54 protein-coding genes and 1 tRNA gene (1 of these 55 only partly in view) are annotated in these 57,237 nt (G+C 62.0%); 38 read left to right on the top strand and 17 right to left on the bottom strand.

Features of this window, described 5'->3' with window-relative positions:
* Positions 1-286: 286 nt before the first annotated feature.
* Positions 287-1,672 (bottom strand): MFS transporter, encoded by a 1,386-nt coding sequence (locus tag CQ012_RS06550; protein ID WP_105657411.1) that lies wholly within the window; start codon positions 1,670-1,672, stop codon positions 287-289.
* 127 nt (positions 1,673-1,799) lie between these two features.
* Between CQ012_RS06550 and CQ012_RS06555 the strand changes: the two genes are divergently transcribed.
* Entirely contained in the window at positions 1,800-2,699 is a 900-nt protein-coding gene (locus tag CQ012_RS06555) for a LysR family transcriptional regulator (protein ID WP_105661685.1), read from the top strand.
* A gap of 33 nt (positions 2,700-2,732) precedes the next feature.
* The gene (locus tag CQ012_RS06560; RefSeq protein WP_105657413.1) at positions 2,733-3,089 is read left to right on the top strand and encodes a VOC family protein; all 357 of its coding nucleotides are present in this window, start codon (positions 2,733-2,735) and stop codon (positions 3,087-3,089) included.
* Here CQ012_RS06560 and CQ012_RS06565 read toward each other — a convergent pair.
* Both CQ012_RS06565 and CQ012_RS06570 read right to left on the bottom strand, forming a co-directional pair.
* Positions 3,037-3,699, bottom strand: coding sequence for a response regulator (locus CQ012_RS06565; protein ID WP_105661686.1), 663 nt, complete (start codon positions 3,697-3,699; stop codon positions 3,037-3,039). The two genes, CQ012_RS06560 and CQ012_RS06565, sit on opposite strands and share 53 nt — an antisense overlap.
* Complete coding sequence (locus CQ012_RS06570) at positions 3,696-4,859, bottom strand: sensor histidine kinase (protein ID WP_181149029.1); 1,164 nt, start codon at positions 4,857-4,859, stop codon at positions 3,696-3,698. Before CQ012_RS06570 ends, CQ012_RS06565 begins: the two co-directional genes overlap by 4 nt.
* A 109-nt stretch (positions 4,860-4,968) precedes the next feature.
* Here CQ012_RS06570 and CQ012_RS06575 point away from each other — a divergent pair, with 109 nt between their 5' ends.
* The 5 genes from CQ012_RS06575 to CQ012_RS06595 all read left to right on the top strand — a co-directional run bounded on the left by CQ012_RS06575 (position 4,969) and on the right by CQ012_RS06595 (position 8,804).
* Positions 4,969-5,745, top strand: coding sequence for a GAP family protein (locus CQ012_RS06575; protein WP_181149030.1), 777 nt, complete (start codon positions 4,969-4,971; stop codon positions 5,743-5,745).
* 69 nt (positions 5,746-5,814) lie between these two features.
* The gene (locus tag CQ012_RS06580) at positions 5,815-6,312 is read left to right on the top strand and encodes a hypothetical protein (RefSeq protein WP_105661688.1); all 498 of its coding nucleotides are present in this window, start codon (positions 5,815-5,817) and stop codon (positions 6,310-6,312) included.
* 102 nt (positions 6,313-6,414) lie between these two features.
* On the top strand, positions 6,415-7,251 hold the full coding sequence (locus CQ012_RS06585) for an exodeoxyribonuclease III (RefSeq protein ID WP_105661689.1): 837 nt from the start codon (positions 6,415-6,417) through the stop codon (positions 7,249-7,251).
* An 8-nt stretch (positions 7,252-7,259) separates the two neighbouring features.
* Entirely contained in the window at positions 7,260-8,276 is a 1,017-nt protein-coding gene (gene trpS, locus CQ012_RS06590) for a tryptophan--tRNA ligase (RefSeq protein ID WP_105661690.1), read from the top strand.
* A 6-nt stretch (positions 8,277-8,282) separates the two neighbouring features.
* Positions 8,283-8,804: a 2'-5' RNA ligase family protein gene (locus CQ012_RS06595; RefSeq protein ID WP_105661691.1), complete on the top strand. Its 522-nt coding sequence runs from the start codon at positions 8,283-8,285 to the stop codon at positions 8,802-8,804.
* A 57-nt stretch (positions 8,805-8,861) separates the two neighbouring features.
* Here CQ012_RS06595 and CQ012_RS06600 read toward each other — a convergent pair whose 3' ends face one another.
* From CQ012_RS06600 to sdhC, 5 genes are all read right to left on the bottom strand, one after another.
* Entirely contained in the window at positions 8,862-10,316 is a 1,455-nt protein-coding gene (locus tag CQ012_RS06600) for a catalase (protein WP_105661692.1), read from the bottom strand.
* A gap of 129 nt (positions 10,317-10,445) precedes the next feature.
* On the bottom strand, positions 10,446-11,228 hold the full coding sequence (locus CQ012_RS06605) for a succinate dehydrogenase iron-sulfur subunit (protein WP_105661693.1): 783 nt from the start codon (positions 11,226-11,228) through the stop codon (positions 10,446-10,448).
* Complete coding sequence (gene sdhA / locus CQ012_RS06610; RefSeq protein ID WP_105661694.1) at positions 11,228-13,015, bottom strand: succinate dehydrogenase flavoprotein subunit; 1,788 nt, start codon at positions 13,013-13,015, stop codon at positions 11,228-11,230. Before sdhA ends, CQ012_RS06605 begins: the two co-directional genes overlap by 1 nt.
* A gap of 61 nt (positions 13,016-13,076) precedes the next feature.
* Positions 13,077-13,520, bottom strand: coding sequence for a succinate dehydrogenase hydrophobic membrane anchor subunit (locus CQ012_RS06615; RefSeq protein ID WP_105661695.1), 444 nt, complete (start codon positions 13,518-13,520; stop codon positions 13,077-13,079).
* A gap of 3 nt (positions 13,521-13,523) precedes the next feature.
* A complete protein-coding gene (gene sdhC / locus CQ012_RS06620) occupies positions 13,524-13,937 on the bottom strand; it encodes a succinate dehydrogenase, cytochrome b556 subunit (RefSeq protein ID WP_388025151.1) in 414 nt (137 codons plus the stop codon).
* 246 nt (positions 13,938-14,183) lie between these two features.
* On the opposite strand from sdhC, the gene CQ012_RS06625 reads away from it, so the two are divergent.
* The 10 genes from CQ012_RS06625 to CQ012_RS06670 all read left to right on the top strand — a co-directional run bounded on the left by CQ012_RS06625 (position 14,184) and on the right by CQ012_RS06670 (position 26,422).
* Positions 14,184-15,299 carry a mannose-1-phosphate guanylyltransferase gene (locus tag CQ012_RS06625; protein WP_105661696.1) on the top strand — a complete coding sequence of 372 codons (1,116 nt, stop codon included), beginning with the start codon at positions 14,184-14,186 and terminating at the stop codon, positions 15,297-15,299.
* Between the two features lie 146 nt (positions 15,300-15,445).
* Positions 15,446-16,642: an amidohydrolase gene (locus CQ012_RS06630; RefSeq protein ID WP_105661903.1), complete on the top strand. Its 1,197-nt coding sequence runs from the start codon at positions 15,446-15,448 to the stop codon at positions 16,640-16,642.
* Between the two features lie 287 nt (positions 16,643-16,929).
* Complete coding sequence (locus CQ012_RS06635; RefSeq protein WP_105657428.1) at positions 16,930-18,018, top strand: BMP family lipoprotein; 1,089 nt, start codon at positions 16,930-16,932, stop codon at positions 18,016-18,018.
* Between the two features lie 141 nt (positions 18,019-18,159).
* A complete protein-coding gene (locus CQ012_RS06640) occupies positions 18,160-19,758 on the top strand; it encodes an ABC transporter ATP-binding protein (RefSeq protein WP_105657429.1) in 1,599 nt (532 codons plus the stop codon).
* Positions 19,755-20,960 (top strand): ABC transporter permease, encoded by a 1,206-nt coding sequence (locus CQ012_RS06645; RefSeq protein ID WP_105661697.1) that lies wholly within the window; start codon positions 19,755-19,757, stop codon positions 20,958-20,960. The genes CQ012_RS06640 and CQ012_RS06645 overlap by 4 nt, the downstream gene beginning before the upstream one ends.
* Entirely contained in the window at positions 20,957-22,228 is a 1,272-nt protein-coding gene (locus CQ012_RS06650; protein WP_105657431.1) for an ABC transporter permease, read from the top strand. The genes CQ012_RS06645 and CQ012_RS06650 overlap by 4 nt, the downstream gene beginning before the upstream one ends.
* Before the next feature lie 9 nt (positions 22,229-22,237).
* Positions 22,238-22,648 carry a cytidine deaminase gene (locus CQ012_RS06655; RefSeq protein ID WP_105661698.1) on the top strand — a complete coding sequence of 137 codons (411 nt, stop codon included), beginning with the start codon at positions 22,238-22,240 and terminating at the stop codon, positions 22,646-22,648.
* Positions 22,649-22,691: 43 nt separating this feature from the next.
* Positions 22,692-24,005: a thymidine phosphorylase gene (locus tag CQ012_RS06660; RefSeq protein ID WP_105661699.1), complete on the top strand. Its 1,314-nt coding sequence runs from the start codon at positions 22,692-22,694 to the stop codon at positions 24,003-24,005.
* Positions 24,006-24,462: 457 nt separating this feature from the next.
* Entirely contained in the window at positions 24,463-25,137 is a 675-nt protein-coding gene (locus CQ012_RS06665; protein ID WP_105657434.1) for a DedA family protein, read from the top strand.
* 103 nt (positions 25,138-25,240) lie between these two features.
* Positions 25,241-26,422: an adenosine deaminase gene (locus tag CQ012_RS06670; protein ID WP_105661700.1), complete on the top strand. Its 1,182-nt coding sequence runs from the start codon at positions 25,241-25,243 to the stop codon at positions 26,420-26,422.
* A gap of 87 nt (positions 26,423-26,509) precedes the next feature.
* Here the strand turns inward: CQ012_RS06670 and CQ012_RS06675 are convergent, their stop codons facing one another.
* Complete coding sequence (locus CQ012_RS06675) at positions 26,510-28,000, bottom strand: aldehyde dehydrogenase family protein (RefSeq protein ID WP_105661701.1); 1,491 nt, start codon at positions 27,998-28,000, stop codon at positions 26,510-26,512.
* A gap of 110 nt (positions 28,001-28,110) precedes the next feature.
* Between CQ012_RS06675 and CQ012_RS06680 the strand changes: the two genes are divergently transcribed.
* The 12 genes from CQ012_RS06680 to ilvA all read left to right on the top strand — a co-directional run bounded on the left by CQ012_RS06680 (position 28,111) and on the right by ilvA (position 41,664).
* The gene (locus CQ012_RS06680; protein ID WP_105661702.1) at positions 28,111-28,809 is read left to right on the top strand and encodes a MazG nucleotide pyrophosphohydrolase domain-containing protein; all 699 of its coding nucleotides are present in this window, start codon (positions 28,111-28,113) and stop codon (positions 28,807-28,809) included.
* Between the two features lie 92 nt (positions 28,810-28,901).
* Positions 28,902-30,182, top strand: a complete 1,281-nt coding sequence (eno, locus tag CQ012_RS06685) for a phosphopyruvate hydratase (RefSeq protein ID WP_105661703.1) — start codon at positions 28,902-28,904, stop codon at positions 30,180-30,182.
* Positions 30,183-30,306: 124 nt separating this feature from the next.
* On the top strand, positions 30,307-31,146 hold the full coding sequence (locus CQ012_RS06690) for an FtsB family cell division protein (RefSeq protein WP_286134585.1): 840 nt from the start codon (positions 30,307-30,309) through the stop codon (positions 31,144-31,146).
* Positions 31,147-31,175: 29 nt separating this feature from the next.
* Positions 31,176-31,877, top strand: coding sequence for a DUF501 domain-containing protein (locus CQ012_RS06695; protein WP_105657439.1), 702 nt, complete (start codon positions 31,176-31,178; stop codon positions 31,875-31,877).
* Positions 31,877-32,803 carry a Ppx/GppA phosphatase family protein gene (locus CQ012_RS06700; protein ID WP_105661705.1) on the top strand — a complete coding sequence of 309 codons (927 nt, stop codon included), beginning with the start codon at positions 31,877-31,879 and terminating at the stop codon, positions 32,801-32,803. The genes CQ012_RS06695 and CQ012_RS06700 overlap by 1 nt, the downstream gene beginning before the upstream one ends.
* A gap of 34 nt (positions 32,804-32,837) precedes the next feature.
* On the top strand, positions 32,838-34,343 hold the full coding sequence (locus CQ012_RS06705) for a S8 family serine peptidase (RefSeq protein WP_105657441.1): 1,506 nt from the start codon (positions 32,838-32,840) through the stop codon (positions 34,341-34,343).
* Between the two features lie 190 nt (positions 34,344-34,533).
* Positions 34,534-35,901, top strand: coding sequence for an NAD(P)/FAD-dependent oxidoreductase (locus CQ012_RS06710; protein ID WP_105657442.1), 1,368 nt, complete (start codon positions 34,534-34,536; stop codon positions 35,899-35,901).
* A gap of 117 nt (positions 35,902-36,018) precedes the next feature.
* Positions 36,019-36,100 (top strand) — tRNA-Leu (locus CQ012_RS06715).
* 299 nt (positions 36,101-36,399) lie between these two features.
* A complete protein-coding gene (locus CQ012_RS06720) occupies positions 36,400-37,206 on the top strand; it encodes a Bax inhibitor-1/YccA family protein (protein ID WP_105661904.1) in 807 nt (268 codons plus the stop codon).
* A gap of 213 nt (positions 37,207-37,419) precedes the next feature.
* Complete coding sequence (locus tag CQ012_RS06725) at positions 37,420-38,859, top strand: APC family permease (protein WP_105661706.1); 1,440 nt, start codon at positions 37,420-37,422, stop codon at positions 38,857-38,859.
* Between the two features lie 339 nt (positions 38,860-39,198).
* Positions 39,199-40,389 (top strand): AI-2E family transporter, encoded by a 1,191-nt coding sequence (locus tag CQ012_RS06730; protein ID WP_286134586.1) that lies wholly within the window; start codon positions 39,199-39,201, stop codon positions 40,387-40,389.
* A gap of 3 nt (positions 40,390-40,392) precedes the next feature.
* Positions 40,393-41,664 (top strand): threonine ammonia-lyase, encoded by a 1,272-nt coding sequence (gene ilvA, locus CQ012_RS06735; RefSeq protein ID WP_105657446.1) that lies wholly within the window; start codon positions 40,393-40,395, stop codon positions 41,662-41,664.
* 77 nt (positions 41,665-41,741) lie between these two features.
* Here the strand turns inward: ilvA and greA are convergent, their stop codons facing one another.
* Positions 41,742-42,236, bottom strand: a complete 495-nt coding sequence (gene greA / locus CQ012_RS06740; protein WP_105657447.1) for a transcription elongation factor GreA — start codon at positions 42,234-42,236, stop codon at positions 41,742-41,744.
* A 289-nt stretch (positions 42,237-42,525) separates the two neighbouring features.
* A complete protein-coding gene (locus CQ012_RS06745; RefSeq protein WP_105657448.1) occupies positions 42,526-42,945 on the bottom strand; it encodes a DUF4307 domain-containing protein in 420 nt (139 codons plus the stop codon).
* A 239-nt stretch (positions 42,946-43,184) separates the two neighbouring features.
* Here CQ012_RS06745 and mca point away from each other — a divergent pair, with 239 nt between their 5' ends.
* The 5 genes from mca to phoH2 all read left to right on the top strand — a co-directional run bounded on the left by mca (position 43,185) and on the right by phoH2 (position 48,977).
* A complete protein-coding gene (gene mca / locus CQ012_RS06750) occupies positions 43,185-44,051 on the top strand; it encodes a mycothiol conjugate amidase Mca (RefSeq protein WP_105657493.1) in 867 nt (288 codons plus the stop codon).
* Between the two features lie 43 nt (positions 44,052-44,094).
* The gene (locus tag CQ012_RS06755; RefSeq protein WP_105657449.1) at positions 44,095-44,376 is read left to right on the top strand and encodes a hypothetical protein; all 282 of its coding nucleotides are present in this window, start codon (positions 44,095-44,097) and stop codon (positions 44,374-44,376) included.
* A gap of 32 nt (positions 44,377-44,408) precedes the next feature.
* A complete protein-coding gene (locus tag CQ012_RS06760) occupies positions 44,409-46,523 on the top strand; it encodes a thioredoxin domain-containing protein (protein ID WP_105661708.1) in 2,115 nt (704 codons plus the stop codon).
* A gap of 119 nt (positions 46,524-46,642) precedes the next feature.
* Positions 46,643-47,404, top strand: a complete 762-nt coding sequence (locus CQ012_RS06765) for an isoprenyl transferase (RefSeq protein ID WP_105661709.1) — start codon at positions 46,643-46,645, stop codon at positions 47,402-47,404.
* A 256-nt stretch (positions 47,405-47,660) separates the two neighbouring features.
* A complete protein-coding gene (gene phoH2 / locus CQ012_RS06770) occupies positions 47,661-48,977 on the top strand; it encodes an RNA 5'-3' helicase PhoH2 (RefSeq protein WP_105657452.1) in 1,317 nt (438 codons plus the stop codon).
* Here the strand turns inward: phoH2 and CQ012_RS06775 are convergent.
* The gene (locus CQ012_RS06775) at positions 48,974-49,792 is read right to left on the bottom strand and encodes a hypothetical protein (protein ID WP_105661710.1); all 819 of its coding nucleotides are present in this window, start codon (positions 49,790-49,792) and stop codon (positions 48,974-48,976) included. The two genes, phoH2 and CQ012_RS06775, sit on opposite strands and share 4 nt — an antisense overlap.
* Positions 49,793-49,875: 83 nt before the next feature.
* Here CQ012_RS06775 and CQ012_RS06780 point away from each other — a divergent pair, with 83 nt between their 5' ends.
* From CQ012_RS06780 to CQ012_RS06790, 3 genes are all read left to right on the top strand, one after another.
* Positions 49,876-50,379, top strand: coding sequence for a prepilin peptidase (locus CQ012_RS06780; protein WP_105661711.1), 504 nt, complete (start codon positions 49,876-49,878; stop codon positions 50,377-50,379).
* Positions 50,380-50,383: 4 nt separating this feature from the next.
* Positions 50,384-50,851, top strand: coding sequence for an NUDIX hydrolase (locus CQ012_RS06785; protein WP_105657455.1), 468 nt, complete (start codon positions 50,384-50,386; stop codon positions 50,849-50,851).
* A gap of 66 nt (positions 50,852-50,917) precedes the next feature.
* Positions 50,918-51,487 carry a GNAT family N-acetyltransferase gene (locus CQ012_RS06790; protein ID WP_105661712.1) on the top strand — a complete coding sequence of 190 codons (570 nt, stop codon included), beginning with the start codon at positions 50,918-50,920 and terminating at the stop codon, positions 51,485-51,487.
* Here the strand turns inward: CQ012_RS06790 and CQ012_RS06795 are convergent.
* The 4 genes from CQ012_RS06795 to CQ012_RS06810 form a co-directional block, all read right to left on the bottom strand.
* Positions 51,484-52,674, bottom strand: coding sequence for a dipeptidase (locus CQ012_RS06795; RefSeq protein WP_105661713.1), 1,191 nt, complete (start codon positions 52,672-52,674; stop codon positions 51,484-51,486). The two genes, CQ012_RS06790 and CQ012_RS06795, sit on opposite strands and share 4 nt — an antisense overlap.
* A 121-nt stretch (positions 52,675-52,795) precedes the next feature.
* Entirely contained in the window at positions 52,796-54,208 is a 1,413-nt protein-coding gene (locus CQ012_RS06800) for a class II fumarate hydratase (RefSeq protein ID WP_105657458.1), read from the bottom strand.
* 129 nt (positions 54,209-54,337) lie between these two features.
* Complete coding sequence (locus CQ012_RS06805) at positions 54,338-54,967, bottom strand: carbonic anhydrase (protein ID WP_105657459.1); 630 nt, start codon at positions 54,965-54,967, stop codon at positions 54,338-54,340.
* A 66-nt stretch (positions 54,968-55,033) separates the two neighbouring features.
* Positions 55,034-55,708: a DUF4245 domain-containing protein gene (locus CQ012_RS06810; protein WP_181149031.1), complete on the bottom strand. Its 675-nt coding sequence runs from the start codon at positions 55,706-55,708 to the stop codon at positions 55,034-55,036.
* Between the two features lie 156 nt (positions 55,709-55,864).
* Between CQ012_RS06810 and glpX the strand changes: the two genes are divergently transcribed.
* A complete protein-coding gene (gene glpX / locus CQ012_RS06815; RefSeq protein ID WP_105657461.1) occupies positions 55,865-56,899 on the top strand; it encodes a class II fructose-bisphosphatase in 1,035 nt (344 codons plus the stop codon).
* A 107-nt stretch (positions 56,900-57,006) separates the two neighbouring features.
* Here the strand turns inward: glpX and manA are convergent, their stop codons facing one another.
* Positions 57,007-57,237 carry the 3' portion of a mannose-6-phosphate isomerase, class I gene (gene manA / locus CQ012_RS06820; RefSeq protein ID WP_105661715.1) on the bottom strand. It continues 978 nt past the right edge of the window, so the window shows 231 of its 1,209 coding nt (coding positions 979-1,209); the start codon falls outside the window, past its right edge — the gene reads right to left on this strand; the stop codon is at positions 57,007-57,009.

Below are 57,237 nucleotides of genomic sequence, written 5' to 3' on the forward strand. Positions count from 1 at the left end.
GAGGGGAACGGCTGGTGCTTGCCCGCGGCATTCATGGGCACGGCCCGGGCTGGTAGCCCCGACCTTCTGGATCCTGACTGATCGGTGCAATCATCTTCGCAGCCCGCCGACGGCATGTGGCCCGCGCTGCGGCCGGCGCCGAATCGGTGCGGCGCGAACGCAATGCCCGCGGCGAGATCGAATAGACCGAGTTCCGCAAACGACTGGATGTGCTGCGCACCAAGCTGAAATAGAAAAGCCCGATGGCCCGTTCGGAAACGGGCCATCGGGCTTATGCTTGCAGCGCCTAGGCGTCCTGGGTAGCCTTCACAGCATCAGCGCGGCGCTTGTCGAAGACCAGCGCGCCCACTTCCTGCTCCGCCTGGTTGCGGAAGGACAGGTCGATTCCGGCCCGGTCGCGGATCAGCGAGACCGCGGTGAACGAGATCGCGACGACGATCAGCAGGTAGATGGCCACCGCGGTGGTGCCGCCGGTCGCCTGCACCAGCGCCTGGGCGATGGTCGGTGCGAACGCGCCGCCGACGATCGCGCCGATCGCGTAGGAGATCGAGACGCCGGAGAAGCGTACCGAGGCCGGGAACAGCTCCGAGTAGAGCGCCGCCTGCGGGCCGTAGGTCAGCCCCAGTCCGATGGAGAACAGGCCGAAGGCCAGGTAGAGCAGGCCCAGCGAGCCGGAGTTGACCAGTGCGAAGACCGGGAAGAGCGAAGCTGCCAGAATAATGAAGCCGATCTGGTAGGTGCGCTTGCGCCCGATCTTGTCGGCCAGCAGGCCAGCGACCAGGGTCATGACCAGCCATACGGCGGCGCCGAAGGCCACGGCGACCAGCACGTCGGTGCGCTCCAGCCCGACCGGGCCATCAGGGTTGGTGGTGTAGGCCTGGAAGAAGCCGCCGGTGGTCATGTAGCCTGCGGCGTTGTTGCCGGCGAAGACCAGCGCGGCAATGAGCACCAGTGGCCAGTGCTTCTTGAACAGCACCAGGATCGGCACAGCGGTCTGCGCCTTGTTCTCGCTGATTTCCTCGAAGACCGGGGACTCGTCCACCGAGCGGCGCACGAAGTAGCCGACGGCGATCAGGATAATCGACACCAGGAACGGAACGCGCCAGCCCCATTCGAGGAACGCATCGCCGGGGGAGATCACCCCGGTCATCAGCGCCATGGTGCCCGAGGCCAGCAGCATGCCCAGCGGCACGCCCACCTGCGGGTAGGAGCCTGCGCGGCCGCGGTGTCCGTCGGAGGCGTGCTCGACGGCCATCAGCACTGCGCCGCCCCATTCGCCGCCAGCGGAGATGCCCTGCAGGATGCGCAGCAGCAGCAGCATGATCGGCGCCCAGATGCCTGCGGTCTCGTAGGTCGGCAGCACGCCGATTAGCGTGGTGGCTGCACCCATCAGCGCCAGGGTCAGGACCAGCATCGCACGGCGGCCGATCTTGTCGCCGAAGTGCCCGGCCAGGAATGCGCCCAGCGGGCGGAAGAGGAAGGACAGACCGACCGAGGCGAAGGAGATCAGCAGCGCGATCTCCTGGCCTGCTGGTTCGAAGAACAGCTGGCTGAAGACCAGGCCTGCTGCGGTGGCGTAGATGAAGAAGTCGTACCACTCCACGGTGGTTCCGATGACCGTCGCGAAAGCTACGCGGCGCTGGTTGGCCTTGGCGGCCTTGGATTGTGTCATAGTGCTTCCCTTGCGAGTGGTACCGAGGCGTCGATCACTGGCACCTGAGTTTTGGGTCACTCCAGTGTGGCACCAAGCACAAGTAAGGTAAACTTCAAATATCTGCAAAACTTCTGAAGGCTGGCTTATGTATTCGATGCGCCATCTGGAAATCATGGCTGAACTTCCCGCCCACAGCACGCTCGGTTCGGCGGCCAGCGAATTGAGAATCTCGGAATCGGCCTTGTCGCAGGCAATTACCGCCATCGAGAAGCATGCCGGGGAGACGTTGTGCCTGCGCCGCAAGGCCCACGGGATCCGGCTCACCGCTTCGGGTCAGCACTTCGCCGCCATGGCCCGGAAGATCCTTTCCGATGTCGGCGAATTGCGTGCAACATTCCCGCAAACCGAAGGAGCGCTGCGCGGGCCGGTGCGCTTCGGCTGCTTCGCTTCGCTCTCTCCGCACCTGATTCCGGCCACGCTGGAAGGGTTCGACCACCCCGAGGTGCAGCTCGATGTGCGCGTAGGTACCCACGAGGACTTGCTGCCGGCCCTGCGCGAGGGCGAGATCGATGTCGCTTTCGTCTACGACCTGCAGCTGCCCGCGGACATGGACAAGCAGAGGATCTACCAGACCGAGATGCAGGTCGTGCTGCATCCCGAGCACCGGCTGGCCAACCTCGCCCGGCCGCTGGAATTGGCCGACCTGGTCGACGAATCGCTGATCATCTACGAGTCCGACCCGAGCACCGAGCACCAGCAGCAGCTCTTCGCCTCCCAGGGCCTGCAGCCCAGGATCGCCGCCTCGGTCCCGCAGATGATCCTGGTCTCCGCGATGGTGGGCCGCGGCCTGGGCTACGGGCTGCTCATGCGCCGCCCGAACAATGCCGAGGTCTCCATCGAGGGCCGCCCGCTGGCCTTCCGCGAGCTCAAGGCTCCCAACTACCCGAACGCGGTCGTGGCGATCACGCCCAAGGGGGTCCAGGTCCCGGCCCGCGTCCAGGCGCTGATCGACCACTGCACCTGCGCGATGGCTGAGTCCTGGTAGACGCGCACCCCCCGGGGCGCGCATAATGGCCACATGATTGGCACGTGGCAGGCCATGGTCATCGACTGCGAGGACCCCGACGCACTGGCCGGATTCTATGAACAGCTCCTCGGAATGGTGCGCATCGACAACGAGCCCGACTGGGTTTCCATTGGCGATGCGCCGGACCATCCTGCGCTCGCCTTCCAGGCGGTCAGCCCGTATGTGGCCCCGCAGTGGCCTGGGCATGTGCACCCGCAGCAGGCGCATATCGACGTGAAAGTCGCCGACCTGGACCTGGCCGAAGAACAGGTGCTGCACCTCGGTGCGCGCTCGACCGGCGAAGGGTCCAAGACCTTCAGGGTCTATTTGGACCCGCAGGACCACCCGTTCTGCCTGGTGAGCTGGTAGCCGCGTAGGCGATCTTCGCCGCCTGCAGCCGGGTCGAGACCCCGAGCTTGGCCAGCACCTGGGAGACATGCGTCTTCACGGTGCTCTGCCCGATGCCCAGCCGCTGCGCCAATTGCGGGTTGCTCAGCCCTTCGGCCAACCCGTCGAGCACCTCGCGTTCCCTGCCGGTCAAGCCATCGGGCAGCTTCGCGGTGCCGGGTTCCGGCGCCAGCGCCCGGGCCAGGATCCGCGAGGTCACCTGCGGATCCAGCACGGATTCGCCGCGGGCCGCGGCCCGCACGCCCATGATGATCGCCTGCGGTTCGGCGCTCTTGAGCAGGAACCCGTGCGCCCCGGCCTGCAGTGCGCCAAAAAGGTACTGGTCGTCATCGAAGGTCGTGAGCACCACGACGCGGCTGCTGCCGTGCAGCGCCTTGGTGGCCTCGATGCCATCGAGCACCGGCATGCGCAGGTCCATCAGGATGACGTCGGGGGACAGGGCACGGGCCATGGAAATGGCCGATCGCCCGTCGGCCGCTTCGCCCACGACTTCCAGGTCTTCCGCGGCCTGCAGCACCAGCCGGATCCCCATGCGCACGGTCGCATGGTCATCGACGATCAGGACTTTCACGGCTTCTCCATTGCTTCAATTGGTCCGGGGAATTCCACGCGCACCTCGAAATCCGGGCCGGTGCGTATCCCGAACCGCCCATCGAGCGCGGCGACGCGGGTGCGGATATTCTCCAGCCCGGTGCCCGCCCCCGGGCCGCGGCTGGCGTTGGGCCGCAGGCCATTGCTCGCCGTGATCGCCAGGCCCCTCTCCTGGATCACGCTCAGTTCCAGGGTAGTGCCCGGCGCATGCTTGGCGTGGTTGACTAGCAGCTCGCAGACCGTGCGGTGCGCGGCGGTATGCACCGCAGGGCTGAAGCGCTGCGGATGCGCGACCCGGTACTCCCAGCGCACCGGGCTGCCGAATCCGGCCACCAGCTCCGGCAGATCCTCGATCCGCGCCTGCAGCGCAGGGCCCCCGGCATGCAGCATCCGCACCATCGCGGCCATGTCCTCCAAGCCGGACACCGACTCATCGCGGATGCTCTGCAACGGAGCCCGCACCTCCTGGGGTGCGGCCGGAAGCAGGGCGCCGGAGAGCAGCGCGATTGACGAGAACCTGGCCGAGAGCACGTCATGCATCTCGCGGGCCAGCGCAGTGCGCTCCTGGACGCGGGAAAAGTCGTGCTCGGCGACCAGCTGGTCCTCGCGGGCATCGGCCGCCGACTGCACAGCCTCTGCCCGCTGGGCTTCGGCCTTGGCCAGCTCCTTGGCGGTGCGCACATTCTCCGCCCAGAGCATCGGGGTGAAGAGGATGAAGCCGGCCATGAGCAGGGCCAGCACCACCTCCTGCGGATTCCCGGTGACCAGCCATGTGGCGATGGCCAGCGAGATGGCCGCCAGGCACAGCAGCGCCAGCGCCACCGTCCGCGTGCGCACCGAACCGAGCAGGAACAACCCGAAGACGCATTCGAAGACCAGGAAGTACCCGCCCAGGCTTCCCACGGCCAGCAAGCCGGCGCCGGCGAACAGCATGGCCAGGGAGCTGGCTACGAGAAAACGCCGACGGACCAGCACGGCGGCCAGGCCGATGAGCAGCAGGACGATCCATTCGTACCCGCGGATCGCGAACCATGGGGGGTTGGCCAGTCCCGAAAGATGCAAGATGGCGGTGAGCACCAGATAGGTGCCGACGACCACGGGTTCCTTGTCGCCGCTGCCCATCCGCCGAATGAAGTCCATGCTTCCAGCATCCCCGAACTGGCTGCCCGCCGGTATCCCCCTTAAGGAGGAGAAGGCGCAGCCCACTGGCCGATACCGCGATCCGGCAGGCCGCGGAACAGTGGAACCCATGGACATCATGACAAGCAATCCCGAACTATCCCTTCTCATCCTGGCGCTGATCGATTCGACCAGCATCGGCACCCTGGTCATTCCGCTGTGGCTGCTGCTGCGGGGACGCCGCGCGGCCATTGCCAAGGTCCTGGCCTACCTGCTGGTGATCGCCGGCTTCTACTGGGTCATCGGCGTGCTGCTGCGCAGCGGGTTGCTGCTCATCGACCCGGCCATCTTCGAGCACCGGTTCTTCCGGCTGGCAGGAATGGCCGCCGGGGCGCTGATGATCATCTGGGCGCTCACCTACCGCACCGATGCGCAGAAGGAAGCCAGCGCACGGAAGAAAGCCATCGCGCATAGCGGCGCGGCACCGGCAGCGCCGGAACCGGCGGACCCCGCCGGCCAGGTGCCGCTGCGCCTGCGCAGCCGCTTGGGCACTGCGCTGGATACCCGCACCGGGTTGATTGCCCTGGCCCTGTTCGCCGGCCTGCTGGAACTTCCCACGATGCTTCCCTACCTCGCAGCCGTTGGCGTCATGCAGGGCGCCGGCTGGGGCACCGGCCTGCAGCTGCTCGCGCTGATCGGCTACTGCCTGGTGATGATCGTCCCGGCATTGGTGCTGGTTGGCGCGCTTGCGCTCGCCGGCCCGCGCATCGAGGCCTGGCTGCAGAAAATGGGGGCCAAGGCCTCGGCATACGCCCAGGAAACCCTTGGCTGGGTGGTGGGCATCGGCGGATACCTGCTGATTCGCGCGAGCCTTTCCGGGCAGGACCTGCACAGCCTGTTCGGCTAGCCACGCTGTGGGCGAAAGGGCACGGTTCCAATTGGCTTGAAGCGGGGTAATGATGCGAGAATTGACGGCATGGAACCTCTAGGCAGCAGCGCGAAGCAGGGCAGGAAAGTCACCCTGAACGCATCAACTTTGGCAATGTCCGTCATGGTCATCGTCCTTCTGGTGGCAGTGGTATTCGCTGCCAACTCCAACCAGATCGTCGGCTGGTTTGTAGTCGTCATCTCCGCCGGTTGGCTGCTGCTGGCCGCATTCATGATGTTCGGCCTCAAGCGGGGCGCCGAGAAGATCAACAACTCGCTGCGCGAAGCCACCGCGGCGGCCACCCCGCGCGCCCAGCCCGGCACCGTGGTGGTTGACGAAGCCACCAGCCAGCGCGACATGAAGCTGGATCACTCGTTCAAGATCGTCCAGGTCCAGGCACGCGTGATCGCCGAACAGCGCCAGAGCCGGGGCGAGGATCACGAGGGCATGATCGACCGGGCACTGGAGACGATCCAGATGACCGCGACGAATGCGCGGGACATGATCAAACCGGCCAAGCCGATGGATGGCGAAATCATCGACTAATTGTCCAGGGCAACGCGCAAGCGTTGCCCTTTTTCGTTGCCCGTGTTCCGGCGCAGGCCAGATCAGCGCGTAATCGATCGCATAATTTTGTAAGCTGGAACAGTGATACCTACCAGTGTGGAAATTCTCAACAAGGAAGCCGGCGCGCTGCGCGTCGCGTCGGTCAACGTCAACGGCATCCGCGCGGCCTACAAGCGCAATATGGCGGACTGGATCGCCGCCCGTGACGTGGACATCCTGTGCCTGCAGGAAGTACGCGCACCGGACAAGATCCTGCGCGACCTGATTGGCGAGGGTTGGCATATCCTGCATGCCGAGGCCAAGGACAAGGGCCGCGCAGGTGTCGCCGTCCTCTCGCGTACCGAGCCGGTAGCCGTGCGCGAGCACATCGGCGAGGACTACTTCGCAGAATCCGGACGCTGGGTCGAGGCGGACTTCGATATCAACGGCGAGAGCTTCACCGTCGTCTCGGCCTACGTCCATTCCGGCGAGCTGGGCACCCAGAAGCAGGAAGACAAGTACCGTTTCCTGCAGCGCATGAACGTGCGCCTGGTGGAATTGAAGACCGAGAAGGACCACGTCCTGGTGGTAGGCGACTTGAACGTCGTGCACACCGAAAAGGACATCAAGAACTGGAAGCCGAATCACAACAAGCGCGCCGGCGTGATGGACGAGGAGATCGCCTACTTCGACGGGTTCTTCGGTGAGATCGGCTACAAGGATGTGGCGCGCGAGCTGGCCGGCGACGTGCAGGGACCGTACACCTGGTGGTCCTTCCGCGGACAGGCTTTCGACAACGACGCCGGTTGGCGCATCGACTACCACATGGCCACTCCGGCGCTAGCCGCCAAGGCCATCAAGTCCCACGTAGACCGTGCCTCGGCCTACGATTTGCGCTTCTCCGACCATGCGCCGCTGGTCGTCGACTACCAGTTCTAAGGAAAACCATGGAAACAACCCGTCCCCGCGTCCTGTCCGGAATGCAGCCATCGGGCGATTCGCTGCACCTGGGCAATTACCTGGGCGCGCTGGTCAACTGGGTCAAGACCCAGGATGACCACGACGCATTCTTCTTCATCCCGGACATGCACGCGATCACCGTCTCGCAGGATCCGGCGGAGCTGCGCGCGCGTACCCGCAAGACCGCTGCGCAGTTCATCGCCGGCGGCATCGACCTGGACAAGTCCACCCTGTTCGTTCAGTCGCAGGTCCCCGAGCATGCGCAGCTGGCCTGGGTGCTGAACTGCATCACCGGTTTCGGCGAAGCCAGCCGAATGACCCAGTTCAAGGACAAGTCCTCCAAGGGCGGCGCGGATGCCGCCAGCGTCGGGCTGTTCACCTACCCGGTTCTGATGGCCGCGGACATCCTGCTCTACCAGCCCGAAGGGGTCCCGGTAGGCGATGACCAGCGCCAGCATGTGGAGCTGGCCCGCGATCTGGCCAAGCGCTTCAACCACCGTTTCGGGCAGACCTTCACCGTGCCAGAGGCGTTCATCCCCAAGGAGGGCGCACGCATCTACGACCTGCAGAACCCGACCTCGAAGATGTCCAAGTCCGCCGAATCCCCTGCCGGCTTGATCAACGTCCTGGATGAGCCGAAGCTGATCGCCAAGCGCATCAAGTCCGCGGTGACCGACGCCGGGTCCGTCGTGGCCTACGACAAGGCCGAGAAGCCGGGCGTTTCGAACCTGCTCGATATCCTGGCTGCCGTGACCGGCAAGCATGTGCCAGAACTGGTCAACGAGTTCGAAGGCAAGATGTACGGGCATCTGAAGGTGGCTGTGGCAGAAGCCGTGGTGGAGCAGCTGGCTCCCATCCGCACCCGTACCCTGGAGCTGCTCGATGATCCGGCGGAGCTGGATCGCCTGCTGCTTGCCGGTGCGGCCAAGGCGCGCGTCGTCGCGTCGAAGACCGTTGCCGATGTCTACCAGAAGGTCGGCTTCCTGCCGCCGCTGGGAGTCTAAGAGCCAATGGTTTTCGAGTACACCCTGGGCGTGGTGATCCCGGTGCCGCAGCCGCACCGCGAGACTCTGCGCGCGTGGCGCCAGGAATACGGGGGAGAGGCCACCGCGCCGATTGCCCCGCATATCACCTTGGTGTCCGGGTCGTACCTGAATTCCTGGGAGAAGGCGGCTGCCCAGGTGCGCCGGGTAGCCGCCACGGCGGAGCCCTTCACCATCCATCTGGGTCCGGCCCGGACCTTCCGGCCGGCCAGCGAAGTAGTCTTCCTGCCGCTGGAAACCGGAGCGGACGAATGCTGGAAGCTGCACCGCGCGCTGCTGGGCGACGCGCTGAGGCACGAATCAGCCTTCGCCTACCATCCGCACCTGACCATCGCCCAGAACGTGCCTGCACGGCAATTGGACGCCGCGCAGGCAGCATTGGGCGAGGCGCACCTGTCCTTCGCAGCGGATCGTATCCATTTGTTCGATACCCGTGGCGGGGATTGGAACTTCAGCGAGCAGATTCCGCTGGGTTCCTCGCTTGCCTAGTTCACCCTGCAGAAAACGCCAGCCTCGCGGCTGGCGTTTTCCGTGTCGGCTGGCGAGTCACTTCTGGCGGACGTTGGCCTCGATCTTCGCTCCGGTATCGGCGTCGATGTTCTTCCAGTATTGGATCGCGTTGGACAGCACCGGCTCGATGACGCCATCCAGCGCCCCGGTGACGGTGTCCACCAGTTCGGCGCGCTGGGCGTCGTCCATCACCTCGCGGACCAGGATGCCGGGCTGGACGAAGTCCCCGTCGTCCTTGCGCAGCGTGTAGGCCTCGCGGACCAGCTCGCCGTCGGACTCGAAGGAGTTCTCCGCCGGACCGGTTTCATCGCTCCATGAATCCCCGAAGGAGTTCGGCGCGTAGACGCTGCGATCACCGGTGTGATCGTAGGTCATGCTCCCCTCGAAGTTATACGAGTTCACCGGGCACTTGGGCTTGTTCACCGGCAGCTGCTGGAAGTTGGTGCCGATGCGATAACGTTGCGCGTCCGCGTACGCGAAATTGCGTCCCAGCAGCATCTTGTCCGGACTCATCCCCATGCCCGGGACCATGTTCCCGGGGGAGAATGCGGCCTGCTCGATTTGCGCGAAGAAGTTCTCCGGGTTCCGGTTCAGCGTCATGGTGCCGACCTTGATGCGCGGATAGTCCTTCTTGGACCAGACCTTGGTCAGGTCGAAGGGGTTGAACCGGTAGGTCTTGGCTTCCTCGTAGCCCATGATCTGCACGTACAGGTCCCACTGGGGGAAATTGCCGGCCCTGATGGCTTCGAACAGGTCGCGACGGTGGAAGTCGGCGTCGGATCCGGCCAGTGCCTCGGCCTGCGCCCCGCGGATGGTCTCGAACTTCTCGGACTGCTTGTTCAGGAAATGGTACTTGACCCAGAATTTCTCCCCGGCCGCATTGACCCACATGTAGGTGTGCGAGCCGTAGCCGTTCATCTCGCGCCAGGTCTTGGGCAGGCCGCGCTGGCCCATGATGTAGGTGACCTGGTGGGCGGATTCCGGATTCTGCGTCCAGAAGTCCCACTGCATGGTGCCATCGCGCAGCCCCGAATCGGGCAGCCGCTTCTGGGAGCGGATGAAGTGCGGGAACTTCATCGGGTCGCGCACGAAGAACACCGGCGTGTTGTTCCCGACCAGATCGAAATTGCCCTCGGAAGTGTAGAACTTCATCGAGAAGCCGCGCACATCGCGCCAGGTGTCGGGAGAGCCGAGCTCGCCGGCAACGGTGGAGAAACGCATCAGCGTTTCGGTTTTCACGCCAGGCTGGAACAGGGCCGCCTTGGTGTACCGGGATACGTCCTCGGTGGTTTCGAATTCGCCGAAGGCTCCGGAGCCCTTGGCATGCGGGCGGCGCTCGGGAACATTCATCCGGTTGAAATGCTGCAGGGTCTCGACCAGATGATGATCGTGCAGCACGATGGGGCCGTTGGCGCCCACCGTCAGCGAGTTGCGGTCGCTGGCTACCGGGATTCCTGCTTGGGTTGTCGAGGTGGGTTCTTCACTGGCCATGTTTGCTCCTCAGTTCTGTGGTGCATTGGGAAAAGGGCGAGTACTGCCCATCATGCCACGCGAGGCGGAGGAGTTGAAGGGATGCAAAAAGGCCCGAACCATCAATGGTTCGGGCCTCTTGGCGCGTCCTTAGACGGTGCGCGCCAGAATTGCCTGCTTGACCTCGGCGATAGCCTTGGTCACCTGGATGCCGCGTGGGCATGCTTCGGTGCAGTTGAAGGTGGTGCGGCAGCGCCACACGCCTTCCTTGTCGTTCAGGATCTCCAGGCGCATGTCGCCTGCATCATCGCGCGAGTCGAAGATGAAGCGGTGGGCGTTGACGATCGCGGCCGGGCCGAAGTACTGGCCATCGGTCCAGAACACCGGGCAGGAGCTGGTGCAAGCAGCACACAGGATGCACTTGGTGGTGTCGTCGAAGATCTCGCGATCCTCGGCGGACTGGTAGCGTTCCTTGGTTGGCTCGTGGCCCTTGGAGATCAGGAATGGCATGATCTCGCGGTAGGACTGGAAGAACGGTTCCATGTCGACGATGAGGTCCTTTTCAAGAGGCAGGCCCTTGATGGCTTCAACGGTGATCGGCTTGGAGGTGTCCAGGTCCTTGAGCAGGGTCTTGCAGGCCAGGCGGTTGCGGCCGTTGATGCGCATGGCATCGGAACCGCACACGCCGTGGGCGCAGGAGCGGCGGAACGACAGCGAGCCGTCCTGCTCCCACTTGACCTTGTGCAGGGCGTCCAGCACGCGGTCGGTGCCGTACATGGTCAGCTTGAAATCTTCCCAGTATGCGTCCGCAGTAGCCTCTGGCAGGTAGCGGCGAACGCGCAGGGTGATGTCGAAGCTCGGGATCTCTCCGCCGCCGCCAACGCCTGGCTTCAGGTCGATCTTTGACGGTGGTTCTGGCAGTTCGGTGCTCATTAGTACTTACGCTCCATTGGCTGGTAACGGGTAAAGACCACTGGCTTGGTCTCCATGCGGATGCCCTTGATGTCCTCGGTGACGGCTTCTGCGTCACGGTAGGACATCGAGTGCTTCATGAAGTTCTCATCGTCGCGGTCTGGGAAGTCCTCGCGGTAGTGGCCGCCGCGGGATTCCTTGCGGTGCAATGCAGCAACGGTGATGACCTCGGCCAAGTCGAGCAGGAAGCCCAGCTCGATGGCTTCGAGCAGATCCAGGTTGAAGCGCTTGCCCTTGTCCTGGATGCTGATGTTCTTGTAGCGCAGGCGCAGATCCTCGATCACGTCGCGCGCTTCCTTCAGCGAACGCTCGTCGCGGAATACCTGGACGTTGGCGTCCATGGTCTCCTGCAGGATCGAGCGCAGGTCCGAGACGCGCTCGGTGCCGTTGCCGGTCAGCACGCCGTCGATCTGCGCGGTGACGAATGCTTCCGGGTTCTCCGGCAACTCGACGAAGTCGGCGGTCTTGGAGTACTCGGCAGCGGCAACGCCGGCGCGCTTGCCGAACACGTTGATGTCCAGCAGCGAGTTGGTGCCCAGGCGGTTCGAGCCGTGGACCGATACGCAAGCAACCTCGCCGGCAGCGAACAGGCCAGGAATGACGGTGTCATTGTCCTGCAGCACTTCGGTGTTGATGTTGGTTGGAACGCCACCCATTGCGTAGTGCGCAGTGGGGTAGACAGGCACCGGATCGGTGAATGGCTCGACACCCAGGTAGGTGCGGGCGAACTCGGTGATGTCCGGCAGCTTGGATTCGATGTGCTCTGGTTCCAAGTGGGTCAGATCCAGCAGCACGTAGTCCTTGTTCGGGCCGCAACCGCGGCCTTCGCGGACTTCGTTGGCCATCGCGCGGGCCACGATGTCACGTGGTGCGAGGTCCTTGATGGTCGGCGCATAGCGTTCCATGAAGCGCTCGCCATCCGAGTTGCGCAGGATCGCGCCTTCGCCACGTGCACCCTCGGTGAGCAGGATGCCCAGTCCGGCAAGGCCCGTTGGGTGGAACTGGAAGAACTCCATGTCCTCCAGCGGCAGGCCCGAGCGGAAGGCGATGCCCATGCCGTCACCGGTCAGGGTGTGCGCGTTGGAGGTGGTCTTGAAGACCTTGCCGGCGCCGCCCGAAGCGAAGATGACCGACTTGGCCTGGAAGACGTGCAGTTCGCCGGTAGCCAGGTCGTAGGAGACGACGCCGGCAACGCGCTTCTGCTTGTAGGCGGTGCCGTCCTCGCGGTAGGCGTCCTCTTCGACCATCAGCAGGTCGAGCACGTAGTACTCGTTGTAGAACTCGACGTTGTGCTTGACGCAGTTTTGGTACAGGGTCTGCAGGATCATGTGGCCCGTGCGGTCAGCTGCGTAGCATGCGCGTCGCACGGCGGCTTTGCCGTGGTCGCGGGTGTGGCCGCCGAAGCGGCGCTGGTCGATCTTGCCCTCTGGGGTTCGGTTGAATGGGAGGCCCATCTTCTCCAGGTCCAGCACGGCGTCGATGGCTTCCTTGGCCATGACCTCGGCTGCGTCCTGGTCAACCAGGTAGTCGCCACCCTTGATGGTGTCGAACGTGTGCCACTCCCAGTTGTCTTCCTCGACGTTGGCAAGTGCTGCGCACATGCCGCCCTGGGCCGCACCGGTGTGCGAGCGGGTTGGGTAAAGCTTGGTTAGCACTGCGGTGCGTGCGCGCTGACCGGATTCGATCGCTGCACGCATGCCTGCACCACCGGCACCGACGATAACAACGTCGTACTTATGTACCTGCATTCTTGATGCTCTCTTTTCTAAAAATCTGTGTGGCTATTGGCTGGAACTAGGGGAGTTCCAATTAGCACTGCGGCAGCTGGCTGCCGGCGACGCATGGATCGAAGGTGAAGATCACCAGGGAACCAAGCACGATGATGAAGATCGTGGCGACGTACAGGATGCCCTTGAGCCATGCACGGGTAGCGTGCTTCTCTGCGTAGTCGTTGATGATGGTGCGCACGCCGTTGGTGCCGTGCAGCATGGCCAGCCACAGCATGGCCAGATCCCAGAACTGCCACAGCGGCGAGGCCCACTTGCCGGCCACGAAGCCGAAGCTGATGCCGGAGATGCCTTCGCCGACCATCAGGTTGGAGATCAGGTGTCCGAAGATCAGGACGATCAGCACGACGCCGGAGAGGCGCATGAACAGCCATGCCAGCATTTCGAAGCTTCCGCGGGACTTTGGTCCGCGCTTGTACTTTGGATCAATGCGCTGGCTGCGAGGAGCAGGAATAGAAACGCTCATGGCTTAGTGGCTCCCAAATGCGATCGACAGGTGACGGATGGCGAAGCCCGCAAAGACGATGACCCAGAGGATCAAGACGCCCCAGAGCAACTGGCGCTGGTACTTGGTACCCTGCTTCCAGAAGTCGACCAGGATCAAGCGCAGACCGTTGAATGCGTGGAAGAGGATTGCTGCAACCAGACCGGTTTCACCAAGTGCCATCCACGGGGTCTGGTAGGTGCTAATGATTGCGTCGTAGGCGCCGGCATCGACACGGACCATGGCCGTATCGAGCACGTGCACCAGCAGATAAAGAAAAATAACGACACCGGTGACTCGGTGTCCCACCCAGGACCACATGCCTTCATGGCCGCGGTATAGGGTGCCTGACGAAGTCTTCGACACTGAACTAAACCTCCAAGGCTCGCAACGGCGCATGTGTATATTGCACACAATGAGATTTGACGCACTTGTGCGAGCGTTCCTTGTGCGAGTCTAAACCACTTGGCTAGCTCCAATCTATTTCGTGTCTCGTTCCTGTGAGCATGTTCACCGAAAAGGGGTAATTATGCGCTAAAAGGCCGAAATCCCGCCCGTAATACCTCATGCGATGTTTTCGTATTTAATCTGTTGCACAGGTTTCAATGGACAGGATTATCCACCGAATGAATTAGTCTGGAAGGCGTGAATGCAGACCTATTAGCCCGATTCCACGGCGTGATCCCCGCCGGCGGCGTCGGCACCCGATTGTGGCCCCTCTCCAGGGCTTCCGCTCCGAAGTTTTTGCACGATCTGACCGGATCCGGATCCACGCTGATCCGCGCCACCTATGACCGCCTGGTCCCGCTGGCCGGCGAACGGATCATGGTGGTCACCGGGCGTGCGCACCGCGGAGCCGTAGTGTCCCAGCTGCCCGAGCTGTGCGACGAGGACCTGGTGCTCGAGCCGGAGCCGCGCGACTCGGCCGCCGCCATCGGCCTGGCCGCCGCGATCCTGTACCGCCGCGACCCGAGCATCATCATGGGCTCCTTCGCCGCGGACCAGGTCATCGAGCCGGTTGAGGTGTTCCAGGCCGCGCTGAGCGAAGCGATCCATACCGCGGCGACCGGCAAGATCGTGACCATCGGCATCCACCCGACGCACCCTTCCACCGGTTTCGGGTACATCCAGACCGGCGAACCGCTCCAGGTTCCCAATGCGCCGTCGGCGCGCGGCGTGGTGCAGTTCGTGGAGAAGCCCGATGAGGACACCGCCCGCAAGTACCTGGCCTCGGGCGGGTTCCTGTGGAATGCCGGCATGTTCGTCGCGCCGGTGAGCCTGATGCTCAAGCACCTGGAAGCCAATGAGCCGGCGCTGTACGCGGGCCTGATGAAGATCGCCGATGCCTGGGAGACCGATCAGCGCGAAACCGTGATGCGCGAAGTCTGGGCCGATCTGCCGAAGATCGCCATTGACTATGCGGTGGCCGAGCCGGCCGCCGCGGCCGGCGACGTCGCGGTGATCCCGGGCGTTTTCAACTGGGACGACGTGGGCGACTTCGCCGCGATCGGCCGCTTGAACAAGGCCAGTGCCGAGGAGGGCATCATCAACCTGGGCGGCGAGTCGGTGCGCGTGTATGCCGACAGCGCTACCGGCGTGGTCTATTCGGACCGCCCGCGCGTGGTGGCCCTGGTCGGGATCGAGGATGTGGTCGTGGTGGATACCGCCGACGCGTTGCTGGTGACCACCAAGGAGCATGCGCAGAAGGTCAAGCAGACCGTGGAGGCCTTGAAGGCCGACGGTGCTACCGAGGTGCTCTAGCACAGCAGGATTGCGAACGGGGCGAGCTGGCCGGCAATAGGTCGGCGCGCCCCGTTTCCCTTGCCTGATGTTGCGCAATGAGCCCGAACATTACGGAAAACTGTCATTTTCTGCACCGTGCCGAGTATCTTCAAAAGGTGTCCACCGTGAATGAAAATGGCAATCCGGCTTCCGTCAGCGACTTCACCGAGCCGCTGATCGACCAGCTGATCGGCTTCCGCAGGGAACTGCATCGCAACCCGGAGCTGTCCTTTGCTGAGCACCAAACCACCGAGCGGATTCTCGAAACCCTGCGCGCTGCCGGGCTGGCTCCGCAGAAAATGGCCGAAACCGGCGCCTTCGTGGACATTGGCGAAGGGCCCATCCGCATCGCTTTCCGTGCCGACATCGACGCGCTGCCGGTGGTGGAGGAAACCAACCTGGACTTCGCCTCGATGACCCAGGGCGTGGCGCACGCCTGCGGCCACGACATCCACACCACCGTGATGATCGGCGTGGCCTTGGCCCTGGGCAGGATCCATGCCGCCGGCAAGCTCGATGGCTGCGTGCGGGTGATCTTCCAGCCCGCCGAGGAGAAGCTTCCTGGCGGGGCGCTGTCGGTGATCGAGCAGGGCTTGCTCGATGGCGTGCCGCGGGTGCTCGCGCTGCATTGCGACCCGCGGATCGACGCCGGGCATATCGGCACCCGCATCGGTGCGATCACCTCGGCCAGCGACACCATCCGCATCGAGGTCAACGGCCGGGGCGGGCACACCTCGCGCCCGCACCTGACCGAAGACATCGTTTTCGCGATGAGCCAGATCGCCACCCAGGTCCCGGCCGTGCTCGGACGCAAGGTCGATGTGCGCTCGGCCGTCTCGGTGGTCTGGGGCCAGATCCATGCCGGCAGCGTGCCGAACGCGATCCCCGCCACCGGATACCTGGCCGGCACCATGCGCTGCCTGGACGGCGATGTCTGGTACGAGGCCGGTGAGCTGCTGGACCAGGCCGTGCGACAGATCGCCGCTCCCTACGGAGTGGAGATCAAGCTGCAGCACACCCGTGGAGTGCCTCCTGTGGTCAACGCTCCGGCGGAGACCGCATTGATCGAGGACGCCGCGCGCCGCGAGTTCGGAGCCGAGGCCATCGAGCTGACTCCGCAGTCCATGGGCGGGGAGGACTTCGCGTGGATGACGCAGAAGGTTTCCGGTGCGATGCTGCGGCTGGGAACCCGCACCCCGGGCGGCAAAACCTATGACCTGCACCGCGGGGACTATATCCCGGACGAATCGTGCATTGGCGTGGGGGTTCGCATCATGGCGGCCGCCGCCATGCAGGCTGTGCGCGAGGCGAACGCCAAATAGGGCGTTGGCCACATCAAACCCGAAAGTTTTTAACATTTCTTTGACGCTTTAACAATTCGGTCAGTGACTTGGGCGTTGGCGTTAAGCGCTTGCCGTTTTGCGGCCCGTAAGTTATCTGTTTGTAATCTTTATCGTCTTTACCTGTGACATATCTCCGATAGGCTATGGAAACGATGGGAATGCTATGACTTTTGGTGTGCTCGAGTAAGGCCTAGGCAATGAAGCCTTGCACGAGGGTCAGGTGTCTTGCCTCCCGCATTATCTCGCAAGATTCTTTGGAGGAACAGATGCGCTTCGTATCGCGCAAGACCGGTATGGCTGCAGCCATGCTCGGCATCTCGGCATTAGCTTTGAGCGCCTGCGGCGCTGCACCGGAAGAGACCAGCTCGGCTGGCCAGTTCCCGGACTACGTTGGCTGCATTGTGTCCGACTCCGGTGGATTCGACGACCAGTCCTTCAACGAATCTTCCTTCCGCGGCTTGAAGAACGCCGAGAAGGACCTGGGCATCCAGACCAAGGATGCAGAATCCAAGTCGAACGCCGACTTCGCGACCAACCTCAACGGCATGGTCAACGCAGGCTGCGACCTGACCGTCACCATCGGCTTCCTGCTGGGCGACGCAACCGCTGAGGCTGCCGCGGCCAACCCGGACAAGAACTTCGCCATCGTCGACTTCCAGTACGAGAAGCCGATCGAAAACGTCAAGCCGATCATCTACGACACGGCCCAGGCTGCCTACCTGGCAGGCTACGCAGCAGCTGCCGCTTCGAAGACCGGCACCGTTGCCACCTTCGGCGGGATCAAGATCCCTACCGTCACCATCTTCATGGACGGCTTCGCTGACGGCGTGGCGAAGTTCAACGAAGACAAGGGCAAGGACGTCAAGCTGCTGGGCTGGGACAAGAAGAAGCAGGACGGCACCTTCTCCGGCGACTTCGAGAAGCAGGATAAGGGCAAGCAGATCACCAAGAACTTCATCGCTTCCGGCGCTGACGTTGTCATGCCTGTCGCCGGCCCAGTGGGCAAGGGCGCTGGCGCTGCAGTGGTCGAGGCCAACGACGGCGGCAAGGAAGCCAAGCTCGTGTGGGTCGACTCCGACGGCTTCCTGACCGCTCCCGACTACAAGGACGTCATGCTGACCTCGGTCGTGAAGACCATGGACACCGCAGTCGAAGATGTCATCCGCACCGACGCCGAGGGCAAGTTCGACTCGACCCCGTACGTGGGCACCTTGGAGAACGAGGGCGTTGCACTGGCACCGTTCCACAACTTCGATGAGGAAATCGGCGAAGACACCAAGAAGGAGATCGATGCCCTGAAGCAGCAGATCATCTCCGGTGAGCTGGAGATCGAATCGGCCTCCAGCCCCAAGTAGGTCTAGGCAAACCAGCCATGGAGCGCGTCACCGCTCGCCGCAATACAGCGGTGGGCAGGTGACGCGCTTTATGCCTGCCTAAGGGCCAAAACAACCTGCAAGCAAGAACCTCGCCAAACGAACAATGAAGATGGTGGAATCGTGAAACTCGAACTACGAGGAATCTCGAAAGCCTTCGGTTCTTTCTACGCCAACAAAGATATCGACCTGACGGTCGATGACGCCCAGATTCACTGTCTGCTCGGCGAAAACGGTGCTGGAAAGTCCACGCTTATGAACGTGCTCTACGGGCTGTACCAGCCGACCGAGGGCCAAATTTTGCTGGACGGGAAGCCCGTCGAGTTCTCCGGACCGGGCGACGCCATGGCCTCGGGCATCGGCATGGTGCACCAGCACTTCATGCTGGTCCCGGTCTTCACCGTGGCAGAGAATATTGCCCTCGGCGCAGAAACCACCAAGGCTGGCGGCGTGCTTGACCTGCAGGTCACCCGCAAGAAGATCCGCGAGATCTCCGACCGCTACGGCTTCGACGTGGACCCGGACGCGGTCGTCGAAGACCTGCCCGTTGGCGTGCAGCAGCGTGTCGAGATCATCAAGGCCCTGGTGCGCGAGGCCAAGATCCTGATCCTCGATGAGCCGACCGCGGTGCTGACCCCGCAGGAAACCGACGAGCTGCTGGACATCATGCGCCAGCTCAAGGCCAACGGCACCTCCATCGTCTTCATCTCGCACAAGCTGCGCGAAGTGCGCGCCGTGTCCGATGTGATCACCGTGATCCGCCGCGGCCAGGTCATCGATTCGGTCTCCCCGGAATCCTCCACCACCGAGCTGGCCAACCTCATGGTCGGCCGCGCCGTGGAACTGAACCTGAACAAGGCCGCAGCCACTCCCGGGCAGGCGGTACTGCAGGTCAAGGACCTGACGGTGGTCGACCCGGCGGGCACCACCACGCTGGACTCGGTCACCTTGGATATCCATGCAGGCGAGATCCTGGCGATCGCCGGCGTGCAGGGCAACGGCCAGACCGAACTGACCGAAGCGATCCTGGGCACCCAGCCGGTGACGGGCGGCTCGGTCAAGCTCGCCGGCCAAGAGCTGGTTGGCAAGTCGGTCAAGCAGATCCTGCGCTCGGGCCTCGGCTTCGTTCCCGAAGACCGGTCGGTGCACGGCCTGGTCACCCAGTTCTCCATCGAGGAGAACCTGGTGCTGGACCTCTACGACCGCCCGCCCTTCGGCAAGGGCATCTCGATGAACCTGGAGGCGATCAAGAAGAACGCCGCGCAGCAGATCCAGGGCTTCGACGTGCGTACCGATAATCCGCTGAACCCTGCCTCCAGCCTCTCGGGCGGCAACCAGCAGAAGGTCGTGATGGCCCGCGAGCTGAGCCGCGATTTGAAGCTGTTCATCGCTTCGCAGCCGACCCGCGGCGTGGATGTGGGATCCATCGAGTTCCTGCACCGCCGCATCGTGGCCGAGCGAGACAAGGGCACCCCGGTGATGATCGTTTCCACCGAGCTGGACGAGGTCATGGAATTGGCCGACCGCATCGCCGTGCTCTACAAGGGCAGGATCAACGGCATCGTGCCGGGCGACACCTCCCGCGAGGTGCTGGGCCTGATGATGGCCGGTGTTTCGCAGGAAGAAGCCCTGGCCCAGGCCGAATTCGCGAAGGCGGAGAACGAGCCGGTTGAAGCCCAGCCAGCTAGCGAGCATGACAACCAGGAAGGAGAAGCGCAGTGAGCGAGAAAGCACCTGTGGTTCCCGGCTCCGGCAAGCCGGGCAATGACCTCTTGCGCCAAATCACCCAGGGACCAGGCCTGGTCTCGGTCCTCGGCGTCATCGTCGCACTGGTCATTGGCGGCCTGCTGATTGCGGTCACCGATGAGAAGGTGGGCGAAACGGCCGGCTACCTCTTCGCCCAGCCTTCGGCCTTCTTCGGCGAATTCTGGCGTGCGGCCACCGAAAGCTATGTGGCGCTGTTCAACGGCTCGATCTACAACTCCTCGCAGGGGTTCAAGCCGTTCCTGGAGACCCTGACCGTCTCCACCCCGCTGATCTGCGCCGGCTTGGGCGTGGCCGTGGCATTCCGCGCCGGCCTGTTCAACATCGGTGCCCAGGGCCAGATCATCATCGGCTCGGTGCTGGCCGCCTACATCGGCTTCGCCTGGCACCTGCCCATCGGCCTGCACCTGCTGCTGGTGATCGTCTTCGGCCTGCTCGGCGGCGCGATCTGGGGCGGCCTGGTCGGCCTGCTCAAGGCCAAGACCGGCGCCCACGAAGTGATCCTCACGATCATGTTCAACTACGTGGCCGTGTACCTGATCGACTTCCTGATGAACACCCAGGGGTTCCGCCGTCCCGGCGAGACCAACCCGATCTCGCCGATCCTGGACAGCTCGGCCATCTTCCCGGCGATCCCCGGTTCGCGTTTGCACCTGGGCTTCGTGATGGCGGTGCTGCTGGTGCTGGCCGTGTCCTGGATGTTCAAGCGCTCCACCGTGGGCTTCGAATTCCGCGCCGTGGGCCACAACCCGGAAGCCGCGCAGACCGCCGGCATCAACGTGGCCCGCACCACCATCATTGCGATGGCGCTGGCTGGCGCCTTGGCCGGTGCCGCAGGCGTGGCACAGGTGGCAGGCACCGAAAAGGTGCTCACCGGCGGCATCGCCGGCTCGCTGGGCTTCGACGCGATCACCGTGGCGTTGCTGGGCCGCTCCACCCCGTGGGGCACCTTCTTCGCCGGCCTGCTCTTCGGCGCGTTCCAGGCCGGTGCGGTGAACATGCAGATCACCACCGGCACCCCGATCGACATCGTTTCGGTGGTGCAGTCGCTGATCGTGCTGTTCATCGCCGCCCCGCCGCTGGTCAAGGCCATCTTCGGCATGAACCGCAAGAAGAAGCGCAGCTCCAAGCTCGAACCTACTAAGGCAGGTGCCAAGTGACCTCTTCCACCTTGCAGCCGGCAATCAACGTCCTGCCGAGCAAGAAGACCCCGATCATCCTCTCGGTGATCGCAGTGATCGTCTTCTTCAGCTTCGGCCTGCTGGGCAACGACCAAGCCGCCCACTTTACGCTGAACAGCGCCGGCGACGCCTTCGAGCTGCCCGAACTGGTCTTCCCGGGCCGCATCACCAACATCGTGTTCGGCGTGCTGCTGCTGGCCATTGCCGCCTACGCGTGGATGCAGCGCAAGCAGGGCAGGATCCTGGCCACCTGGATGGTCGCCATCGCGGCGGTCCTGTTCGTGCTGGGCTTCCTGATCTGGGTGGTTTCCGGCGCCAACATCAACAGCATTTCGCTGGCCAGCCTGCTGGCCGGTGGCGTGGTGCTGGCCGTGCCGCTGGTCTTCGGTTCGCTTTCGGGCGTGCTGTGCGAGCGTGCCGGCGTGGTCAACATCGCCATCGAGGGCCAGCTGCTGGGCGGTGCTTTCACCGCGGCACTGGTCGCCTCGCTGACCCAGAGCGCCTTCGCGGGCCTGGTTGCCGCCGGCCTGGCCGGCGCCATGGTCTCGCTGGTCCTGGCGGTCTTCTCCATCAAGTACGTGGTCAACCAGATCATCGTCGGCGTGGTCCTGAACGTGCTGGTTTCGGGCATCACCGGCTTCCTGTTCACCACCGTGATGCAGGAGGACCCGGAGCGCTTCAACTCGCCAGCGCACCTGCCGGTCATTGAAATCCCGCTGCTCTCCTCGATCCCGGTCATTGGCCCGATCCTGTTCAAGCAGTCGGTGATCGGCTACCTGATGTACCTGGCCGTCTTCCTGGTCTGGTTCGGCCTGTTCAAGACCAAGTGGGGCCTGCGCGTGCGCGCCGTGGGCGAGCATCCGAAGGCAGCCGATACCCTGGGCATCAAGGTCAACGCGATCCGCTTCTGGAATGTCACCCTCGGCGGCATCGTGGCCGGCATCGGCGGTTCCTTCTTCACCCTGGTGGCCATCGACTCCTTCACCAAGGAAATCTCCGGCGGCCGCGGCTTCATCGCGCTGGCCGCAGTCATCTTCGGCCGGTGGAACCCGATCGGCGCTTTCCTGGCCGCCCTGCTCTTCGGCTTCGCCGATAACTTGCAGGTGATCCTGACGATCATCGGCACCCCGGTACCAAGCCAGTTCATGGCCATGATGCCTTACCTGGTGACCATCTTCGCGGTGGCCGGATTGGTGGGGCGTTCGCGCGGACCGGCAGCTGCGGGCGAACCCTACGTGAAGGAATAGCGATTTCCCATGAATAGCAACAACGCGCCGTGGCCGCAGCTCGAAGCTACGGCTGCGGCCGCGCTGTCCCAGGCCTACGCGCCCTACTCCGAGTTCCGGGTGGGTGCCGCGGCACTGACCAGCGACGGCCGCCTGATTTCCGGGTGCAACATCGAGAACGCCGCCTACGGGGTCACCCTGTGCGCTGAATGCGCCATGGTGGGCCAGCTCTTCGCCACCGGCGGGGGCACCATGGAATACTTCCTGTGCTTCGGCCAGCTGCGCGAGGGCGAGCTCGAACTGATCACCCCGTGCGGCCGGTGCCGCCAGCTGCTTTTCGAGCACCGCGGGGCGCAGCTGCTGATCAAGACAGCCCGCGGCATCGTGGGAATCGACGACCTCTTGCCTGACGCGTTCGGGCCGCAGAATCTCAACTTCTAGCGCCGGAGCACACCGGCCAACAGCAGAATGGAAGGTGCCTGATATGGCTACCGAGCAATTCAGTGCCGTCGAAGTCATCCGCGCCAAGCGCGATGGCGGCGAACTGAGCAACGAGATGATCGACTGGACCATCGATGCCTACACCCGCGGGGCCATCGCCGAAGAGCAAATGTCCGCGCTGAATATGGCCATCTACTTCCAGGGCATGAACCGCAACGAGATCTCGCGCTGGACCACCGCGATGATCAACTCCGGGGAACGCATGGACTTCTCTGCCCTCACCGACCCGTCGGGCAAGAAGCTGGCCACCACCGACAAGCACTCCACCGGCGGCGTGGGGGACAAGATCACCTTGCCGCTGGCTCCGCTGGTCGCCAGCTTCGGCGTGGCCGTCCCGCAGCTCTCGGGCCGCGGGCTGGGCCACACCGGCGGCACCCTGGACAAGCTCGAAGCCATTCCCGGCTGGAAGGCGGACCTGTCCAACGAAGCGCTGTTCTCCCAGCTGTCCAACGTCGGCGCGGTCATCTGCGCCGCCGGCACCGGACTGGCTCCGGCGGACAAGAAGCTCTACGCCCTGCGCGATGTCACCGCCACCGTGGAAGCCATCCCGCTGATCGCGTCCTCGATCATGAGCAAGAAGATCGCCGAAGGCACCGGCACCCTGGTGCTGGATGTGAAGGTCGGCTCCGGCGCGTTCATGAAGGACGAGGCCATGGCCCGCGAACTGGCCGAGACGATGGTGAACCTGGGCACCGATGCGTCGGTGAACACCGTGGCGCTGCTGACCAACATGGAAACCCCGCTGGGCCTGACCGCCGGCAACGCCATCGAGGTCGAGGAATCCGTTGAGGTCCTGGCCGGCGGCGGACCAGAGGACGTCGTGGAGCTGACCGTGGCCCTGGCCACCGAGATGCTTGCCGGGGCAGGCATCAAGGATGTGGATGTCGCCGGTGCGCTGAAGAACGGCAAGGCCATGGACATCTGGCGCAAGATGATCGCGGCCCAGGGCGGCGACCCGGATGCCAAGCTGCCGGTAGCCAAGGAATCGCACACCGTGGTGGCGCCCGCCGAGGGCGTGCTGATCAAGCTCGACGCGATGGACATCGGCCTGGCCGCCTGGACCCTGGGCGCAGGACGTGCCCGCAAGGAAGACAGCGTCCAGGCCGGCGCCGGCGTGCGCATGCACGTGAAGCCAGGTGCCTTGGTTCGCCGTGGCGAGCCGATTGCCACCTTGCTGACCGACACCCCGGCCAAGATGGAGCGTGCCATCGAACTGGTCCAGCGCGCCATCATGATCGGTTCGGCCGATGACCGTCCGGACACCCGCCTGATCCTGGACCGCATCGCTGCCAAGTAGCCGAATCCGGATGGGCGCTCAAGGAGCCGGGAAACACGTTGCCGTGTTTCCCGGCTCTTTCGCTTGCCGGCGACCGATCCGCTGGCAATCAGTGCCCCGCTCCAGAAACATCGGGAGCCTGGTCGCCCTGCGAGTGCTCTTCCCCGGCCTCGCTGCCTGCAGCAGCTGGGCTTTTCTTTTCCGGAGGGCTCTGCAGGTCCGTTCGTCTTCGAAGTTGCGGTAGCAATGGCCTGGCATCCTGGTGGTTCCCAGGCCAGCTGCCGCAGTGGAAGTTCCCAGAAAGTTCCCGGGAACAATAACGGCGTAGTCAAACGTTAGTCAGTTAACTCCTACCTGGGTAGCAGATGGGAATTGTCCACAACGCAACGTAAGCAGGATGCGCGCAGGTGAGTTCTCGAGCGAAAATGGAGAGACATTCAGCGCATGGAGCGCCTTGGGAAAGTAGATGTAGGCACGCATGGAATTAGTCAATGAGGCAATCACGCAGGCCGCCAGCGCATGGTGGATCCTGCCGTTATTGTTTCTGTTCTGCATGATCGATGCGATTTTCCCCCTCGTCCCGAGTGAATCCTTTTTGGTTTCGCTGGCCGCGGTCGGCGTCCACACCGGTGTTCCCAACCTTGTCTTGATTGGCTTGCTCGGTGCCGGCGGTGCCTTGCTCGGCGACCAGATCACGTACGCCATCGGACGCAAGATCGGATCCAGGGGCTTCAAGTGGATGCGCGGGCAACGCGCGCAGCGGGTGCTGAACTATGCCGAGAAGAAACTTGAAACCTCGGGCGCTCTGCTGATTTTCACGGCCCGATACATCCCGATTGGCCGAGTGGCCGTGAACCTGACCGCGGGCGCCACCGGATTCAGCCACAAGCGCTTCACCCTCTTCGACACCATCGGCGTGCTGACCTGGGCCGCCTACTCCGTCAGCATCGGTGCGCTGGCCGGCAACTGGATGCACGACAACAAGCTGCTGGGCATTGCAGTTTCCATTGTCATCGCCGTAGTGCTCGGATTCGTCATCGACCGGATCGTCAGCTGGGTGCTGGATCGCCTGCATCGGCGCGCGGCGAAGCGCGAAGGGCACCCGGTGCAACCAGCCAGGCAGACCGTCCCGCCAACCCCTGACGAGGGTTAACCTCCCGTATTGATCAGGGTCACATAGTGGCTCGCAGATCTTTACCCGTAGGAGCTGTCAGTTCCACGAAAATGCGACTAGGCTCAGTGGTGTGACTGAAGAAATGATTCATACTGACTACGATCCCGAATTCGATTTCCGGGATCTGCCTAAAGTTTCGCTCCATGACCACCTCGACGGTGGTTTGCGCCCTCAGACGATCATCGAGCTGGCCGCCGAGATTGGACACGAGCTGCCAGAGACCGAAGCAGAAGCTTTGGGCGAATGGTTCCGTGAATCAGCCGACTCCGGCTCGCTGCCACGCTACCTGGAAACCTTCGAGCACACCGTCGCGGTCATGCAGACCCGAGATGCGCTGATCCGCGTTGCCCGCGAATTCGTAGAGGACCTCGCTGAAGACGGTGTCATCTACGGCGAAGTCCGCTATGCACCAGAGCAGCACCGCCGCGAAGGCTTGAGCCTGGACGACGTCGTCGACGCCATCCAGGAAGGCCTGGACCAGGCCTGCGAGCAGCTCAACGCCGAGGGCCACCCGATGCAGATCGGCCAGATCGTTACCGCCATGCGCCACAGCGACCAAGGCGTGGAAATCGCCAAGCTGGCCCTGCGCCACCGTGGTCGCGGAGTCGTCGGTTTCGATATCGCCGGTGCTGAAGATGGCTTCCCGCCCTCAGTGATGAAGGAAGCTTTCGACCTGCTGGCCGAGAACCTCTTCCCAACCACCGTGCACGCTGGCGAAGCAGCCGGCCTGGATTCCATCAAGGAAGCCATCCTGATCGGCCGCGCCCAGCGCCTGGGCCACGGAGTCCGCGTAGCCGAGGACATCGAGATCGAGTTCGGAGCTATCGACGAGAACGGCGAAGAACTCAGCGACGATACCGGCCTGGTATCGCTGGGCCCGGTAGCGAACTGGGTCCGCGAACGCGGCATCCCGCTGGAAGTCTGCCCGTCCTCGAACCTGCAGACCGGTGCTACCTCCAAATTCGGCGAAGGCATCGGGAACCACCCGATCGACCTGCTGGTCCAGACCGGTTTCAATGTCACCATCTCGCCGGATAACCGCCTGATGTCCGGCACCACCTTGTCCGATGAGTTCGAATTGCTGGTAGAAGCCTTCGACTACGACTTGGAAGATCTGCTGGATCTGACGCTGAACGCCGCCGAAGCTGCCTTCGTCCCGCTGGAAATGCGCGAGCTGCTCGTTGAGTACATCAACGACTACTACGACAACCTGCTGGATGACGAGGACTACGACGAAGACGAATACGAAAACGTCGCCGACTAGTTCCAGGACCCAGCCGCCAGGCAACCACCGAAGCCGTCCCTTGCCCAAGCAAGGGGCGGCTTCGCTGGTTCCAAGGGCAGGTGGTTCCTAGAACGGGTACTGCTTCTTGGTGGACTGCACGCCGACCCAGTGATCGGTGGTGAATTCCTCGATAGCCCACTCGCCGTTGAAACGGCCCAGACCCGAATTCTTCTCGCCACCGAACATCACATGCGGTTCATCATTGACGGTGATGTCATTGACGTGAGTCATCCCGGCCTTGATGCCGCGGGCAAAGGCGACGCCCTTCTCCAGGTTTTGCGTGAAAACGGCCGAGGACAAGCCGAATTCGGTGTCGTTGGCCAGTTCCAGCGCATGCTCTTCGGAGTCGGCCTTGGCGATGCCCACGACCGGACCGAAGATCTCCTCGCGGAACAGTTCCATGCCGCTGGTGACATCTGCGAAGACGTGGGGAGAGACCACACGGCCTGTGATCGAACCTGCCAGGACTTCGCGGGCGCCCTGGCCACGTGCGGTCTTGATCTTGCCGCTCACCGACGCCAACTGCGCATCATTGATGATCGGTCCCACGAGGTTGGCTGGATCGGCGGCATCGCCATAGCCGAGCTTGCCGACCTGCTCGATGAACTTCTCGATGAAGGCCTCGTAGACCGGAGCCTGGACGATGATGCGGTTGATGGCCATGCAGATCTGCCCCTGGTGCAAGAACTTGCCCAGGGTCGCGGCCTTGGCTGCTTCGTCAAGATCAGCGTCTTCGAGCACGACGAATGGCGCGTTGCCGCCAAGCTCCAGCGTCACGCGTTTCATGTGCTCGCCGCTGACCGCGATTTTCCCGACGTTCTTGCCCACCGGAGTCGAACCGGTGAACGAAACCAGCGACGGGGTCCGATGCGCCACGAAGTAATCGCCGATTTCCGAACCGGACCCAACCACTGCGTTCAGCACGCCATCTGGCAGGCCAGCCTCGGCGAAAGCCTTGGCCAGGACCAAGGCTCCCACCAGCGGGGTATCCGAGGCGGGTTTGAGCACCACCGCATTGCCCAGGGCCAGGGCGGGCGCTACGGACCGGGCCGACAGCAGCAGCGGGAAGTTCCACGGGCTGATGACGCCCACTACGCCGACCGGTTCGCGGTAGACCCGGTTCTCCTTGCCCTCGGCATTGGAGGGCAGGATCTTGCCGTGCACCCGGGTGGGGAAGGTGGCTGCTTCGCGGATGGCAGCGATGGTGCCGCCCAGTTCGATGTTCGCCTTCAACTGCGTGGAACCGGACTCGGCGGTCAACAGCGCCAGGATGCCCTCGAAGTTCGACTGCAGGTAGTCGGCGGCCTGGTTCAGGACCTTCGAGCGCTTGCCGGGGGAGAGCGCCGCCCAGCCTGGCTGCGCAGCGGCGGCAGCGCCATAGGCGTCGTCGACGTCTTGGGTCGAGGCCTGGCGGATCTCGGCCAGGAGCGAGTCATCGAAAGGGTTGGCAGTGCGCAGGATGCGCTCGGAGCGCCCCTCAACCCACTGGCCGCCGATGAAGAGTTTGGCTGGAAGCTGATCCAGGAATTCCAGCTGGGCGGTGTCTTGGACGGTCATTGGCAATCCTTCGCGTCGTCGGGATGAACTACGGCCATGCTAGCCCGAATGGGCAGCAATGGGCAGCTCCTGGGCCGCAGGCTGAAAGCCCGCTTCGATAGCATGTTCCTATGCCGGAGAACAGAACGCAGCTAGACCAGCTCAACGCCACCGTACGGACCCTTCGCAGCAGATGCGCCTGGACTGGCGCGCTGACTCACGAGTCGCTGCGCACCTACCTCATTGAGGAAAGCTATGAGGTGCTGGACGCCATCGCTGAACGGAACCCGGATCTGTTGAAGGAGGAGCTGGGGGACTTGTTCTTCCAGATCCTGCTGCATTCGCTGATCGCCGAGGAGCAAGACCATTTCGGCCTGGAAGATGTCGCCGAAACGCTGAATGCGAAGCTATTGCGCCGCAACCGGCATATTTTCGACGAGCAGGGCCAGGTCCGCCAGGACGTCATCACGGATGTGGATGAGATTATCCGCGTGTGGGATGCGGCGAAGCAGGCCGAACGCGCCGGCCAGCCGAAGAAGCGGAAGAACGCGGGACTGCCCGCTGGGCTGCCGTCCCTGGCGCTCGCGCAGAAATTGCTTGATCGCCATGCCAGAGCAGGATCGGCACAGCCCGCGGCCGGGCTTGTCACCGAGCAGGTTCGTGAGCGAATCGTCGACGAGTTCTCCCTGGCTAAGGAATTAATGGCCCTGTCAGCGAGGGCCGAGGAGCTGGGCCTGGATGCCGAATCGGTGCTGCGTGCGGCCCTGGGCCAGCAATACGGCGCGGAAACTGGCGCAACAACATCGCCCAAATCACCTTCGAAGCGCTAGGCTAGAGACAGGCAATGGCGCCGACGGTCTTATCAGCGACCGCTGGTTGACCTGCCCCAAGACCACCCCTTTTCTACAAGGAGTCCATACTCATGGCATTGATTGACGCCATTCACGCGCGCGAAATCCTTGATTCCCGCGGCAATCCGACCGTCGAGGTCGAGGTCCTGCTATCCGACGGCTCGCATGGCCGTGCTGCTGTTCCTTCCGGTGCATCCACCGGCGCTTTCGAAGCAGCTGAGCGTCGCGACGGCGACAAAGACCGGTACCTCGGCAAGGGCGTACTGGGTGCTGTAGAGTCCGTCATCGACGAAATCGCCGACGAGCTGGAGGGCCTTGACGCCACCGACCAGCGCGCCATCGATGCCACCATGATTGAACTGGACGGCACTGCCAACAAGTCCAAGCTGGGTGCAAACGCCATCCTCGGCGTCTCCCTGGCAGTGGCCAACGCCGCTGCAGTGAGCGCCAACCTGCCACTGTTCAAGTACCTGGGCGGCCCTAACGCGCACGTACTGCCAGTGCCACTGATGAACATCCTCAACGGCGGCTCCCACGCCGACTCCGACGTGGACATCCAGGAATTCATGATCGCCCCGCTCGGCGCGCCGACCTTCTCCGAGGGCCTGCGCTGGGGCGTCGAGGTCTACCACAACCTCAAGTCCGTGCTGAAGGAGAAGAACCTCTCCACCGGCCTGGGCGACGAGGGCGGCTTCGCTCCGAACCTGCCAAGCAACCGCGCGGCTCTGGAACTGATCACCGAAGCGATCAAGCGCGCTGGCTACACCCCGGGCGAAGACATCGCCCTGGCGCTGGATGTCGCTTCCTCCGAGTTCTACGAGAACGGCGCTTACCAGTTCGAGGGCAAGGCGCTCTCTGCCCAGGAAATGAGCGACTACTACGCTGGCCTGGTTGCCGACTTCCCATTGGTTTCGATCGAGGATCCACTGGATGAAGACGACTGGGATGGCTGGAAGACCCTGACCGACGCCATTGGCGATAAGGTGCAGCTGGTAGGCGACGACCTGTTCGTCACCAACCCGCAGCGCCTGGCCGACGGCATCGCCAAGGGCACCGCCAACTCGCTGCTGGTGAAGGTCAACCAGATTGGCACCCTGACCGAAACCATCGATGCAGTGACCATGGCGCAGCGTGCCGGGTACACCACCATCACCTCGCACCGTTCGGGTGAAACCGAAGATGTCACCATCGCTGACATCTGTGTGGCAACCAACGCCGGGCAGATCAAGACCGGTGCACCAGCTCGCTCCGAGCGCGTAGCCAAGTATAACCAGCTGCTGCGTATCGAAGAAGACCTGGGCGCCTCGGCGGTCTACGCTGGCCGTAGCGCGTTCCCGCGTTTCAACAGCTAATTTTCAGTAATAGCGAATAAGCTCGTCGGTAGTGGATACCGGCGGGCTTTTCGTTATTTAATGGAATTATCTTGCCAAGTCCACGGCAACACCGCACGAAAAGCACCACGGGAATTGGGGGAGTATGGCTCAGCGACCACCGCGAATGCCTCGCCGTAATACTCCGGATCCGGCCGAAGAAGCCGTAATAACCCCGGTTGACCAGACGAAACATGACGGCGCAGGTTCCGAAGCTGAACCGCCTACCGACGCTCTGCGCATCGTCAGGCCACAAGTGCAGGCCAGGCAAACTCCTGCAACGCCGCGCCCACCGAAGGCCGCTCCCGCTGCGCAGAAGCCCAGAAGCGTTGCAGCACAGCCGAAATCGACGGCACGCCCAGCGTCAGATGCGTCACGTGAGCCGAAAAAATTTGCAGGAAATTACGCGCCGAAGCCGAAGGTGCCGCTGCGCGAACGTGCCAAGGAAAAGCAGAACGAACGCCGACGCGATGACCGGGTGAAGTTCTCTGCTGCCGTACGCCGCAAGCCGGGGCAGAAGCCGTCTGGCCAGAACCACGTCCCCGAGGGCGAACCCGTTGCTGCGCACCGGTTTTCCGGCCGTATCGCCGCCTTGATCGTGGTCCTGGCCTTCTTCGCAGTGATGCTCGTGCCCACGGTGAATTTCTACCGCACGCAGATGGCGGAGCTGAATGAGCTGAATGCCTCGATCGAAGCGCTGGAGACGCAGCGCGATGACCTCAAGGCAGAGATCGCGCGCTGGGATGACCCGCTGTACATCAAGCAGCAAGCACGCGAGCGGATAAACTTGGTAATGCCTGGTGAAAAGCTCTACATGGTGGTGGGTGAACGCCCTAAGGATGAAGAGACGCCCGCCGACGGCAACGGAAGCACCTTCGAGGTGCGCCAGGAACTTCCATGGGTTGATGCTCTGCTCGACTCCGTTCGACGTTCTGCCACTGACTAACCACTTTAAACACGAAGAGACTTAAAACCGTGACTGAACAGCCAATCCGCGAAGCCCTTGACGCCGCCGGACGAGTACCCAGCGAAGCTGACCTCGACACCCTGTCCCGCCAGCTGAACCGCCCGGTGCGCGATGTGGTGGAGATCGGAGCGCGCTGCGTTTGCGGAAACCCTCTGGTAGCCACCACGGCACCGCGCCTTTCCTCGGGTATTCCCTTCCCCACCACCTACTACCTGGCGCACCCGGTGATCACTGCGGCAGTGTCGCGGTTGGAAGCTGCCGGGTTGATGAACGAGATGAATGACCGCCTGGGTGAGGACGCGCAGCTGGCGCAGGCTTATGTAGCTGCCCACGAGTCGTACCTGGCCAACCGCGATGCGATTGGCCAGCGCTCGGGAACCGGGGCCGTTCCGGAAATCGCTGGGGTCTCCGCTGGTGGCATGCCGACCCGCGTCAAGTGCTTGCACGTGCTGGTAGGGCACTCGCTGGCTGCCGGCGAGGGCGTGAACCCGCTGGGTGATGAAGCGCTGGCTGGGATTGCCCAGTGGTGGACCAAGGACAAGTGCTACTGCGTAGGTGCTTGGGATACCGAATCCGAGGCGCCGAGCCGTGACCGCTCGCGCCACGTGAAGACCCAGGAACAGCAGGACCCAGCGGCCAAGCGCGCAGAACGCGCCCGGAAGCGTGCCGTGCGTGAATCCGCACAGGGCGCTGACCAGGATGATGCCTAATGCGCGTGGCCGGTATTGACTGCGGAACCAACTCCATCCGTCTGCTGATCGCGGACATCGGGGCCGATGGCCAGCTGGTCGACGTGCTGCGCACCATGCGCATCGTGCGCTTGGGCCAGGGCGTTGACGCTACCGGCGCTTTCGCTCCCGAAGCCTTGGAGCGCACCTTTGAAGCTGCTCGCGAGTACAAGAAGCTGTGCGATGAGCATGGGGTGGAAGCCATCCGTTTCGCAGCGACCTCGGCGGCCCGCGATGCATCGAATCGCGAGGTCTTCACCGAGCGGATCACCAAGATCCTGGGCGTCGCCCCGGAAGTGATCAGCGGTGAAGAAGAAGCCTCCCTGTCCTTTGCCGGTGCGGCTTCGGTTCGGGACGGGCAAAGCGGCAAGAGCCTGGTGATCGACCTCGGTGGTGGATCCACTGAATTCGTTCTCGGTGATGCCACCGGCCCGTTGGCAGCCAAGAGCCTGGACATGGGTTGTGTGCGCGTTACCGAACGGTTCCACCAAGCGGGATTGCGTTCGGACCAGGCCTTGGAATTCATGGACAGCACCTTGGAATCCTTGGCCGGATCGGTTGACGTTGCGCAGGTCGACGCGGTGATCATGGTTGCAGGCACTTTCACGACGCTCACCGCCCAGGCCCTGGGATTGAAGCAGTACGAGTCGGAAAAGATCCATGGGGCGCAGCTGAGCTTCGCCCAGATGCGCCAAGCCACCGCCAGCATGCTTTCCTACAGCCGGGAAGAGCGCGCGGCACTGGGCTTCATGCATCCGGGACGAGTTGATGTGATCCAAGCTGGCGCAGCCATTGTGCAACGCATCCTTCATTACCTTGAAAAGGCCAGCGGGAACCGCGAAATGGTTCTGATTGCTTCCGAACACGATATTCTCGACGGAATCGCGGCTTCAGCTGCCGCCGCCTGAACCTGTCACCCAGTCACCGACCCAAGGAGATGTCTTGAGCTCAGCTTTGCGTGCCAGGAAAAGAATGGGCTTCCTCAAGCTCGGCTCTCTGCTTGTCGCAGCGCTGTTGGCCTTCACCCTGCTCAGCGTGGGCGTACCTGCCCGCGCTGACAACATGCGTGAGTCCGAATACTGGCTCAAGTCGTTGGGCGTGGCCGAAGCGCACAAGACGACAAAGGGCGAAGGCGTCAAAGTCGCGATCATTGATACCGGCATTGATACCGCGCATCCAGACTTGAAGGGTGCCGTGGTTGGCGGTGCTGATATGTCCGGCTCAGGCGGAGACAAGGGCAACAAGCCCATAGGCGTCATGAGCGAGCACGGCACCTTGGTGGCTACCTTGCTCGGCGGGCGCGGCAACAACAAGGGCGAAATCAAGCGTGTTAAATCCGAGAACGAGCGCTTGAAGGCCGCGTGGGAAAAGGCCAAGAAGACCGCCGAAGACGAAGACGAGGACATTCCCCAGGAACCTGAGTACGAAAAGGTGCCAAAGCTGAAGAGCGGCAAGGACGGCGTGCTCGGCGTCGCTCCGGCAGCAGACCTGCTGTCTGTGTCGCTGTGGATGGGCGAAGGCAACCCGGCGAAGATTCCAGTGGAAACCCAGATCCCCCGTGCCGTGAAATGGGCCGTGGATTCCGGGGCCAAGGTCATCAACATGTCTCTCGGTTCAACCAGCCCGGCATGGCCGGAAAGCTGGGATGACGCCTTCAAGTACGCAGAAGACCATGACGTGGTTATTGTTGCCGCTGCAGGCAACCGTTCGGGCGGCATGAGCCAGGTGGGCGCCCCCGCCACCATTCCGGGAGTGCTGACCGTGGCCGGCGTTGATGCCAGCGGCAAGGCTTCGCAGGATTCCTCGACCGAAGGCATTTCCATCGGCGTTGCAGCCCCTGCCGAGCAGTTGGTCGGCGGCTTGCCAGATGACGGCTACGCGCGCTGGTCCGGTACCTCCGGCGCGGCTCCTTTGGTGGCGGGCGTGGCCGCATTGATTCGTTCGGAATACCCGAACATGAAAGCTCCTGAGGTCATCAACCGCATCCTGAAGACCGCCAAGGACACCGGCACAGCCGGCGTGGACAACCTCTACGGCTACGGAATCATCGATGCGCAGGCGGCAGTGACGGCGAGCGTCCCCTCGGTATCCGAGAACCCGCTGGGCACGATCAGCGAGTGGATTCGCGTGCACCGCCGCGACACCCAGAAGACTGCTGATACCCCAGCTCCGGGCGTCTCGATGGAGAAATCGGACCTCAAGCAGGTCGCGGCGCCAGATCCGGTTCTTCCCGATGACTCGGCACCGGCGCTTCAGCCGTTGCTGATCGTCGGCGGGGGAGTGCTCTTGCTGCTGGTGATCATTGCAGGCATCGCCCAGACCCTGGTGCGTCGTCGACGCGAGAAGGCTGCGGCGCGGCTTGGTTCGGCTTCCTTGAGTTCATTGAAAGTCCCGGATCAAGCTGGCGGCCGGGATCTGTTCGACGAGATTCCCGAAGAAGAGAAGTAAATAGCGGACAAAGCGGGGTGGAAACTGAAGATCCACCCCGCTTTTTCGCGCCTTCCGATGCTTAATTCGACAGGTTGGTGCGAACCTCGGCAGCCGGAAACGCCCATGCCTGGCGACGACGTGACACACCGAACGGAAATAGTTAGTGAATGTTTTCACTAACTCGAAAAATCCGCGTAGAATCAACAGTATGTCGATCATCGAAACCTCCCAGAAGCGTCCGCGCATTCTTATCGTCGGCGGTGGCTACGTAGGCCTGTACGTCGCGATGAAGTTGCAGAAGAAGGTCAAGGCACACGGCGGCATCGTCACCGTTGTCGACCCGAACCCGTACATGACTTACCAGCCATTCCTGCCAGAAGTTGCCGGTGGCCAGATTGAACCACGCCACGTTGTGGTCTCGCACCGTCAGCACCTGAAGCACTCCGAGCTGGTCAACGGCCGCGTGCTGAGCATCGACCATGCCAACAAGAAGGCTGTCATTGCTCCGGTCAACGGCGAGCAGTTCGAGCTGGAATACACCGATGTCGTGATGTCCGCTGGTGCGGTCACCCGTACCTTCCCCATCGCTGGCCTGGCTGAAACCGGCATTGGCCTGAAGACCATCGAAGAGGCTGTCGCCCTGCGCAACAAGGTTGCCGAGCGCATCGAGTCCGCTTCGAACATGACTGATCCAGTTGCACGCAAGCGCGCCCTGACCTTCGTGGTCGTCGGCGGCGGCTTCGCCGGCATCGAGACCATCGCCGAGCTGGAAGACATGGCCCGTCACTTGATCGGCCTCAACGACCGCATCGATGCGAAGGAAGCACGCTTCGTCCTGATCGAGGCCATGGGCCGCATCATGCCAGAAGTCACCGCCGAGCAGGCGGAGTGGGTTGTCGATCACCTGCGCAGCCGCGGCATCGAGGTCTTGCTGAACACTTCGCTGAACAATGCCGAAGAAGGCAACCTGGAACTGATCAACATGGCCGACAAGTCCCCAGCGGGCGAGTTCGGTTCCGACACCTTGATCTGGACTGCTGGCGTCATGGCCAACCCGATGGTTCGCTCCACCGATTTCCCAATCGAGCAGCGCGGCCGCATCGAGACCCGCACGGACCTTCGTATCAAGGATGCCAACGGCGAACCTCTGGAAGGCGCCTGGGCAGCCGGCGATATCTCGGCAGTCAAGGACGTCACCGGCGGCCTGCCGGACGGCACCTGCGTTCCCAACGCACAGCACGCAGTGCGCCAGGCCAAGCTGTTGGCCAAGAACCTGTACGCTGCGCGCTACGGTGTTGGCACCATCAAGGAATACAAGCACTCCAACCTGGGCGCAGTTGCCGGCTTCGGCCGCAACAAGGGCGTTGCCAAGGTTGTTGGCATCAAGCTCAAGGGCTGGCCAGCATGGATGGCACACCGCGGCTACCACGGCATGGCCATGCCGACCTTCGAGCGCAAGTTCCGCGTCGTTGGCGACTGGCTGGTTGCACTGGTCTTCAAGCGCGATGCCCTGCAGCTGAACAACCTCGAAGCACCACGCACTGCTTTCGAAGAGTCGGCCAAGCCGAAGAAGTAGGCTTGAGCCGTAGTTGATCGACGATGATGCGAGGGGCCAAGCAATTGGCCCCTCGCATACGCCAGCAAAGAAGGATTTTCTATTTGCTTTGCCGATCACGTAAAATTTGAGGGTCTTGCCCCTATGGTGGAATTGGCATACACGGCTGACTTAAAATCAGCTGCCGAAAGGCTTGTGGGTTCGAGTCCCACTGGGGGTACAGAATAAGGCCGTTGCTGTTCCGGATTTTCCGGTCAGCAGCGGTCTTTTCTTTTGCCAAAAGTGGGAGCGCATCCATCGTTCAACCCCAGGCATCGTGCATTCCACCAAAATCGGCTGCCAAGGCAACCTTGATGGTAGAACTTTCAAGAATATCGCTGACAGAGTAGTTTTTCTTCGGAAAAATGCCCTATATCATCCTTCCGACTGAGTGATTTCACAGCAATGCTCAATAGGATTAAGCAAAAGATCTTCAGCTAGCCACGTGCCGGCGCAATCGCAATCTATGGGGGAATGACATTGGGCAATCCAATTTTTGGTTCCAGCAGCCGCTCTGATGCTTGGAGAACCAAGCCTGGAAGTGCTGTTGGATTCCGTGACACCGCAAATATGAGCGCAGACCAGCTGCAGCAGATGTACCAGCAGCCTGCTGCAACCAGCGCCGACACCGGCCGCATGACCATCGGAACCACGATCAACAAGACCGTGCTCTGCCTGGCCTTGGTTGTTGTTGGCGCCGCGATTGGCTGGGGCATGCCGGCCCTCATGTTGCCAGGTGCCTTGGTTGGCTTTGTCCTCGGTCTGGTTAACGCTTTCAAGAAGCGCCCATCGCCTGTGCTCATCTTGCTGTATGCCGCAGCCCAGGGCCTGTTCCTTGGCGGTCTCTCCGGATTCCTTGAAAGCCGTCAAGGTATGCAGGGAATCGCTATCCAGGCTGTACTGGCTACCCTGTGTGTTGCCGGCGTAACCTTGGCGCTGTACCGCTCGGGCAAGTACCGCATGACTCCCAAGCTGAACAAGATGTTCATGATCGGCATGGTCGGTCTGATCGTCTTCTCGCTTCTCAACATGGTTCTGATGCTCACTGGCGTCATCGATGGCATGTTCGGCATGCGCCACGGCGTCCTCGGCCTGGTTATCGGTGTAGTTGCTGTACTGCTGGCAACTTACGCACTGGTTGCCGACTTCACCATGATCGAGGAACTGTCCAACCAGGGTGCTCCAGCCATCATGGCATGGCGCGGTGCCTTCGGCCTGACCATGACCCTGATCTGGCTGTACACCGAGATCCTGCGTATTCTCGCGATCCTGCGTGGCGACGACTAGCCGCAATAGCATAGCTCGCAAGGACCAGTGCCCATTTCGGGCACTGGTCCTTGTGCGTTAATCGCCTGTTCAAATATGAATTTTTATGATCGGCTGCAACCGCCTATGCCATGGAAAATGACAGCTGATTGGGCGCTCATGCGAAACCTTGGTTAGATTCTCCTGTAGCTATTCAGATACTCAACTCACAGCAGATTTGGCAGGAGGAACGCAATGGCAGTCGAGCAATCAGCGGGAAAAACGCCGGGGCTGGTGAAATCCTTGGGCAACTTGGATGCCCTGGCCCTAGGGTTCGGTGCAATGATCGGCTTCGGCTGGGTAGTGCTGACCGGTGGGTGGCTGGATAACGCCGGCACCATGGGCGCGGTACTGGCCATGCTCGTTGGCGGTGGCATCATGGCGGTCGTTGGCCTGACCTATGCCGAACTGACCGCGGCCATGCCGAAAGCCGGTGGCGAGCATAACTTCATCCTGCGCGCCTTGGGCGCCCGGCCTTCGTTTATCGGATCGTGGGCAATTACCGGCGGCTATGTCACGATTGTGGCTTTCGAGGCGGTTGCTTTGCCACGAACCGTGGAATACATCTTCCCGGGCATGAGCCAGATCCCCTTGTGGACGGTTGCCGGTTTTGAAGTAAATCTGACGTGGGCGTTGGTAGGCGTGCTTTCAGCGGTGGTGATCACCTGGATCAATATTCGCGGCGTGAAGCAAGCTGGCGTATTGCAGACCTTCGTGGTGCTCTTCCTGGTGGCAATCGGTGCCCTGATGATTGCCGGCGCCTTTGCCGGCGGCGAAGCCAAGAACATGGAACCTTTCTTCACCCCTGGAACCAGCGGGTTCTTTGCCGTGCTGGTGGCGGTGCCATTCCTGTTCATCGGTTTTGACGTGATTCCGCAGTCCGCTGAAGAAGTGAAGATTCCGGCCAAGCAAATTGGCAAGCTCGTAGTCGTCTCCGTAGTCTTGGCCACCATCTGGTACGTCATGGTTGTCCTGACCACAGCGTCAGCGATGCCAGCTGCGCAACTGGCTGGAGCTGACATTGCAACGGCGGATGCTTTCGGGGCCATGTTCGGTTCGGAGCTGATGGCCAAGGTGCTGATTGCCGGTGGCATTGCCGGCATCTTGACTTCATGGAACTCTCTATTGCTGGGAGCTTCGCGATTGGTCTACTCCCTGGCCCGAAGCGGCATGCTTCCTTCCTGGTTTGGCACATTGCATCCCGAATACCGCACGCCAGCCAACGCACTGGTCTTCATCGGTGGAATCTCCATGCTGGCCCCATTCTTCGGCGCTGAAATGCTGGGGTGGCTCGTGGATTCGGGGGCGCCAAGCATCATCGTGGCCTACTTCCTGGTCTCGGTCACCTTCCTTGTGCTGCGCAAGCGCGAACCCATGATGGATCGTCCGCTGCGCGTTGGCGGCAACGGAATTGCTGGGACTATCATCGGCTGGACTTCAGTCCTGCTCACCGCTGCGCTCTTCAGCCTCTACATGCCCGGCATGCCGGCCTCGCTGAGCTGGGAACCGTGGGCCATCTTCGCCATTTGGTGGGCACTGGGGGCAATTTTCTTCTTCAAGGTACCCGCGGGCATCAAGCCCGGTGAAGACGCTGAGGAGAGGGTCCTTGAAGCGGTCATGCGCCGCCGGAGATAGCATGTGCGAAGCGCCTGATGAGCCGTGTTTTCAAGTTGGCGTGAGCAATAAGAGGCAGCCTGTGCAATCTGGTTACCCTCGGCAAGGGCAAATAAACATATTGAATTAGATTTCTAGGACCAGTGCCCATATCGGGCACTGGTCCTTGGTTTTTGTCACAATTGAGACATGGATCAAGAAGCTGTCTGGCAAACGCGATAGCGTGGTTCCATGAAGAAGAGCCGGTTGGAACGTCTACGCCGTTTTCGTGTTTCACTTCCGAGTCAGCCGGCGGAAACTCCTGCCACACCAGGGCCAGATCTGACGGATTTCAAAAGCGCCGAGGATATGCCGTATGCCATGCGCATGGCAGCAGCGTGGGCTTGGCGTTTCCTGATCATCGTCGCAGCCTTGGGCGTGCTGGTGTGGGCGCTGTCAAAAGTCTCCTTGCTGGTCATCCCGGTTTTCATCGCAGCGCTGCTAGCAGGGCTGCTCTCACCGGTTGTGAATACGATGAACTCCAAGCTTGCTGTACCTCGCGGGTTGGCCGTCGGCATTACTCTCATCGGCTTCCTTGCGCTGGTCACCGCAGGGCTATCGGTAGCAGGGCAAAAACTTTCGGCCGGTTTTACCGCCCTGTGGACCCAAGCGCTTTCGGGCATCGAGCAGGTCCAGGACTGGCTGTTCAATGGCCCGCTCAAGCTGACCAACGACGACCTGCAGAAGGTGCTGGACGATACCCTCGTCCAGCTTCGCGGCAATGCCACCAACATCCTAAGTGAAGCAATCAGCTGGACTTCCGCGATCGGGCAGATCCTGACAGGCACATTGCTGGCCGTCTTCGCCTTGATTTTCCTGCTGCTTGACGGGCGCAAGATCGGTTTGTTCCTGGTGAACCTCTTGCCGCGCCGCGCCCGCCCGGCGATGGACGGCGCCTTGACCCGGGGCTGGGCCTCGCTGGTCACCTATGTGCGAGTCCAGATGATCGTTGCGCTGATCGACGCCATCGGCATCGGATTCGGTGCATTCTTCCTGGGCGTGCCACTTGCCATGCCACTGGGCGTCCTGGTCTTCATCGGCTCCTTCATCCCGATCGTCGGTGCACTGTTTACCGGTGCCCTGGCAGTTTTGCTCGCGTTGGTAGCCAATGGCTGGGTCAACGCATTGATCATGCTGGCCGTAGTGCTGCTGGTCCAGCAGGCGGAGTCCAACATCCTGCAGCCACTGATTATGGGCAAGGCAGTGAGCCTGCACCCACTGGCAGTGGTCTTGTCAGTAGCCGGCGGCACCATGCTTGCAGGCATTCCGGGTGCGCTATTCGCCGTACCGCTGCTGGCGGTGGTCAACGCGGTCGTGAAATACCTGTCGGGCCGAACCTGGGAAACCGACCAATTCGTGATTGAGCACTACGGAAACCAAGTAGTGGCGCAGAGCCCTAAGGCGAGCGACCCAGCGAAGGCCGACCCGCCGGCGGCAGCTGCAGGCCCTGTCGCCGCACCAACAGCTTCGCCGGAAACCCGGCATCCTGAGTCCACAGCAGATGAGGAATAATCCATGAGCACCGAACCTACATTGCCGGTTACGCTGGCTGATATCGAAGCCGCAGCTGAAGTACTCAAACCGGTTATTGCCCGCACCCCGGTGGAGCATTCCCGTGTTTTGTCCCAGCATGTTGGCGCCGAAGTTTTCCTCAAATGCGAGAACATGCAGCGCGCCGGATCCTTCAAGGTCCGCGGTGCCTATGTACGCATGTCCAAGCTCAGCGACGACGAGAAGGCCCGAGGCGTGGTCGCCGCGTCGGCAGGCAACCACGCGCAGGGCGTTGCCCAGGCCGCCAGCCACCTCGGAATCAAGGCGCGCATCTACATGCCCCGGGGCGTCGCCTTGCCGAAACTGACCGCGACGCGTGATCATGGTGCAGAAGTCGTGCTTTTCGGTGACACCGTGGATGAAGCGCTGGCCGAGGCGCAGCGTTTTGCCGACGAGTCCGGGGCAGTCTTCGTGCATCCTTTCGACCACCCGGACATCATTGCCGGCCAAGGCACCATCGGCTTGGAACTGCTCGAACAGCTTCCTGAGGTGGACACCGTGCTGATGGGTGTTGGCGGCGGTGGACTGCTGGCCGGCGTCGCCATCGCGCTGAAGGCCAAGGCCCGCGAACTGGGCCGCGAGATCAAGGTGGTGGGTGTCCAGGCGGAGAACGCCGCGGCCTACCCGCCATCCCTGGCCGCTGACGCGTTGGTCCCGCTGGATAACGTGCACACCATTGCCGACGGCATCGCTGTAGGCAAGCCAGGGCAGCTGCCTTTCGCGATCATCAAGGAATTAGTTGATGACGTGGTGACGGTATCGGAAGATACGCTCGCACGAGCTCTGGTGGTGCTCCTGGAGCGCAACAAGCTCGTGGTGGAACCAGCCGGTGCGGTGGGCGTCGCGGCACTGCTGGAGAACAAGCTGGAAGCGCACGGGATCAATCCGGCAACCACCGCGGTAATCCTTTCTGGCGGCAACATCGATCCGCTGCTGATGCTCAAGGTGATCCAGCGTGGCCTGTCAGCGGCCGGCCGCTTCTTGACCATACGCATGATGCTTCCAGACCGCCCCGGCTCGCTCGCGCAGATCTCCAACATCATCGCCGAATCGGATGCGAATGTCACCCGTCTGGACCACACCCGTATCGGTGGTTCGCTGTCCATGGGCGATGTCGCGATCACCATCGACCTGGAAACCAAGGGCCATGAGCATTCCAAGACGGTGCTCAATAACCTGCGCGCCGAAGGCTTCGACCCGCAGATCACCAATACTGCCGGCGGTTCAGTCGCCTAGCGCATAAGCAGCAAAGTCCGAAGGCCGCCAACCCAGATGGGTTGGCGGCCTTCGGACTTTGCATTGCAGCCTAGTTGCTAGGACTGGTAAGGCTTTGCAGAGATGATCTCAACCTTGATGTCGCGGCCGTTTGGAGCCAAGTACGACAGCTTGTCGCCGACCTTTGCACCGTGCACGGCAACGCCAATAGGGGACTGCTCGGAGTAGACCTCGAGGTCGGTGTCGCCGGCAACTTCGCGGGAGCCGAACAGGAAGGTGGTCTCGTCGCCAGCGATATTGGCGACAACCAGCATGCCTGGCTCAACAACACCGTCATCGGCAGGAGCATCGCCTACATCGGCGCGGCGCAGCAGATCCTTCAGGTAGAGGATGCGCGCTTCGGCCTTGCCCTGCTCTTCACGGGCGGCGTGGTAACCGCCGTTCTCCTTCAGGTCACCTTCCGAACGTGCCTGCTCGATACGGGCAACGATCTCGGCACGTCCCGGGCCTGAGAGGAAAGTCAGTTCGTCCTGGAGCCGATCGTAGGCTTCCTGAGTCAGCCAAACGACAGGTTCGTTGCTGTTGGTGCTCACGTTGTACTTCCTTTGGTCAGTTAGGACTTCGCTTGGCCTTGGGACCGATAAGTGGTCCTAAAGCCGAAAGCCACCGAAACGGTGGCGTCGACGAAGTCGGATTCGGTACGGATCTGAGGGCTCACACGTTATGGGCGATGCAAGCAAAGACCCCGCCAGGCTCATGTCCTAGTACTCAGCTAGAACCATGCGCCGATGCGGGGCGAAACGTATCTTTTCAACGATAGTAGTCGCCAAAACGATTTAAGCCCAATAGATTCAGCTATTAGGGGATGAAGAAGCTGAAATATTAACCCTTGTATTCCTGCGGAACCTCGTAGCAGGACTCCACGCCAGCGGTGGTCGCCAGGTTGTCGGTGTGCAGGTCAATCTCCAGGCGTTGGGTGATGTGCCCGGTAGCTTCTCCAGGATCAAGCAAAATGGTGTCGTATCCGACGATGGCCTTGGATTCGTTCATCGCACGAATATCGCACTGCACGCGGTGCTTGGTGTTGTATTCGACTGCGACAATGGCCTTGGCCTTCGTTGCGGAAATGACCTCGAACTCGATGTCCTGCGCGCTGATGGCGCTGTAGTTGTTGAAGCCGACATAGGCGGCCCCCGCAACGCCGACGGAGAGCGCGGCAGCAATTAGCCAGTTACGCGTTTTCCTGGGAAGACTGCGTTTCTTGGGGTTGTTGTAGCGAGCCGTTAAGCTTGGATCAGACATTATTTGCCTTGCACCACTCTCTTGCCTGGCGGCATTTGAACTGGGAATGCCGTACGTTGGTTCCTTAGTCAAGTTTACCGTCTTTCAGCATGGGGGAATAACCGGTGGTCGGCTGTGAGTTGTTATGGATGACGGACAGATTCGAAGCTTCGGGCCGTCCAAAAACGTGGCATAAGGAAAGAAGATAAGTGGAGATTCACGACGTGAAGAAAATTGCTCCTTCGCAGGGTCTGCGGCTCATGGCTATTCACGCGCACCCGGACGACGAATCTTCAAAGGGTGCTGCAACGATGGCTGCCTATGTTGATGCTGGCGCCGAAGTGATGGTCGTTTCCTGCACCGGCGGTGAGCGCGGGGATATTCTCAACGCCGCCGCTGGCGAACTCGCCCATGCGCACCGCGACCTGGCAGGCGTCCGGCGGACCGAGATGGCCGAGGCCGCTGCAGTGCTGGGCGTCAAGCACCGCTGGCTGGGCTATGTCGACTCCGGCTTGCCGGAAGGGGATCCGCTGCCGGAGCTGCCCTTTGGCGCCTTCGCCTTGCAGCCAGTAGAAATCGCTGCTGCCGGCATCATCAAGCTGATCCGTGAATTCCGTCCCCACGTCATCACGACCTATGACGAAAACGGCGGGTACCCCCACCCGGACCACATCCACTGCCATAAGGTTTCAACCTTTGCCTTTGAGCACGCGGCTAATCCGCAGATGTACCCGGAACTGGGTGCGCCGTGGTCGGTGAGCAAGTTGTACTACGACCGTGCTTTCGCACCGGATCGTTTCCGCACCTTGCACTACGCGATGCTGGAAGCAGGTTACGAGTCCCCCTACACCGAGCGCGTTGCGCTGTGGGAAGCGGACGAGGAAAACCAGATGTTCAAGTGGGTTTCCCCACACACCACGACCACCCAGATCAACTGCGCGGATTTCTTCTCGCAGCGCGATCAGGCGTTGCTGGCCCACAGAACCCAGATCGACCCGGAAGGTTTCTTCTTCGCCGTACCGGAACACGTCTACGCGGAGCACTGGCCGTGGGAAGACTACACGCTGATTTCCTCCAAGGTAGCTACCGAGTTGCCCGAGACCGACCTGTTTGCCGGACTAAGATAGTACTAAGCGCTTTCCAGTACTAGAAAAGAGTTGTCTTTACATCGTGAATACGATCTTCGAATCCCTGGCTCTGACTTCCTCGACCCTCGGTGTCGGTACGGAGACCAGCAGCGAATACGGTCCAGGATTCCTTGGGTTCATTTTCACCGCAGCCTTGGTGGTTGCCGTGATCTTCCTGATTCGCGACATGGTCCGTCGAGTGCGCCGCGTGCGCTACACCTCGGAAGCCGAGGCAAAGCAGCAGGAAATGGTGGCCAAGGGAGAAGAGCGCAAGCTTCAGGAATCCGAAGAGCCGCACGACCCGAAGACCGACGAACAGCAGTAGGCGCTTTGTGAGCTGCGCGATAGCATGATTGCGTGGCTCAACGACTCGCTGGCTCATCCAGCCAATACCTCAGACAGCATTCGCACCAACTTGTCGACTGGTTCCCCTATGGGGACGAAGCCTTCGAACAGGCCCGGTTACGCGACGTACCGGTCATGCTTTCCATCGGCTACGCTGCCTGCCATTGGTGCCACGTGATGAGCCACGAGTCTTTCGACGATCCTGAAATCGCGGCGCTGCTGAACGAAAACTTCGTAGCTATCAAAGTGGACCGCGAAGAGCATCCGCTCGTGGACGACACCTACATGCTGGCTACCCAGGCGCTCACCGGTGCCGGTGGTTGGCCGATGACGATTTTCGCCCTTCCTGACGGGCGTACCGTGCATGCCGGCACGTACTATCCGAAGACGCCCCGTGGCAAGACCCCAAGCTTCCGCCAAGTGCTCAATGCCGTCCACGAGGCCTGGGAAACCAAGCGCGATTCGCTGGAAGAGCAGGCCCAGATGCTCGCCGCGCATTTGGCCGAACTCGGAAGCCGCCAGAGCTCGCTGTTGTCGCTGCAGTCGCAGCAGCCAGCAGCGCAGGCCTTTGGCGCAGCACTTGATCGATGGGTTGCCGCCACCAAACCGGAAGGCGGCTTCACCCCGGCACCTAAGTTCCCGCCGACCTGGGCTCTGAAGACACTGTGGCGTGCAGTGGTCACCACCCCTGACCGCGCCGCCGAGGCCTTCGCCGCAGCGGCCACCCATCTCGAAGCGATGTTCCTTGGCGGCCTGCAGGATCATGTTGATGGCGGTTTCGCCCGTTACTGCGTTGATGAGAACTGGTCGGTCCCGCACTTCGAAAAGATGCTCTACGACAATGCCGGTCTGCTTTCACTGGCGGCTCGCACCAGCGTCCTGGCGGCGGAATTCGCCCGCAAGTCCGAAGGGGAGATAGCCCAGCGCGCGCAGAATCTCGCCTGGCTCGCCCAGCGCAGCGCCCAAGGCATTATCGACTTCCTCAACGAGGAACTGCTCACCGCATCTTCGGCCGCTCCAGCTTTCGCGGCTTCCCTGGATGCCGATTCATCCCGTGATGGCCAACAGATCGAGGGCGCGTACTACACCTTCAGCCGCGAGGAAATCGCACTGGTCACCGACCCTTTGATTCAGCGGCTGCCCAAGGGGTTGTTGCGTTTCGCGCCGGTGGCCGAGGACCCGCAGAACTTCTGCTTCTCGCTGTTGAGGGTTCCTGAAACGAACGAAATCGGTGTTCTCCATGAACTGCGGGATGCAATGCGCACGCTGCGCCGCTCGCGAATTATGCCGGTCCGCGATGAGAAGGTGATCGCCGGTTGGAACGGGCTGGCCATCGAAGCCTTGTCTGAAGCCGCGCTGCTCCTGGACCAGCCAGAAGCCTTGGCGCTCGCCGAGAAGGCAGCAACCTCGGTGTGGACGATGCAGTGGGATGAGAATGCCGGACGGCTGGCTCGCGTGAGCTTCGCCAATCGTGCTGAGCACGGCAATGAAGGCACCTTGCAGGACTATGCCGCCCTGGCCCTGGGATTCTTGGCGTTGGGCCAAGCCAGCGGGCACAAGCAGTGGGCTGAGCGTGCCAGTCGCTTACTGGGACGCGCTGCCGACTTCGTAGACCCGGAAACCGGGGTGCCGCGTGACGCGGTCCAAGCCGATGCGCGCATCGCAGCCCAGCGCAGCAACATTGCTGCCGTCACGGTGCTTGATGATGCGTTGCCGGCCTCGGGTGCGCTCTACGCCAAGGCGCTGGCGATGCATGCCCTGCAGTCCATGGCGGCGGGAGACTACACCGAAGCAGATGCGGCGGACTTGGAAAGCGCCCGCGTACTTTCTGCCCACGCCCTGGCGTTGGCCAGCGACGCGCCAACACAGGTAGCGACCGCCTTGGAAGTGCAGTGCATAGTTTCCAGCCCGGTCCAGTATCTTGCGCTGTCGCAGTGGGATTCGGCAGAAGCCAAGCGCGTGCGTTCGGTGGCGTTGAGCCTCGGATTGAATGTGCGCCACGATCCGTCGCTACCTGGTGCGGCCCAGACCGTCCAGATCCAGCCTTGCCGCGAAGAGCTTTGCCAGATGCCTGTAGCCGGGATGGACGGATTGTTCTCGCTGTTCGCTTCCGGAAAGGGTGCCTGAGCCCGGCAGAATGTGTCCATCGTGGACGCGGTGAAGCGGGCAGATACCCATGCTGGGCGATAAATAGCGGTAGATTTAGAACCTAGAGTTTTTGGAATCTATCGAAAGGCAGGGACAAGGTGCAGCTTCCGAACCTTGCGTACCGTTACTACGAACGGCGCTTGGCGAAGTCCCTCCCTGCCGACAAGCTTCCGCACCATATTGGCGTGATGGTCGATGGCAACCGCCGGTGGGCCAAGCTGGCCGGCACCCCGACCATGGCAGGCCACCAGGCCGGTGCGGACAAGATCCTGGAGTTCCTCGATTGGTGCGAGGACCTGAACATACAGATGGTTACCTTGTACATGCTCTCCACCGACAACCTCAATCGAGAAGCCAGCGAGTTGCGCGACCTCTTGGAAGTTATCGGCACGACCCTGGACCGTCTGGGAGAGACCAACCGGGTCAAGGTCCAGCAGGTGGGAGCCAAGGACCTGCTGCCTGAAGACCTGGCGCAGAAGCTTGCCGCGCTGGAAACCGTTACCGCCAACCGCACAGGCGTTCATGTGAATGTGGCCATCGGCTACGGCGGACGTCGTGAAATCCTTGATGCTTTCAAGTCGCTGCTTTGCAAGGCCGCCGAGGATGGACGCACGGTCGAGGAACTTGCCGCCGGACTGTCCACTGAAGACATCGAATCGGCACTGTACACCAAGGGCCAGCCAGACCCGGATTTGGTGATCCGCACCAGCGGGGAACAGCGTCTCTCCGGCTTCTTGACCTGGCAAAGTGCCTACTCGGAGTTCTACTTCTGCGAGGCGTTGTGGCCGGATTTCCGCCGCGTGGATTTCCTGCGTGCGTTGCGCGACTTCGCTGATCGCCAGCGCCGCTTCGGCACCTGAGCCCCGAATGGTGCACCCGGCTCAGCTGTTCAGCTAATCGTTACCTGAACGTAGTCCCCAGGTAGCGCTTCAAGGTCTATGGTGATCATAAGGCCGGGGCAACAAGACCCAGCTGATCGAAGGGTTCCTCACTAGATGACCAAATGCAGCGCCAGCCGGAGCAATTGCCGGAATCGCCTTGGACATCCGGTGTCGGGATTCCCCACTTACGCGTGGGGAGAGTCCCCACGCCGGATTCGAGAATGGGTGCGCTGCCATGACACGAACAGCCGAACAGGGTGTACGAACCTACGTCATTGATACTTCGGTTTTGCTTTCTGACCCGAAAGCCATGTTCCACTTCGATGAGCACCATGTCGTGATCCCGCTGACTGTCGTCACCGAGCTGGAACATAAGCGCAAGGATCCTGATCTGGGCTTCTTCGCACGCCATGCCTTGCGTGTGCTTGACGAGCTGATTGCCAGCCATGGGGGATTAGCCCAAGCGGTGCCCGTGTCCAAAACTGGTGGAACACTGCGCATTGAACTGAACAACATCGCCCCGGAAGTCCTGCCGGTAGGCATGCGCTCAGGCGATAACGATTCACGCATCCTGGCTGTCGCCAAGCACCTGCTGGATGCTGGCCTCGACGTTGCGCTGGTCACCAAGGACCTGCCGATGCGCATCAAGGCCTCTGCCATGGGCATCCATGCCGAGGTGTACCGCAATGAGCTGATCGCCTCGACCGGGTGGACCGGCATACAGCAGCTGGAACTGGGCGAAGAGACCATGGCCAAGCTCTACGAACATGAACAGCTTCTGAACCACCCTGCGGTCGCCGATGAACCGATCAACACCGGATTCGTCATCACATCCCCGCGCGGAAGCGCCCTGGGCCGCAAGGTTGATGCGAACACCTTGAAGCTGGTGCGCGGCGACCAGCAGGCCTTCGGATTGCATGGACGCAGTGCAGAGCAGCGCATCGCCTTGGATCTGCTGATGGATCCATCCGTGGGCATCGTCTCCCTGGGCGGCAACGCCGGAACCGGTAAATCGGCGTTGGCCCTGTGCGCCGGAATGGAAGCAGTGCTTGAACGCAGGGAACACCGCAAGATCACCGTGTTCCGTCCGCTCTATGCCGTGGGCGGCCAGGAACTAGGCTACCTGCCGGGCTCCGAGGGCGAAAAGATGGGACCTTGGGCCCAAGCGGTCTTCGATACCCTCGGCTCGATCGTGTCGAAGAATGCCATTGATGAAGTGGTCGAACGCGGGATGCTTGAAGTCCTGCCGCTGACCCACATCCGCGGGCGTTCGCTGCATGATTCCTTCGTCATTGTTGATGAAGCCCAGTCGCTGGAACGCAATGTTCTGCTCACGGTGCTATCGCGCATCGGGCAGAATTCCAAGGTGGTGCTCACCCATGACGTGGCACAGCGCGATAACTTGCATGTAGGCCGCTACGACGGTGTCGCCGCGGTCGTGGAACAGCTCAAGGGACATGCCCTCTTCGGGCATGTGACCCTGACCCGTTCCGAGCGCTCTGCTATCGCCGCGCTAGTCACCAACCTGCTTGATTCGCCCACCTTGTCCTAGGATTGGCGCTCGCTGCGCAGCTCCCACGGAATCGGCGCCCGCACGTCGGTAAGCGTGGGAGCTGGGGCGGTGAACAAGGAATCGATGTAGTACTCGTTCTGGGCCAGGACCTGAAGCGACAGCTCCGGGGCCACAGGCATCCCGGCGTGGGCGGAGAGCACCCGGCGGTTCAGGCAGACGCCTGTTGCCAGATCCAGTACCACGAGGGTTCGTGTCCCGGCGGGAACGAGAGGACAGTTGGCCAGTGCGGGCTGGTAGTTGTGTCCCGCAGTGAGAACGGCGGCTAGAGCAGGCCGGTTGCCATGGGTGATCTCTGCGAGCTCGTGAATGTAGGTGGGGTGGTCGAAAGCGAGATCATGGGCGGCAGGCTCGGTGCCGGCAAGTTCCACCGGATCGAGCATTGGTTCCCAATGCTCCAGGGGCAGCAACCCATTGAAGCCAGAAATTTGTGGACGGCGCAAGATCAGGTGGTCTGAGGTATAAACCGGGGAGGTCAGCGAGGCCGGCAGCTTCCATGAGGAATTGGTGGCTGCGACGTAGCCTCGGCTCCGGTCTGCGGTGAACTTCTCCTTTTGGTACACCAGTTGCCCCTCGGCCGAGCGCACGGCTATGGCTTCTCGCTGGCGGAGGATGGCGGTCAGCTGGCCTTCCAGGCCTTCGTCCGGTTTGGCGTAATGCTCCGGGACCTGGACCTGGAACTGCAAGGAGGTGCTCAGCCATGGGGCGGACCGGGCCAAGGCACGGAAACGACGACGGGCCGCCGACTCAGGGGCGGATTGCCCGGGGAAAAGAACTGGAACTGCTGGAACGTCCATACTCCAATTGTAGAAGCGGCTGAATTATTCACAAGAGGAAGACCCCTCTGCCGAAGATTCAATGAGGTGCCTATGCTCTATGCATGTCAGAAATTTGGAACGTGGCACAGGAAAGCCCGACCACCGCAGCGCTGGTTCTCCTCCAGCTAGCCTGCTTTCTTGGTTTCGGGTTCCTCCTGTCCAAGGAAGACATGGCGAGGCATCGTTTGCCCAACCGGCTACTGGCCTACTGGTTGGCGGCCAGCATCGTGGTGATCGCGCCGCTGGGGATCTTCCGTTCTGATGGGCATGGGCTGCTGATGAGCCTTTTGGGGTTGCTGCTGCTTGGCGGAGGCTATCTGCTCCTCGCGCTGATTTCCGCTGGGGCAATGGGCATGGGCGATGTGAAGCTGGCCGGCGTGCTGGGGATGAATCTCGGATACTATTCCTTGCCCAGTTTGTTCTTCGCGACCTTGCTTGCCTTCCTGCTGGCCACCGGCTGGGTTATCGGGGGCGTGGCGGTGCGGAAATTGACGCTGAAATCAGCGGTCCCTTTCGGTCCCTTCATGCTCATTGGGTCTTTAGCAGTGCTGCTTATGGCACGATGAAATCATGGCAACTCCAGAATTCGTAACCCATCTTCGAGAACGCATCGGTCATGAACTGCTATGGCTCTCCGGGGTGAAAATAGTTGTCCTCCACGACAGCCGGGTGCTGTTGGTGCGACGTGCTGACAATGGCAAATGGACCCTGCCGGCAGGAATTATTGATCCAGGCGAAGAGCCTTCGCATACAGCACACCGCGAAGTGCTGGAAGAAACCGGCGTCGAATGCGAAATCACGGACCTGTTGGGGGTCGGGGTGACAGCTCCCACGGTGTATCCCAATGGGGATCACGCGCAGTACCTGGATGTAGTTTTCAAGGCTCGGCACCTTTCCGGCACGGCGAAGGTCAACGATGACGAGAATTTGGAAGTGGGGTACTTCGAACTGGCTGACCGGCCAGAACTCCCGCCGCTGCACGAACGGGCGCTGCAATGGGCACTGGACCCTCGGCCCGGTGGCTATTTCGCCAGTTGACGTTTTCTGCCTTCAAATCCGCTGTGGCATGCGTGAATGCCGCCGGCATGAGCTTAGACTTGCTCCATGACCGGGATTGGACTGATTGAACCTTCTGCCGCACTGCATGCTTCCTTCATGCGGAGCACAACCGAATGGGCGGGGGCGGAGCAGGACGGGGCCTCGGTCTTCTACGCTGCCAAATACGGTTGGGATCTGCGCAACGCAGAAGACTTCGCGCAGTGGGTCCAGCTGCTCAAGGATCTGGAAAAGCCGCACTTCACGCCACCGGATGGCTTCGTTGCGCAAAGCACCCTGTGGCTAGCGCACGACGATGAGTACTTGGGCGCGGTCAGCTTGCGTCACGAGCTGGGCAATGATTTCCTTCGCGAAGTCGGCGGGCACATCGGCTACGGTATACGCCCGGGCGCCCGTGGCAATCGCCTGGCCAGAACCGCGCTCGCCGGATCCCTGGAACAAGCCCGCAGCCTTGGCCTGCCGCGGGTCCTGCTTACCTGCAACGACTCCAATACTGCTTCGGCGCGAACCATCGAAGCTTGCGGCGGAGTCCTCGAACGCGTCACTCCGGTTGCCGAAATCGGGCCCCGCTTCGGCTCCACTGAGGACCTGCGACGCTATTGGATTGAACTGAGCTAGTTCGCTGGAAGCACCTCGCGGAATACGCGCAACGTATTTCCGCCCATGATGGCCGCGATTTCCGTATCCGAATAGCCGCGATTCATCAGTTCCTGGGTGATGACAGCAATCTGGCTGGCATCCCATGCGACGGTAGTTGCTCCGTCGAAGTCGCTGCCCAAACCGACGTGTTCGATTCCTGCGACCTTGATGACGTGCTCCATCGCGTCCACCACCGAATCCACATCCAGGGTGCAGACCGCAGCGTCCCAGTAGCCAATTCCGATAACGCCGCCGGTCTCGGCTATGGCCTGGATCTGATCGTCAGTGAGGTTCCGGTTCACATCGCAGGTGGCTTGGACACCGCCGTGGCTGAATACCACGGGTTCAGTAGCCAGGGAGAGGACTTCATTGAAAGCCGCGTCGCTGGAATGCGCCAGGTCGACGATGACCCCCAGCTCTTCCATGCGCTTGAGTGCAGCACGGCCAAGGTCGGTGAGCCCTGATTTCTCGACCCCGTGTTTGGAGCCGGCCACCGAGTTGTCGAAGAAGTGCGTGAACCCGGCCATGCGCATGCCATCGTTGAACAGGACATCCACGTTCCTGACGTCGCCCTCAAGATTATGCAGGCCCTCTACCGAGAAGAGGCCCCCGGTGACCTGCTGGCCGCTCTTGCGGTCCTTGAACAGCTGGTCGAGCTCGGCGGTGGTGGTGATGGTGCGCAGGGTGCCTTGCGAAGCGGCGGCGTCGTCGCGCAGTTTCTTGGCCTGGTAGCGCGAACGCTCCAGGAGCGAGAACCAGGTCTGAGGCGGTTGCAGCTGGACAATGCCCAGCAGCGGGATGTTATCCGATTCGGCGCTATTGGAGTCGTAATTCTGGCCGACGGGCGACTTGGAAACCGAGGAGAAGACCTGCAGGGCGACATTGCCTTCTTCCATGCGCGGCAGGTCGACATGGCCGCGGTCCGAGCGCTTGAGCAGCGAACGGTCCCACATCAAGGTGTCGGCATGCATGTCGGCAATCTGCAAGCGCGAATGCAGTTTCGCGGCGTCGTCGCCGACCGCTGGCAGACCCGCGGCCTCGATCTTATTGCGGGTGTTTTCCACGATGCCGGGAGCAAAAGCGAAGAATGCGGCCAAGAGGACTACCAGCGTGCCGGAAATCCAGAGGCCAAGACGTTTAAAAGAGCGAGATGTGGTGCGGGTCATAGGTGGAGGCTAGCAGATGTTACCGGTAAGTAGGAGTCTGTTTTTCCGGGTTAAAGTGCGCTACCGCGACCCGATGGCGAGCATCGAACCGCGGTAGCAGCAGGGGTGGAGCAGCAGGGAATTAGTGCTTGCCCACCATGGTGGAAACATCCAGAAGCTGGTCGAGCTGTTCCTCGGTGACTTCACCGCGTTCAACGAAGCCCAAAGCGATGGTTGCTTCGCGTACGGTCAGCCCCTCGGCAACAGCCTTCTTGGCGATCTTGGCTGCGTTTTCATAGCCGATCAGCTTATTCAGCGGGGTGACAATCGATGGGGAAGCCTCGGCCAGGAAGCGCGCGCGTTCCACATTGGCCTTGATGCCGTCGATCATCTTTTCGGCCATCACCGTTGAGGTGCTGGACAGCAGGCGAATGGATTCGAGCAGGTTGGAGGCCATGACCGGGATGCCCACGTTCAGCTCGAAGGCGCCGTTGGTTCCGGCCCAAGCGATGGCGGTGTCGTTGCCGATGACCTGGGCTGCTACCTGGATGGTTGCCTCCGAAATGACCGGGTTGACCTTGCCGGGCATGATGGAGGATCCTGGCTGCAGATCAGGGATCGCAATTTCTCCCAAGCCGGTGTTGGGGCCGGAGCCCATCCACCGCAGGTCATTGGCGATCTTGATCAGCGAGATAGCGATGGTGCGCAAAGCTGCGGAGGCCTCGACCAGTCCGTCGCGGTTGGCCTGTGCTTCGAAATGGTTGCGCGCCTCGGTGATGGGCAGGCCGGTGTCTTCGCGCAGGAACTCGATGACCTGCTGCGGGAAGCCGTCTGGGGTGTTGATGCCGGTGCCTACCGCGGTGCCGCCCAGGGGAACTTCGGCAACGCGTGGCAGGGCCGCTTCGATGCGTTCAATGCCGTAGCGTACCTGTGCTGCGTAGCCGCCAAATTCCTGGCCAAGGGTGACTGGGGTGGCATCCATCAGGTGGGTGCGGCCGGATTTGACCACATCCTTGAACTCGGCGGACTTCGCCTCCAGCGAGGAAGCCAAGGTTCCGAGGGCCGGGACCAGGTCATTGAGCAGAGCTCCGGTGGCGGCAACATGCACGGACGTCGGGAAGACGTCGTTGGAAGATTGCGAGGCGTTCACGTGGTCGTTCGGGTGGACCTCGGTGCCGCTGTCCCGGGCCTTCAAGGCACGGGTGGCCAATTCGGCGAGAACTTCGTTGGTGTTCATATTCGAGCTGGTTCCGGAACCGGTCTGGAATACGTCGATGGGGAAGTGCTCGTCGTACTGCCCGGTAGCGACCTGATCGGCTGCGGCCACAATGGCCTCAGCGCGTTCTTCGTCGAGAACGCCGAGCGCCAGGTTGGCTCGTGCGGCGGCCTTCTTGACCTGGGCCAGGGCCTTGATATGCGAGGATTCCAAGGTCTTGCCCGAGATCGGGAAATTATCGACGGCACGCTGGGTTTGCGCGCGGTACAGGGCCTGAGCCGGAACTCGGACTTCGCCCATGGTGTCATGTTCGATACGGAAATCGTCACTGTTAGTCATGAGCCCAGAGTACGCCCGAACCGTCATCGAATGACAGGTCTCTGACGTAAACATCACAACCAACAGTGACGCTTCACCGATTTGGGAATAAAAGCCGTTTTACAAGGCTTTTCCTGAAGCTTGGAGCTTCTAGTCGAGGCCCAGGCTGGAGACCAGCTGGGCACGGCCATCGTGCAGGTGGTAGGCAACGCCGGCGACCGCGGTGCGGCCCTCTTCGATGGCCAGCGCGATGATGCTGGACAGGTCGACGAGACGGTCGGTGGTCTGCTTGACGTGCTCGACAACGGTGCCGTTCACGTCGGTGATGCCCTTGCGTTCGGCGGCATGGACTGAAGGGGTGATGTGCTCGACCAGGTCGCGAACGAAGCCCTTGGGCATGTTGCCAGTTTCCTTGGCTTGGATGGCGCTGGTAATCGCACCGCAGGAGTTATGCCCGAGGATGACGATCAACGGTACGTTCAGGGCGTCAACGGCGAATTCCAATGAACCGAGGCTTGCTGGATCCAGGACATGGCCTGCGGTACGCACCACGAACATGTCGCCCAAACCCACATCGAAAATGATCTCTGCCGCAAGGCGGGAATCAGAGCAGCCGAAGATGACAGCGAAAGGTTCCTGGCCGGAGATCAACTTCTGCCGCCGAGCACTGTCCTGGTTGGGGTGCTGGGTATCTTCGTTGACGAAACGGAAATTGCCGGCGCTGAGCTTTTCCCAAGCCTCTTTAGGCGTCAGGGTCGGTTGTGTTGATTCAGAGAGCATGACTCAGATTCTACGGGATGCTGTTCGAATATCGAATATATGACTGGCTTTTCCCGTGAACGTGACTTAATCCAGCTCGCTAGCGACCTGTTCGGCAACACTGTTCAGCTGTTCGGCCGAGGTGTCACTGGAAAGTACGACGGTGGAGTCCTTGAACTCGGAGATCAGGTACGTGCTCTGGTCCTTGATGCGCACTTCCCACTGCGCTCCGCCGATGGTGCGAGTTTCGGTGGGCGTCGCCGCATCGGTGATCAGGGCAATCCATGTCGGGTTGGCGTCAGCAGCCTGGCGAACCCACACGAAGTTCTTGTCTTCGAAGACTAAGCCGCATTCCCAATAGGGGACTCCCTGTGCAGTGTTAGCCTGCCAGCGAGCGAAGTTCGCGTATTCCTTGTCGCCCAGTTCCGGGGCGAAGATCTCAAAGCCAGAAATCTGTTCCGTCTGTTCCGCGGTGGCCTGCAGGTTGACGTCGCTTTCAAACGCGTCGTCCTTGGGCGGCGGGTTGAGCATGAGCACCGGAATGAGTATGGCAACCGTGAAGCCGATGGACAGGACCATGCCCTTGAAGGTCTGGTTCGCGCGCTTGGCCTGCTTCTCGGTGAGCTGCGGCTTGTACGGCAGATCCTCGAAGGTGGCATTCGGATCGTCGAGGCTTCGAGGGGACGCAGCAGGCGTCTGGGTACCGTTGGCCATGTCGCCGGTAGCCGGGATGCTGTTCTCGGTGTTCTTCTCAGGTTGCACGCCTTCCATTCTCCCCGAAGATTCTGTGGAATTCGAACCAGAGTGCCCAAACGCACGTCGAACTATGAGCAGGCACTCCCGACACGAACTGTAAAGCGAAAACTCTAGAGGATAGAATGTCCTTGTTTGCATAGGCGCAATGACTACGACTCAGTGATGGGATCTTTCGTGACCGAAAAGAACAATTATGCCCACCTTTCTCCGCGACTGTCGGTTTCCGACGCGGAGCCGGACCGCAACCTAGCACTGGAGCTGGTGCGTGCAACCGAAGCGGCAGCCATCGCTTCCTCGCCGTGGGTTGGATTCGGTGACAAGAATGCCGCAGACGGTGCCGCAGTCGACGCCATGCGCGGCCTGCTGTCCACCGTGAACTTCAACGGCGTTGTCGTGATAGGCGAAGGTGAAAAAGACGAAGCTCCAATGCTGTTCAACGGAGAACAGGTTGGTAGCGGCACCGGCGCCGAATGCGACGTCGCAGTCGACCCGATTGACGGAACCCGTCTGACCGCACTGGGCCTGAACAACGCCCTGTCCGTGTTGGCCGTAGCCGACCGCGGTTCGATGTTCGACCCCTCCGCCGTGTTCTACATGGAGAAGCTGGTCACCGGGCCAGAGGCAGCCGAGCTCGTTGACCTCCGCCTGCCAGTGAAGCAGAACCTGCACCTGATCGCCAAGGCCAAGGGCAAGAAGGTCAGCCAGGTGACTGTGACCATCCTGGACCGCCCACGCCACGCTGGCCTGATCGAGGAGATCCGCGCGGCTGGTGCCCGCACCAAGCTGATTATGGACGGTGACGTTGCCGGCGCCATCGCCGCAACCCGCGAAGGCACCGGCGTTGACGCGCTGATGGGTGTCGGCGGCACCCCTGAAGGCATCGTGACCGCCTGCGCTATCAAGGCGCTGGGCGGCGTGATCCAGGGCCGCCTGTGGCCAACTGATGACGACGAGAAGCAGAAGGCCATCGACGCCGGCCACGAATTGGGCCGCGTGCTGACCACGAACGACTTGGTGACCTCGGATAACTGCTACTTCGCAGCGACCGGCATCACCGATGGCGACCTGCTGCGCGGTGTCCGCTACAAGGACAACCGCATCCACACCCAGTCGATCGTCATGCGTGCCAAGTCCGGCACCATCCGCTTCGTCGAGGGTGAGCACCACCAGGATAAGTGGGAAGCCTACACCCGCTAATCCGCATCTGATTGCAAAACTGCGAGCCATGGACTTGATTCAAGTCCATGGCTCGCAGTTTTGCGTTTGGCCCCTATAGTGCCACGAAGGGCCTCAGTGCAGTGCTGCTAGTCGATCTGAGCGCTGGCTGCGAAGAGCTGGCCCGGAACGGTGCCCTGCAAGATGGCGGTGGCTGGCAGTTCGGCCGCGGTGAGGAACAACGACTGCCCGCGGCTGATGCTGCGTTCGCCTTCGCGGGTGGTGACCAGGAACTCACCGGCGGTGCACAGCAGCACAGCGGCACCGTGCAGCTGCAGATCAGCGGCAAGGCCCGGCTCTATGGGATCGAGTACCTGCAG

The sequence above is a fragment of the Arthrobacter sp. MYb214 genome, assembly GCF_002979865.1.
GTDB lineage: Bacteria > Actinomycetota > Actinomycetes > Actinomycetales > Micrococcaceae > Glutamicibacter.

What these genes read in the sequence shown, in the direction of transcription:
- CQ012_RS06550 (WP_105657411.1), bottom strand. Translation starts at nt 1,672, where the DNA reads ATGACACAATCCAAGGCCGCCAAGGCCAACCAGCGCCGCGTAGCTTTC.
- CQ012_RS06555 (WP_105661685.1), top strand. Translation starts at nt 1,800, where the DNA reads ATGTATTCGATGCGCCATCTGGAAATCATGGCTGAACTTCCCGCCCAC.
- CQ012_RS06560 (WP_105657413.1), top strand. Translation starts at nt 2,733, where the DNA reads ATGATTGGCACGTGGCAGGCCATGGTCATCGACTGCGAGGACCCCGAC.
- CQ012_RS06570 (WP_181149029.1), bottom strand. Translation starts at nt 4,859, where the DNA reads ATGGACTTCATTCGGCGGATGGGCAGCGGCGACAAGGAACCCGTGGTC.
- CQ012_RS06575 (WP_181149030.1), top strand. Translation starts at nt 4,969, where the DNA reads ATGGACATCATGACAAGCAATCCCGAACTATCCCTTCTCATCCTGGCG.
- CQ012_RS06580 (WP_105661688.1), top strand. Translation starts at nt 5,815, where the DNA reads ATGGAACCTCTAGGCAGCAGCGCGAAGCAGGGCAGGAAAGTCACCCTG.
- trpS (WP_105661690.1), top strand. Translation starts at nt 7,260, where the DNA reads ATGGAAACAACCCGTCCCCGCGTCCTGTCCGGAATGCAGCCATCGGGC.
- CQ012_RS06595 (WP_105661691.1), top strand. Translation starts at nt 8,283, where the DNA reads ATGGTTTTCGAGTACACCCTGGGCGTGGTGATCCCGGTGCCGCAGCCG.
- CQ012_RS06600 (WP_105661692.1), bottom strand. Translation starts at nt 10,316, where the DNA reads ATGGCCAGTGAAGAACCCACCTCGACAACCCAAGCAGGAATCCCGGTA.
- CQ012_RS06605 (WP_105661693.1), bottom strand. Translation starts at nt 11,228, where the DNA reads ATGAGCACCGAACTGCCAGAACCACCGTCAAAGATCGACCTGAAGCCA.
- sdhA (WP_105661694.1), bottom strand. Translation starts at nt 13,015, where the DNA reads ATGCAGGTACATAAGTACGACGTTGTTATCGTCGGTGCCGGTGGTGCA.
- CQ012_RS06615 (WP_105661695.1), bottom strand. Translation starts at nt 13,520, where the DNA reads ATGAGCGTTTCTATTCCTGCTCCTCGCAGCCAGCGCATTGATCCAAAG.
- sdhC (WP_388025151.1), bottom strand. Translation starts at nt 13,937, where the DNA reads ATGCGCCGTTGCGAGCCTTGGAGGTTTAGTTCAGTGTCGAAGACTTCG.
- CQ012_RS06635 (WP_105657428.1), top strand. Translation starts at nt 16,930, where the DNA reads ATGCGCTTCGTATCGCGCAAGACCGGTATGGCTGCAGCCATGCTCGGC.
- CQ012_RS06655 (WP_105661698.1), top strand. Translation starts at nt 22,238, where the DNA reads ATGAATAGCAACAACGCGCCGTGGCCGCAGCTCGAAGCTACGGCTGCG.
- CQ012_RS06660 (WP_105661699.1), top strand. Translation starts at nt 22,692, where the DNA reads ATGGCTACCGAGCAATTCAGTGCCGTCGAAGTCATCCGCGCCAAGCGC.
- CQ012_RS06665 (WP_105657434.1), top strand. Translation starts at nt 24,463, where the DNA reads ATGGAATTAGTCAATGAGGCAATCACGCAGGCCGCCAGCGCATGGTGG.
- CQ012_RS06670 (WP_105661700.1), top strand. Translation starts at nt 25,241, where the DNA reads ATGATTCATACTGACTACGATCCCGAATTCGATTTCCGGGATCTGCCT.
- CQ012_RS06675 (WP_105661701.1), bottom strand. Translation starts at nt 28,000, where the DNA reads ATGACCGTCCAAGACACCGCCCAGCTGGAATTCCTGGATCAGCTTCCA.
- CQ012_RS06680 (WP_105661702.1), top strand. Translation starts at nt 28,111, where the DNA reads ATGCCGGAGAACAGAACGCAGCTAGACCAGCTCAACGCCACCGTACGG.
- eno (WP_105661703.1), top strand. Translation starts at nt 28,902, where the DNA reads ATGGCATTGATTGACGCCATTCACGCGCGCGAAATCCTTGATTCCCGC.
- CQ012_RS06690 (WP_286134585.1), top strand. Translation starts at nt 30,307, where the DNA reads ATGGCTCAGCGACCACCGCGAATGCCTCGCCGTAATACTCCGGATCCG.
- CQ012_RS06700 (WP_105661705.1), top strand. Translation starts at nt 31,877, where the DNA reads ATGCGCGTGGCCGGTATTGACTGCGGAACCAACTCCATCCGTCTGCTG.
- CQ012_RS06710 (WP_105657442.1), top strand. Translation starts at nt 34,534, where the DNA reads ATGTCGATCATCGAAACCTCCCAGAAGCGTCCGCGCATTCTTATCGTC.
- CQ012_RS06725 (WP_105661706.1), top strand. Translation starts at nt 37,420, where the DNA reads ATGGCAGTCGAGCAATCAGCGGGAAAAACGCCGGGGCTGGTGAAATCC.
- CQ012_RS06730 (WP_286134586.1), top strand. Translation starts at nt 39,199, where the DNA reads ATGCGCATGGCAGCAGCGTGGGCTTGGCGTTTCCTGATCATCGTCGCA.
- ilvA (WP_105657446.1), top strand. Translation starts at nt 40,393, where the DNA reads ATGAGCACCGAACCTACATTGCCGGTTACGCTGGCTGATATCGAAGCC.
- CQ012_RS06745 (WP_105657448.1), bottom strand. Translation starts at nt 42,945, where the DNA reads ATGTCTGATCCAAGCTTAACGGCTCGCTACAACAACCCCAAGAAACGC.
- mca (WP_105657493.1), top strand. Translation starts at nt 43,185, where the DNA reads ATGGCTATTCACGCGCACCCGGACGACGAATCTTCAAAGGGTGCTGCA.
- phoH2 (WP_105657452.1), top strand. Translation starts at nt 47,661, where the DNA reads ATGACACGAACAGCCGAACAGGGTGTACGAACCTACGTCATTGATACT.
- CQ012_RS06775 (WP_105661710.1), bottom strand. Translation starts at nt 49,792, where the DNA reads ATGGACGTTCCAGCAGTTCCAGTTCTTTTCCCCGGGCAATCCGCCCCT.
- CQ012_RS06780 (WP_105661711.1), top strand. Translation starts at nt 49,876, where the DNA reads ATGTCAGAAATTTGGAACGTGGCACAGGAAAGCCCGACCACCGCAGCG.
- CQ012_RS06785 (WP_105657455.1), top strand. Translation starts at nt 50,384, where the DNA reads ATGGCAACTCCAGAATTCGTAACCCATCTTCGAGAACGCATCGGTCAT.
- CQ012_RS06790 (WP_105661712.1), top strand. Translation starts at nt 50,918, where the DNA reads ATGACCGGGATTGGACTGATTGAACCTTCTGCCGCACTGCATGCTTCC.
- CQ012_RS06795 (WP_105661713.1), bottom strand. Translation starts at nt 52,674, where the DNA reads ATGACCCGCACCACATCTCGCTCTTTTAAACGTCTTGGCCTCTGGATT.
- CQ012_RS06800 (WP_105657458.1), bottom strand. Translation starts at nt 54,208, where the DNA reads ATGACTAACAGTGACGATTTCCGTATCGAACATGACACCATGGGCGAA.
- CQ012_RS06805 (WP_105657459.1), bottom strand. Translation starts at nt 54,967, where the DNA reads ATGCTCTCTGAATCAACACAACCGACCCTGACGCCTAAAGAGGCTTGG.
- glpX (WP_105657461.1), top strand. Translation starts at nt 55,865, where the DNA reads ATGGGATCTTTCGTGACCGAAAAGAACAATTATGCCCACCTTTCTCCG.